Annotated in this window: 44 protein-coding genes (1 of these 44 running past the window's edge); 16 read left to right on the top strand and 28 right to left on the bottom strand. The window is 73.4% G+C overall.

What is annotated here, in order from left to right:
• Positions 1-117: 117 nt before the first annotated feature.
• From AC6CKD_RS16560 to AC6CKD_RS16490, 15 genes are all read right to left on the bottom strand, one after another.
• Entirely contained in the window at positions 118-1,137 is a 1,020-nt protein-coding gene (locus AC6CKD_RS16560; protein ID WP_498328107.1) for a transposase, read from the bottom strand.
• Between the two features lie 37 nt (positions 1,138-1,174).
• The gene (locus AC6CKD_RS16555; protein WP_498328106.1) at positions 1,175-2,362 is read right to left on the bottom strand and encodes an MFS transporter; all 1,188 of its coding nucleotides are present in this window, start codon (positions 2,360-2,362) and stop codon (positions 1,175-1,177) included.
• Positions 2,363-2,508: 146 nt separating this feature from the next.
• The gene (locus AC6CKD_RS16550) at positions 2,509-3,321 is read right to left on the bottom strand and encodes a class I SAM-dependent methyltransferase (protein ID WP_498328105.1); all 813 of its coding nucleotides are present in this window, start codon (positions 3,319-3,321) and stop codon (positions 2,509-2,511) included.
• Between the two features lie 41 nt (positions 3,322-3,362).
• Entirely contained in the window at positions 3,363-3,731 is a 369-nt protein-coding gene (locus AC6CKD_RS16545; protein WP_498328104.1) for a YybH family protein, read from the bottom strand.
• A gap of 100 nt (positions 3,732-3,831) precedes the next feature.
• Positions 3,832-4,212: a nuclear transport factor 2 family protein gene (locus AC6CKD_RS16540; protein ID WP_498328103.1), complete on the bottom strand. Its 381-nt coding sequence runs from the start codon at positions 4,210-4,212 to the stop codon at positions 3,832-3,834.
• Between the two features lie 135 nt (positions 4,213-4,347).
• A complete protein-coding gene (gene phzG, locus AC6CKD_RS16535) occupies positions 4,348-4,983 on the bottom strand; it encodes a phenazine biosynthesis FMN-dependent oxidase PhzG (RefSeq protein WP_498328102.1) in 636 nt (211 codons plus the stop codon).
• A gap of 96 nt (positions 4,984-5,079) precedes the next feature.
• Entirely contained in the window at positions 5,080-5,916 is an 837-nt protein-coding gene (locus tag AC6CKD_RS16530; protein ID WP_498328100.1) for a PhzF family phenazine biosynthesis isomerase, read from the bottom strand.
• 42 nt (positions 5,917-5,958) lie between these two features.
• On the bottom strand, positions 5,959-7,983 hold the full coding sequence (locus AC6CKD_RS16525) for an anthranilate synthase family protein (RefSeq protein ID WP_498328099.1): 2,025 nt from the start codon (positions 7,981-7,983) through the stop codon (positions 5,959-5,961).
• Positions 7,980-8,603 carry an isochorismatase family protein gene (locus AC6CKD_RS16520; protein WP_498328098.1) on the bottom strand — a complete coding sequence of 208 codons (624 nt, stop codon included), beginning with the start codon at positions 8,601-8,603 and terminating at the stop codon, positions 7,980-7,982. The genes AC6CKD_RS16525 and AC6CKD_RS16520 overlap by 4 nt, the downstream gene beginning before the upstream one ends.
• Positions 8,604-8,635: 32 nt before the next feature.
• Positions 8,636-9,808, bottom strand: a complete 1,173-nt coding sequence (locus AC6CKD_RS16515) for a 3-deoxy-7-phosphoheptulonate synthase (RefSeq protein ID WP_498328097.1) — start codon at positions 9,806-9,808, stop codon at positions 8,636-8,638.
• Between the two features lie 51 nt (positions 9,809-9,859).
• Positions 9,860-10,354 (bottom strand): PhzA/PhzB family protein, encoded by a 495-nt coding sequence (locus tag AC6CKD_RS16510; RefSeq protein WP_498328096.1) that lies wholly within the window; start codon positions 10,352-10,354, stop codon positions 9,860-9,862.
• Between the two features lie 211 nt (positions 10,355-10,565).
• Complete coding sequence (locus AC6CKD_RS16505) at positions 10,566-11,564, bottom strand: hypothetical protein (RefSeq protein WP_498328095.1); 999 nt, start codon at positions 11,562-11,564, stop codon at positions 10,566-10,568.
• A gap of 107 nt (positions 11,565-11,671) precedes the next feature.
• Entirely contained in the window at positions 11,672-12,934 is a 1,263-nt protein-coding gene (locus tag AC6CKD_RS16500) for an IS701 family transposase (protein WP_498328094.1), read from the bottom strand.
• 219 nt (positions 12,935-13,153) lie between these two features.
• Positions 13,154-15,328: an aminodeoxychorismate synthase component I gene (gene pabB / locus AC6CKD_RS16495; RefSeq protein WP_498328093.1), complete on the bottom strand. Its 2,175-nt coding sequence runs from the start codon at positions 15,326-15,328 to the stop codon at positions 13,154-13,156.
• 115 nt (positions 15,329-15,443) lie between these two features.
• On the bottom strand, positions 15,444-16,145 hold the full coding sequence (locus AC6CKD_RS16490; RefSeq protein ID WP_498328092.1) for a 50S ribosomal protein L11 methyltransferase: 702 nt from the start codon (positions 16,143-16,145) through the stop codon (positions 15,444-15,446).
• Between the two features lie 273 nt (positions 16,146-16,418).
• Between AC6CKD_RS16490 and AC6CKD_RS16485 the strand changes: the two genes are divergently transcribed.
• Positions 16,419-18,371: a helix-turn-helix domain-containing protein gene (locus AC6CKD_RS16485; protein ID WP_498328090.1), complete on the top strand. Its 1,953-nt coding sequence runs from the start codon at positions 16,419-16,421 to the stop codon at positions 18,369-18,371.
• A 326-nt stretch (positions 18,372-18,697) separates the two neighbouring features.
• On the top strand, positions 18,698-19,813 hold the full coding sequence (gene tal / locus AC6CKD_RS16480; protein ID WP_498328089.1) for a transaldolase: 1,116 nt from the start codon (positions 18,698-18,700) through the stop codon (positions 19,811-19,813).
• 34 nt (positions 19,814-19,847) lie between these two features.
• Here the strand turns inward: tal and AC6CKD_RS16475 are convergent, their stop codons facing one another.
• Positions 19,848-24,566: a HEAT repeat domain-containing protein gene (locus AC6CKD_RS16475; protein ID WP_498328087.1), complete on the bottom strand. Its 4,719-nt coding sequence runs from the start codon at positions 24,564-24,566 to the stop codon at positions 19,848-19,850.
• Positions 24,567-24,636: 70 nt separating this feature from the next.
• Here AC6CKD_RS16475 and AC6CKD_RS16470 point away from each other — a divergent pair, with 70 nt between their 5' ends.
• Positions 24,637-26,124, top strand: a complete 1,488-nt coding sequence (locus AC6CKD_RS16470) for an NAD(P)/FAD-dependent oxidoreductase (RefSeq protein WP_498328086.1) — start codon at positions 24,637-24,639, stop codon at positions 26,122-26,124.
• The gene (locus AC6CKD_RS16465) at positions 26,121-28,703 is read left to right on the top strand and encodes a protein kinase domain-containing protein (RefSeq protein ID WP_498328084.1); all 2,583 of its coding nucleotides are present in this window, start codon (positions 26,121-26,123) and stop codon (positions 28,701-28,703) included. The genes AC6CKD_RS16470 and AC6CKD_RS16465 overlap by 4 nt, the downstream gene beginning before the upstream one ends.
• A 33-nt stretch (positions 28,704-28,736) precedes the next feature.
• Here the strand turns inward: AC6CKD_RS16465 and AC6CKD_RS16460 are convergent, their stop codons facing one another.
• Together AC6CKD_RS16460 and AC6CKD_RS16455 are read right to left on the bottom strand one after the other, a co-directional pair.
• Positions 28,737-29,258, bottom strand: a complete 522-nt coding sequence (locus AC6CKD_RS16460; protein ID WP_498328082.1) for a GNAT family N-acetyltransferase — start codon at positions 29,256-29,258, stop codon at positions 28,737-28,739.
• Positions 29,259-29,385: 127 nt separating this feature from the next.
• Entirely contained in the window at positions 29,386-30,432 is a 1,047-nt protein-coding gene (locus AC6CKD_RS16455; RefSeq protein ID WP_498328081.1) for a M4 family metallopeptidase, read from the bottom strand.
• A gap of 370 nt (positions 30,433-30,802) precedes the next feature.
• On the opposite strand from AC6CKD_RS16455, the gene AC6CKD_RS16450 reads away from it, so the two are divergent.
• The 5 genes from AC6CKD_RS16450 to AC6CKD_RS16430 all read left to right on the top strand — a co-directional run bounded on the left by AC6CKD_RS16450 (position 30,803) and on the right by AC6CKD_RS16430 (position 36,615).
• Entirely contained in the window at positions 30,803-31,453 is a 651-nt protein-coding gene (locus tag AC6CKD_RS16450) for an RNA polymerase sigma factor (protein ID WP_498328080.1), read from the top strand.
• Complete coding sequence (locus tag AC6CKD_RS16445) at positions 31,450-32,421, top strand: hypothetical protein (protein WP_498328079.1); 972 nt, start codon at positions 31,450-31,452, stop codon at positions 32,419-32,421. Before AC6CKD_RS16450 ends, AC6CKD_RS16445 begins: the two co-directional genes overlap by 4 nt.
• 94 nt (positions 32,422-32,515) lie before the next feature.
• Positions 32,516-33,235, top strand: coding sequence for a hypothetical protein (locus AC6CKD_RS16440; RefSeq protein ID WP_498328077.1), 720 nt, complete (start codon positions 32,516-32,518; stop codon positions 33,233-33,235).
• Between the two features lie 285 nt (positions 33,236-33,520).
• Positions 33,521-35,476: a bifunctional polysaccharide deacetylase/glycosyltransferase family 2 protein gene (locus tag AC6CKD_RS16435; protein WP_498328076.1), complete on the top strand. Its 1,956-nt coding sequence runs from the start codon at positions 33,521-33,523 to the stop codon at positions 35,474-35,476.
• A gap of 23 nt (positions 35,477-35,499) precedes the next feature.
• Entirely contained in the window at positions 35,500-36,615 is a 1,116-nt protein-coding gene (locus AC6CKD_RS16430) for a TDT family transporter (protein ID WP_498328075.1), read from the top strand.
• Positions 36,616-36,705: 90 nt separating this feature from the next.
• Here the strand turns inward: AC6CKD_RS16430 and AC6CKD_RS16425 are convergent, their stop codons facing one another.
• From AC6CKD_RS16425 to AC6CKD_RS16415, 3 genes are all read right to left on the bottom strand, one after another.
• Positions 36,706-37,353, bottom strand: coding sequence for a disulfide bond formation protein B (locus tag AC6CKD_RS16425; protein WP_498328073.1), 648 nt, complete (start codon positions 37,351-37,353; stop codon positions 36,706-36,708).
• A 12-nt stretch (positions 37,354-37,365) separates the two neighbouring features.
• Positions 37,366-37,524, bottom strand: coding sequence for a hypothetical protein (locus tag AC6CKD_RS16420; protein ID WP_498328072.1), 159 nt, complete (start codon positions 37,522-37,524; stop codon positions 37,366-37,368).
• Positions 37,525-37,636: 112 nt separating this feature from the next.
• Positions 37,637-38,557 (bottom strand): LysR family transcriptional regulator, encoded by a 921-nt coding sequence (locus AC6CKD_RS16415; protein ID WP_498328071.1) that lies wholly within the window; start codon positions 38,555-38,557, stop codon positions 37,637-37,639.
• 176 nt (positions 38,558-38,733) lie between these two features.
• Here AC6CKD_RS16415 and AC6CKD_RS16410 point away from each other — a divergent pair, with 176 nt between their 5' ends.
• From AC6CKD_RS16410 to AC6CKD_RS16400, 3 genes are all read left to right on the top strand, one after another.
• Positions 38,734-39,996 carry a VWA domain-containing protein gene (locus tag AC6CKD_RS16410; RefSeq protein WP_498328070.1) on the top strand — a complete coding sequence of 421 codons (1,263 nt, stop codon included), beginning with the start codon at positions 38,734-38,736 and terminating at the stop codon, positions 39,994-39,996.
• Positions 39,996-40,847: a hypothetical protein gene (locus AC6CKD_RS16405; protein WP_498328069.1), complete on the top strand. Its 852-nt coding sequence runs from the start codon at positions 39,996-39,998 to the stop codon at positions 40,845-40,847. The genes AC6CKD_RS16410 and AC6CKD_RS16405 overlap by 1 nt, the downstream gene beginning before the upstream one ends.
• Positions 40,848-40,978: 131 nt before the next feature.
• Complete coding sequence (locus tag AC6CKD_RS16400) at positions 40,979-41,743, top strand: class I SAM-dependent methyltransferase (RefSeq protein WP_498328067.1); 765 nt, start codon at positions 40,979-40,981, stop codon at positions 41,741-41,743.
• A 12-nt stretch (positions 41,744-41,755) separates the two neighbouring features.
• Here the strand turns inward: AC6CKD_RS16400 and AC6CKD_RS16395 are convergent, their stop codons facing one another.
• From AC6CKD_RS16395 to AC6CKD_RS16380, 4 genes are all read right to left on the bottom strand, one after another.
• Positions 41,756-45,379: an SAV_2336 N-terminal domain-related protein gene (locus AC6CKD_RS16395; protein ID WP_498328065.1), complete on the bottom strand. Its 3,624-nt coding sequence runs from the start codon at positions 45,377-45,379 to the stop codon at positions 41,756-41,758.
• A complete protein-coding gene (locus AC6CKD_RS16390; RefSeq protein WP_498328146.1) occupies positions 45,376-46,533 on the bottom strand; it encodes an AAA family ATPase in 1,158 nt (385 codons plus the stop codon). Before AC6CKD_RS16390 ends, AC6CKD_RS16395 begins: the two co-directional genes overlap by 4 nt.
• Positions 46,534-46,681: 148 nt before the next feature.
• The gene (locus tag AC6CKD_RS16385; protein ID WP_498328064.1) at positions 46,682-48,886 is read right to left on the bottom strand and encodes a VMAP-C domain-containing protein; all 2,205 of its coding nucleotides are present in this window, start codon (positions 48,884-48,886) and stop codon (positions 46,682-46,684) included.
• Positions 48,883-50,148 (bottom strand): hypothetical protein, encoded by a 1,266-nt coding sequence (locus AC6CKD_RS16380; RefSeq protein ID WP_498328063.1) that lies wholly within the window; start codon positions 50,146-50,148, stop codon positions 48,883-48,885. Before AC6CKD_RS16380 ends, AC6CKD_RS16385 begins: the two co-directional genes overlap by 4 nt.
• Positions 50,149-50,437: 289 nt before the next feature.
• On the opposite strand from AC6CKD_RS16380, the gene AC6CKD_RS16375 reads away from it, so the two are divergent.
• On the top strand, positions 50,438-52,753 hold the full coding sequence (locus tag AC6CKD_RS16375) for an immune inhibitor A domain-containing protein (RefSeq protein WP_498328062.1): 2,316 nt from the start codon (positions 50,438-50,440) through the stop codon (positions 52,751-52,753).
• Between the two features lie 40 nt (positions 52,754-52,793).
• Here AC6CKD_RS16375 and AC6CKD_RS16370 read toward each other — a convergent pair whose 3' ends face one another.
• Positions 52,794-53,171 carry a VOC family protein gene (locus tag AC6CKD_RS16370; protein ID WP_498328061.1) on the bottom strand — a complete coding sequence of 126 codons (378 nt, stop codon included), beginning with the start codon at positions 53,169-53,171 and terminating at the stop codon, positions 52,794-52,796.
• A gap of 200 nt (positions 53,172-53,371) precedes the next feature.
• Between AC6CKD_RS16370 and AC6CKD_RS16365 the strand changes: the two genes are divergently transcribed.
• From AC6CKD_RS16365 to AC6CKD_RS16355, 3 genes are all read left to right on the top strand, one after another.
• Positions 53,372-54,151 (top strand): heavy metal-binding domain-containing protein, encoded by a 780-nt coding sequence (locus AC6CKD_RS16365; RefSeq protein ID WP_498328060.1) that lies wholly within the window; start codon positions 53,372-53,374, stop codon positions 54,149-54,151.
• 25 nt (positions 54,152-54,176) lie between these two features.
• Positions 54,177-55,025 carry a heavy metal-binding domain-containing protein gene (locus tag AC6CKD_RS16360; RefSeq protein WP_498328059.1) on the top strand — a complete coding sequence of 283 codons (849 nt, stop codon included), beginning with the start codon at positions 54,177-54,179 and terminating at the stop codon, positions 55,023-55,025.
• A 64-nt stretch (positions 55,026-55,089) separates the two neighbouring features.
• Positions 55,090-55,512 carry a hypothetical protein gene (locus AC6CKD_RS16355; RefSeq protein WP_498328058.1) on the top strand — a complete coding sequence of 141 codons (423 nt, stop codon included), beginning with the start codon at positions 55,090-55,092 and terminating at the stop codon, positions 55,510-55,512.
• Here AC6CKD_RS16355 and AC6CKD_RS16350 read toward each other — a convergent pair.
• Positions 55,470-56,930, bottom strand: coding sequence for an FAD-dependent oxidoreductase (locus tag AC6CKD_RS16350; RefSeq protein ID WP_498328056.1), 1,461 nt, complete (start codon positions 56,928-56,930; stop codon positions 55,470-55,472). The two genes, AC6CKD_RS16355 and AC6CKD_RS16350, sit on opposite strands and share 43 nt — an antisense overlap.
• A 127-nt stretch (positions 56,931-57,057) precedes the next feature.
• Positions 57,058-57,659 carry the end of an esterase/lipase family protein gene (locus tag AC6CKD_RS16345; RefSeq protein WP_498328054.1) on the bottom strand. The gene runs 991 nt beyond the window's last position, so only the last 602 of its 1,593 coding nucleotides appear in the window; the start codon falls outside the window, past its right edge; the stop codon is at positions 57,058-57,060.

The following is a 57,659-nucleotide window of genomic DNA, read 5'->3' as shown; positions in this document are numbered from 1 at the left end:
CCACGGACTCCGAGGTGAACAAACGGCGGGACATGGCACTCCTTGAAGAGTCCGTTGAATGGGGGGAAGTGGCATCGGGTCGGCGGCGGGGGGCGGAGCCGCACGCCGCGTGCAGGATCAGGCCAGACGCACCCGCTCGAAGTCACCCGGAACGAACACGGGCTCTGCCGTGCCGGAGGCGTCCTCGGCGGCAGCGCGAGCCGCGTGGGCCACGGACACGAGCGTCAGGTGGCGGTGCCAGCCGTCGAAGGTGCGGCCCGTGAAGTCCCGTGCGCCCACCGGGTCGGTGATCCGAGCGAAGGAGTCCTCGACCGTGCGCGCCGACGCCGCCAGGGCCACCAGCTCCGCGGGACGCGCGTCCACCAGGTCGGTGAGCCACACCTCGTCGGGCCCGGCCCCACCGCCCGCACCACATCCGAAGAGAAGCAGGTCCTCCGTGCCGGGGAGGTGTGCGGGGGTGAGGAGGCCGAGCGGGACGGCCCGGCCGACCTTGACGAGGAACCGCAACCGGGCGGCGCGCAGTCGCCGGACCGCGTCGATCACGTCGATTCCGTCGACGGCCACCACCACCGGCCTGGACGGAAGACCCTGCCCGGGCCCGTTCAGCAGGTCGAGGTACACACCCGTCGCGCACTCCGTCGGGGTCCCGATGTCGGGGGAGCCGGGCTGCAGCAACCGCCAGTTGACGGGCTGGCACCGGGCTCCGGATACGGCCCACAGTCCCACGGCGTACTGCACGGTGCGCACGGCGCCGAGGTCGGGGACGTACCGGCGGTGAACGCCGGCGACGTCGTCGCCCTCCTTCGGCGTGAGCACGGGGCGCAGCACCCACGCGTCGAGCGGTGCGGCGGCCGCCTCCCGGGCGGCCAGGGCGTGCCGGACCGGCATCCAGTCCCAGGTGGAGCAGCTGACGAAGTGGTGCAGCCGCTGCTCCAGGGCGGTCCCGTCGCCCAGACACGCCGCCATGTTGCGGAAGGACCTGCGGCCCTCGGTGACGAGCAGCCCTTCCACGTACTTCGCGGCCCGGGCCCGCTGATCGCTGCGGGTCAGCGAGGCGAACAGCGGGTCGCACAGGGCCCTCAGGTCCGCGTCGGCGGACCGGTCACCGACTGCTTCGCGCCACGCGGCACTCTTCATGAACTCCCCCTGATCCCGCGGATGACGAACGTCCCGGTCAGGCCGCGGCCGGCTCCGGCTTCTTGGGCCGGAAGGCTCCGGTTCCGGCGAAGACGAGCGCGGCCAACACGAGGCACACCACCGTGAATCCGGAGACCCCGTGGAAGCCGTCGAAGGCGGAGAGCAGGGAGCCGCCCACGAAGCCTCCGATCATGGTCCCGATGTACAGCGCGGTCGTGGCCAGGGAGGAGACCGTGCCGCGTGCCGCGGTGGTGCAGGAGAGCAACATGGCCATGAAGATCGGGTAGTTGAGTCCGAGCACGACGGAGCCGAGGGCCAGCAGGGTGATCGCGGTGGCCAGGTTGGGGGCGAACGGCACGGCGCCGTAGATGAGGATGAGTGCCACGAAGGCGTAGGCGAGCGTGCGTTCCTCGCCCAGCCGCTTGATGAGGTGGCTGCCGAAGATCGAGGTGATCGCCATGCCGACACCCAGCGCCATCATCGCGGTGCTGATCGCCGTGACGCCCAGCCCGAAGTCCCGCGAAAGCCAGGACCCGATGAACGAGATGGTCTCGAACACACCCGTCTGGTAGGCGAGATACCCCACGAGGTACCAGGTGAAGGTGCGGGAGCGGAACAGCCCGGCGTACACCGAGAAGAAGCCGCCTCCGGCCGACGGCGCGGCGGGCACCGACGGGAAGACGCGGAACAGCACCAGCCAGACGACCGCGGAGAGGCCGGCGACCGCGAAGAACGGCACGTGCCAGGAGCTGGCCGCCAGCCAGCCGCCGATCGGGACGCCGACGACCTGCGAGATGGACATGCCGGCGCCGGCCAGGCCCATGGTCTTCACGATGGCGTCGGCGGGCACCAGGACCGGAATGGAAGCCCACAGCTGGGGGGTGACCAGGGCGGCCGACATGCCGGCGAGCACGCGGAAGACGATCATGCCCCAGAAGTTCGGTGCCACTCCGCAGAGAGCCGTAGCCACTGCGAAGCCGGCGAAGCCGAGGAGGAGGACGCTGCGCCGGTTCCTGCCGTCCGAAAGGGGGCCCGCCACCAGCGCGAAGAGAGCGAATCCGAGGGCGTAGGCGCTCACCATCCAGCCGGACATGCTCGTGGAGACGTCGAAACTGCGGGAGAGCACGGGCAGCATCGGGGCGACGAGGAAGGTGTCCGTTCCGATCACGAACATGGTCGTGAACGAGAGCCAGGCGATTGCCGTGGCCGATACCTTCTTCGCCACCAGTGGTACGGAATCGTCCGTGCTTGTTTTCGATCGAGTGGAACTCATGACTTTCACACCGCCGTCAGGGGGAACACTTGGGGGAAGTGCTTCGGCGTCGGCGAGGACGCCGGAGCGGGAGAGGGGGAGGGAGGGGGAGGGGTATTTCAGGGGGCGGAGCGGGGAGGTTTCCTTCCCCAGGCCGAATACACGAACGTCGACACGTCCGGTGCGGGCTCACTGGCGACCAGGGCCTGCGCGGCTTCCACCTGTCCGGCGGTGACCAGGCCCGCTTCGACCAGCCGCGGGCCGCTCTGGACGAGCCGGGTGGCCAGGAGCCGGTCCTGCACCGCGTCCACGCCGAGACCGCCGGGGGTGACGGAGACGCCCACCGAGTCACAGCCGACCGCTTCCAGCCGTGCCGGAATGCGCCGCGCCCAGGACAGGTCGATGCCCTGTGCGGCGAGCGCCTCCAGGTATGCGCCGTGGACCTGCTGCCACGCGGGGTACGCGGAGTCGGCCGCGGGCAGGAAGTGCACGTCTTCGAGGACGAGCCAGCCACCGGGGGCGAGCCAGCGCATCACCCGTTCGACGATCTCCTCGCGCCGCGGCAGGTGCATGAACACGGCCCGGGCGTGGATCAGGTCGAAGGAGCCGGCGGGAAAGTCGTCGGTGGTCAGGTCCGACCCCCGCACCTCCAGGTGGGGGGCGCGGTCTCCGTCGATGAACCGGGGGTCGATGTCCAGCGCGAGCACGGAGCCTTCGGGCACCCGCTCCGCGAGCCAGTAGGCGATGGAGCCCGCGCCGGCGCCCAGTTCCAGGCACCGCCAGTCCGGCCGCATCGGCAGTCGCCCCAGGGCCCGCACGGTGCCCGGGTCGTAGGTCTCCTCCAGGAGTTGGAGCCGCTCCAGTTCAGTGGGCAGGTCCTTGCTCAGCAGACCTGTCGTGTAGGCATCGGCAGGCACAACGGTTGCGCTCATCGCACTGCTTTCCTTTCCGAGGGGGCGCCGGCCCGTGCTGGTCAGCCGGGTTCGCCGAAGTAGCCGGACGAGTGCAGGACCCGCAGCCAGGTACCGTCGGGCTGCCGCCGCGCCACCTGGTAGCGGCCCCGGCTGTTGTCCTGCGGGACGCTCGACGTGAGGGCGATGTCGCCCAGGCGCAGCGTGGGCAGCGACGTCTCCATCGGGAAGTACGAGAACTTCGCGAGCATCCCTTCGAACGCCTTCTGTATGGCGTCGCGGCCGTGGTGCTCGTGGCCGATCGGGAAGGCCATGACGGCGTCCGGTTCGTAGAGGGCGGCCATGCCCTCGGCGTCGGCCTCGTTGGCGCGCTCCACCCACAGCCGGGCCAGATCCTCGGGCTCGTGTGCCCTCTCGCGCTCTGTCGTCATCGGGATGCGCATCCTCATCTGTCGTGTGTCGTGTGTCGTGTGTCGGTCTGTCGGTTGTCTGTCGCCTGTGGGCCGGCGTTGTCGCGGGGGAGCCGGGGGGTCAGTCGGAGATCAGGGCGCGCGGGTCGTAAACCGCTCGAATTCTGCTGATCTTTCCGTCCTCGACGTGGATCCAGTTCGCGACAGGAGTGGGCCCGGCGATACTGGTGTGCAAGGTAAACCAGGTGACTACGTCGGATTCAGACGCGAAGACCCGTTCCACCACGAGGTCCGTCGTCATCGGCGCCATGCGCTCCAGGGATTCCCGGCACCGGTCCGGATCGTCGAGGGTCGCGAGCGGCCCGATGTAGGAGAACTCGTCCGCCAAGAGCGATCTCAAGGCGTCGAATTCCTTTCCTCGCCAGGCCGCGATATAGGCCGCCGCGATTATCTCGGCATCGCCCGGTCCGGTTTTCTCTGTTTCCTCGGACTCTTCGTTCACTCCATGAATTCTGCGCAGGCGGTCGAGGCCTGGCGATGGGCCGCACCGCACTATGTCAAGTCATCCGCGACGGCCCCGACCGGGACCGTGCGGGAGTCCGGCGGCCTTCCGCAACGTTCGGCAACGCAAAGGTGATCACGGCTGGAGACGTCGCACCGTGTACCCGTCGCCGTGCCTGTCGTACCGCAGGCGCTGGTGCACGCGGTTCTCGCCGTTGGCCCAGAACTCCACGCTGTCGAACCGCAGCAGGCAGGCGACGTAGGTCGCCGGGCGCGGCAGCGGTCCGGCGTCGGCCAGGCGGGCGACTTCGGCCTGGAACGCGGCCATGTCGAGCAGTTCCTCGCTCTGCCGCGACGTCACCGACGCGGGATGGGTGAAGAGGGGCCGCTCCAGCCACTTGGCGTCGGCCGTCTCGGTGCCGAGGACCTCCACCGCGCCGCTGACGCTGATCTGCTGGCTGGTCTCGCGCCAGTACAGGACACCCGACGCCCAGGGATTCCGGGTGAGTTCGCGGCCCTTCTGGCTGTTGACGTGCGTGGCGAAGACGAAGCCCTCATCGGTTATCTCGTTCACCGCGACGATCCGGGTCGACGGCCGCCCCCGCTCGTCGGCGGTGGCGAGCGCCAGCGCCTTCGGCTCCCGTACGCCGAGGCGCGCGGCGGTGTCCCACCAGTCGCGGACGATCCCCACCGGGCCGGGGGGCGGTGCGTCGTACTCGGGAAAGCTGATCTCGACGGTGCCGGTGAGCGTTTCCGACCTGGTTGAACTCATTGCTGCCTCCGTGGTCGTGCGGTGTTGTCGTGGCCGTGATGGCGTTCGTTGGTGCGGGTGCGGACGCGGGCGCGGGCACGGTCCTGGGCGCCCCGGTCAGACGAGTGCGGTGCCCCGGGCGAACAGGGCTCCGCTGCCGCCGACTTCGACGGAGACGAAGCGCTCGCCCGTCCCCTCGGCGCGGGCCAGCATCAGGGAAGGGCGGCCCATCTCCACGCCCTGCAGGATCTGCACCGGCTGCCCGGGGGCGATCAGTCCGTGCCGGCCCAGGTGCAGGGCGAGCGGTCCCGCTGCCGAGCCGGTGGCCGCGTCCTCCACCACTCCGTACGCCGGCGAGAACATCCGGGTGCGCCAGTGCGTCCCCCTCCCCGCGAAGCAGTTGACCGCCAGGTCCTCGAAGGCGGCGAGCGCCCGGTGGTCGGGGTGGAGCCGGGACAGCGCCTCGACGCTGTCGAGCCCCACGAAGACGTGCCGGGGGCCGTTGCGGTAGATCTCCACGGGCAGGGTCGACTCCCGCACACCGACGGCCGCCAGGAGCTCGTCCGCCCGGTCGTACACCTCCCAGGTCGGTACGGGCTGTTGCATGCGGGCCGAGACCACCGCGCCGTCCCTGCGGTCCAGCTCGAAGGGGATGGTCCCCATTGCCGTTTCCAGGAGGAGCTTGTCCTGTTCGGTCTCGGCGCCCAGCGCTATGGCGGTGCCCAGCATCGGGTGCCCGGCGAAGGGCAGTTCGTTGACGGGCGTGAAGATGCGGATGCGGGCGTCTCCGCCGTGCTGCGGTGCGAGCACGAACGTGGTTTCCGACAGGTGCATCTCCCGGGCGATCTGCTGCATGCGCTCGCCGGGGATGTCGTCCGCGTCGAAGAAGACGGCGACGGGGTTGCCGCGCAGGGGCTCCTCGGCGAATGCGTCCACTACGGCGTACTTGTGCATGGTCGGGTCTCTCCCCTTGAGCGGAATGCGAATGGTGGTCGGTCAGACGGTGACGCGCGGCTTCGGCCGTCCGGCCGTGTCCGGGAGTGCGACCGCTTCCGGGATGGCGGCCGTGTCCGGGACGGCGGCCGCGTCAGCGGCTTCGGCCGCGGCGGGCGGGGCCAGCACGTCGCGCACCGCGCGCGCCACGATGCCCGGGCCGTTCCGGGTGAGTACGGACTCGGCGTGGAACTGCATGGACGCGAAGTGCGGTCCGCGCAGCGCGTGCACTTCTCCGGTGTCCGGGTCCCGGCTCACCTCGACGGTGCCGACCCCGTCGACCTCGACGAGGTCTTCGTGGCTCACGGCGGTGAATGCGTTGTAGAAGCCGACTCGTTCGGAGGCGCCGAACAGGTCAATGGCCTTCTGCACGCCCTGGCTGGGGACGTCCTTGCGGTGCACGCGGAAGCCGAGCCGCAGGCTGAGCGTCTGGTGGCTCAGGCAGACGGCGAGGAAGGGCCGCCGCTCGCGCAACAGGGTGTCGACCGCCGCCCGCAGATGCCGCATCCTCGGGTGGTCGCCGGCGCCCGGGTCGCCCGGCCCCGGCCCCATGACCACCAGGTCGTAGCCGTGGAAGGAGTAGCTCTCGTCGAAGCGCCGCACGGTCACCACGAAGCCCAGCGAGCGGAGCTGTCCGGCGATCATGGCGGTGAAGGTGTCCTCGGCGTCGACGACGAGGACCCGGCGGCCGGCGAGGTCGGGCGCCGGCCGCAGCCGCAGGCCGACGTCGCTCAGCCAGAAGTCGGCGATGGCGTCGTTCCTGCTGCCCAGGGCGGCGCGGACCGCGGGGTGTTCCGCGAAGCGGCTGACCGCGGGCGTCTGGAGGGCGGCGATCAGGCCCGCGGCCTTGGCCCGGGTCTCGGCGGCCTCCGCGGCGGGATCCGAGTGGCGCACCAGCGTGGCGCCGACGCCGATGCTCAGGCGGCCGGCGGCGGATATGTCGGCGGTGCGGATCAGGATCGCCGAGTCCATGTGACGGGTGCCGTACTCGTCACGGCTCATCAGGGCGGCGACCCCGCTGTAGTAGCCGCGGCCCTGCGGTTCGTACCGTGCGATGACCCGGCAGGCGCTCTCCAGCGGGCTCCCGGTGACGGTCGGGGCGAACAGCGTCTCGCGCAGGACCTCGCGGACGTCCCGGTCGGTGTGCCCCTCGATGAAGTACTCGGTGTGCGCGACGCTGCCCAGTTCCTTGAGGTACGGGCCGATGACCCGGCCGCCCTCGGGGCAGATCTGGGCCATCATCTTCAGTTCCTCGTCGACGACCATGTAGAGCTCGTCGGTCTCCTTGCGGTCGGCGAGGAAGTCCATGATCCCGGGCAGTTCCGGGCCGGACACGGGGTAGCGGTACGTGCCGCTGATCGGGTTCATGACGGCGACCCCGTCACGGACGCTGACGTGCCGCTCGGGCGAGGCGCCGACGAAGGTGCGGTCGCCTGTGTGGATGACGAACGTCCAGTAGGCGCCGGCCTCCCGGGCGAGCAGGCGGCGGAAGAGGGCCAGGGCGCGATGGTGCCCGTAGTCGCCGATGTCGGCGACGAAGGACCGCTTGACGACGAAGTTGGCGCCCTCTCCGGTGCCGATGGCGTCGGCGAGGACGCCGCGCACGGTGTCGGCGTACTCCTCGTCGCTGACGTCGAAGTGCGGGTCGCGCAGCTCGGTCGGCACGTCGGGAATCCGCGCCACCGCGTCCTCCACGCGGACGGTCTCCTGGCCGGTGACCGTCAGCGCGATCAGCGGCGCGCCGTCGTCGGGGGCCGCGAATCCGCGCTCGGCGATCTGGCGGTACGGGACGACCGCGAGCACGTCGTGCCGTACTGCCCCGCCCTGCGGCAGGCCCTCGGGGAGCGGGATCCCGGCCAGGTCGTCCGGCTGCGAGACCTCGCCGACCAGGACGTCGAGGTACCCGGGTCCGGTCGCCTCGGGGCGGTGCAGCAATGCGAAGGGGCCCGGTTCCGCTCCCAGGATCCGTTCGAGGAGCCCGGGCACGGCGGAGCCGCTCCCCCGGAACGACGGCGGCCGCCCGCTCATACGAGGACCTCCTTGGCGGTGAGGACCGCGGCGCAGCGCTCGGCGGCGTACCGAAGGGCGAGCTCGTGGTACTCGGCCGAGAAGTCGCCGACGGCGTCGGCGACCAGGAACGTCTGGATGTCGTGGGTGAACGCCTCGGCCGCCGACATCAGGACACCGACGTGTGCGTAGACGCCGCAGACGATCAGCTGGTCGCGTCCGCCGGCGCGCATGCGCTCCAGGAGGTCGGAGCGGAAGAAGGCGCTGTAGCGCCATTTGGTGATCAGCCAGTCCTCCGGCCCCGGGGTCAGTTCGCCGACGACCTCCCGGTCGGCGGGGTCTGCGCGCATCCCCGGGCCCCAGAAGTCCTTGAGGAGTCCGCGCATCGCGTCGCCCATGCCGCCGGGCTGGGCGGTGTAGGCCACCGGGACCTCGTGCTCGAGGCTCCACTGCCGCAACAGGGCCGCGTTGCCGATGAGTTCCTCGCGCAGCGGGGACGGGAAGGGCTTGAGGAAGTACCGCTGCATGTCATGGACCAGGAGGACCGCACGTTTCGGGTCGACGGTCCATCGGGCGGTGTTGGCGGGCAGGTCGCCCGCGGTGGGCAGCGCGTAGGGTTCGATGGGCGGTATGCCGGGCATGGCCCTGGCCTCCAGATCCTGAGGGGAAGGGGTCAGCCGTTCCAGGCCGACACCACGTGAACGGCCTGACCCGGGTTGAGGCGGGGGTCGCAGCGGCTGGTGTACTTCTCGCCGACCCGGGCGAGCGCGGCCTCGTCGGTGGCGCACTCGGTGACCTCGTCCGGGGTGGTCTCCAGGTGCAGGCCGCCGGCGACTCCGCCGCCGGCGAGCACGGCCTCCTGGAAGCCGCGCACCTCGCGCACGATCGTCGCCAGCATGCGGGTCTTGTTGCCGTCGGGGGCCGTGACGGTGTTGCCGTGCATCGGGTCGGTCAGCCAGATCACCGGGTGGCCCGCCGCGCGGACCGCCTCGACGAGCGGAGGCAGCCGGTCGGCAACCCGGCCCGCTCCCATCCGGGCGATGAGCGTGAGCCGGCCGGGGTCCCTGGCGGGGTCGAGCCGCTCGCACAGGGCGAGGAGCTCCTCCGGCGTCATGCCGGGTCCGACCTTGCAGGCCACCGGGTTGAACACCTCGGCGAGCAGGGCGACATGGGCGCCGTCCACCTGCCGGGTGCGCTCACCGATCCAGGGCAGGTGGGCGGAGCCGAGGTAGGTACCGCCGCTCCCGTCCCGGCGCAGCAGCGGCAGTTCGTAGTCGAGCAGCAGGGCCTCGTGGCTGGTCCACACCGGAGCCTCGATGCCCTGGCCCTCGGTACGGGTCTTCCAGCCGAGGTTTTCCACGATGTCGTTGGCGGCCATGTAGCCGGCCAGGATGCGCAGCGGATCCGGGCGCCGGCTCTCGGCGTCCGGCTCGGGACCATTCACCATGTCGCCGCGGTAGGAGGGTAGTTCCACTCCGCCGATCCACTCGGTGGGGCTGGAGCGCGGTTTGGCGAACTGGCCCGCGATCCGGCCCACCCGCACGACCGGCTTGTGCGTCGCCATGCGCAGGGTGCCCGCCAGCAAGTCGAGGACCGCCGCTTTGCGCGCCACGTAGCCGGGTGTGTGCTCGTTGACGTCCTCGGCACAGTCGCCGGCCTGGATCATCACGGCCTCGCCCGCGGCGACCCGGCCGAGCAGAGAACGCAGCGTACGGATGTCGTCGGCCCTGGCGAGCGGGGGCCTGGCCTCCAAGGTCTTGCGGACCCGTTGGACCTGGAGCGGGTCGCCCCACAGGGGCTGTTGGAGCGCGGCCCGGGACTGATCGGCGTGCAGGACGTTTTCCATGCTGTTTCTCCAAGGGTGGGAGGAACCGGGCTCTCGACTGCGGAGGACCCGTCAGGTGGGTATTCCCTCACGCGTGATGACCGGCACCGGAATTCCGAGTGCGCGCAGCTGCTCGAAAGGATTCATGAATTCACGGTTCTGCTTGATTTTCCCGTCCGCCAGCTCGAACGAGTGCAGGAAGTGGTTCTCGTAGTAGCCCTCGGGGTAGCCGGGGAAACGGATGAGACCGCGCCCGTCGCATTCGACCCAGAAGCGGTTCGGGTCGTCCGTCTCGAAAACGCGGACGTTGTACCACTCCCAGTCCGGGAAGCACTTCAGCGACCACACGGCGTGCTCGGCGAGCCGTTCGCGCCCGTTGACGACGATCGGGGAGCCGGTGTCGGTGGTCCACAGACCGCCGCTGCCGGCCTCGGTGAAGAGCTCGTGACGCCGCAGGCGGTCCTCGCCCCTGGTGTTCATGTACTGCTCGACGACGGCCCGGTGCTTCCGGCGCAGTTCGGCCGCACCGGCGAATCCCGCGGTGGTTTCGGACACGATTTCGGACATGGATGTCCCTTTCTCGTCAGTGAATCGGACTCGATGCAGCCTAATCACGGGCCGCCGCGCGCGGAAGGAAATTCGGCGCCGGATCTCCCGTGCGACACCGCACAGGAATGCGGACAGGACGGAGCGGCCCGCCTTACGGGCCGCCCCGATGCCCGGAACAAGAATGCATGGGAAATGGAACGGAAAAAGAAAAGGGAAATGCCGAGGCGCGTCAGGCGCTCATGCGGCGTTCACGGCGTGGCGCCATGGCCTCCGCCAGGGCGTTCCACTCGGCGGCACGCTGCGCGGCGACGGCGCGCACCAGCGGGGCGCAGTGTTCGGGCAGAACGGCGGCGATCCGCTGCCGCTGGTGCCGGGTGAGCTCCGTGGCGAGCAGGGCGCGCAGCAGCTCCCGGCCGGTTTCGCTGCCCTTCAGGGAGGGGTCCCTGAGCAGGTTGCGCACGGCCGCGGCCACCGGGTCCGGGCTGCCCTCGCTCTCGCCCCGGCCCGCGGCCGGCACGGTCACGGCAGCCTCCCGCTGCGGGCCGCCGGCGCCTCGCCTGGGCTCGGGTACGGGGGCCTCGCCGCGCCGTAGCCGGTCGCGTACGTCTCGTACCGTCGCGGTGGAGAGCCCCGACCTGCGGGCGAGTTCGCGCAGCGAGGTGGTGGGGTCGGCGGCGATCAGGTGCGCCGCGCGAAGTCGGCCGTCGAGGCTGCTGAGGGGACGCGCGGTGCCGTCGCGGCCGATCCGGGTGTGTGGCTGAGGAATCTCCGCACTCACACCCCCGCGCAGTGTGCCCACCGTCTTTCCGCTCAGGCCGGTGCGTTCCGCGATGGCGCGGTCGGACCAGTGCGGGTGGGTGCGCAGGATGCGCTCGGCCGCGGTACGGCGCTCGGCCCGCGACAACGGCAGGCCGTGCCGGACGTTCAGCTGCACGGACAGTACGTACGCGTCCGCCTCGCTGCCGTCGAAGAAGCGCACCGCAACGTCGTCGTGGCCCCGCAGCCGGGCGGCGGACAGCCGGTGCATGCCGTCGATGACGCGCATCGTGGGCCGGTGCACCAGAAGGGCTTCGAACTCCCGGCCCGACCCGGCCAGGGCGCGGACGTGGCTCTCGTCGCAGGCCTCGCCGCGGGGCGAGTCGGACGGCCGCAGCCGGTCGATCGGCACTCTCTCGACGCGCGCGGAATCAGGTGGGACGTCACCACCCGGGCTGCCGGTGGATGTCACGGTTGCTCTCCCCCCTCGGGACCTCGTAAGTCGTCTCGACCCAGCGCCCTGTGGCTTGAATCGTGCGGGACGCGCCGGGCGTCGCCAACGCCGTGGCGGCGACTACGTCAGGTGGCCCGGAGTCCGTCAAGTCCCCGCGGTTCCCATGGCGTCGGAGCGGCTCCGCCGGGCCCCGCCAGGGCCGCCACGGCGTGCGCGGCGGAGGCCAGGGTGATGTGGCGGTGCCAGCCGCGGAAGGAGCGCCCCTCGAAGTCCTTGAGGCCGACGTCCTCACCCGCTCCCGCGAGGTCCTGGCAGGCCCTCCCGCCGAGCCGGGTGAGCCTCAGCAGCACCTCGACGGGGGCGGACGTGGCGTTGGTGACCCACAGGTTCGCCGGCAGGCCCTGCGTGCCGCGCCACTCCCCGACCAGGGTGAGGCCGCCGACGGCGCCGGTCGCGCCGGCCCTGCGGTGGGTCGGCAGTTCGCCCGCGCACGCCACCCGGACCGCGGCGGCCAGCGTGTCGTCGAGGCCGCCGTCCTGCCCGGCGGTCCTGACGGGGCGGCGCAGCCCGCGTACGCCGGCCAGGATCCGCTGGGCCTCCATGACTCCTCCGTCGTACCCGGGCAGCGCGGGGTCGCCCATCATGAGCTGGGCGGTGCCCCGGATCCTTGCGATCACCGGGACCCCGGCGTCGGTGAACCGCCCCATCGTCGCGGCGATCCGGTTGATGTGGGTGTTGAGGACCACCGGGCGGCCGGGCACCCGCCAGGACCCCAGCATCTCCAGGACCGCGGTGGCCGCGCACTGCTCCAGGGACTCCCGCCCCATCTCGTCGGGGATCTCGGCCTGGCGTCGCCGCACCTCGTCGCCGAGCCAGAGGTCGGGCAGGAACAGCCGCCAGTTGACCGGAGTGCTGAGCGTCTCGGTGGCGTGCCAGACACCGAAGGCCCGCTGCCCCCGGAAGACGCCGGTACAGGGGTCCACGCCGTAGTCCACTCCCACCGACTGGTCGCCCGCCTTGGCGATGGACAGCGGATGCACCACCCAGGCCTGCGGTGCGGCGAAACGCGCGAGGTAGCCCGCGAGCGCCTCGCGCACCGGCCGCCAGTCCCAGGTGGAGCTGCTGATGAAGTGGTGCAGGCTCTGCTCGGTGGCCGAACCGCCCACCTGGGCGGCGATGTTGCGGATGGACTTGCGGCCCTGCGTCCGGAGCAGCCCGTGCAGGTACTGCTCGCCCTTGCGGCGCTGGTCGCGGCGCGCGAACGAGGTGAACAGCACCTCGCCCAGCCCGCAGGCCACCGACTCGCGCACGTCCGGCAGACCGCCGGGCCGGGACGCGGACCAGGACGGCGCGCGTACCGCGCTTCCTTCGCTGACGGTCACACTCACGGGTCTCCCCCTCCGATACTGAGTTCCCTCGATCAACGTCGAGCATGGTCGAATCCGGTGTCCCGGGCGAGGTGCGGCGGCTCCCTCGCCACTCCCCCGGGTGGTGCTCCCACCACCACCCGGCCGCTCCTTCCCTCCCCTTTCTCCCGCCCGGAGGGGGAACGAGGGTGCCGGGGCCACCGCGCGTGCGGTGGATCGGTGGGCGGGTGCACGCCCGGCTCAGCCGTGCACGGCGTCCGTGTCGCGCCGGCCCGGGAACCCGGCACCGGTGAGCATCAGCAGCGGGGCCGCCTTGACGGCGGTCTCCTCGAACTCGCCCTCCGCGTCCGACAGCGCCACGATGGCCCCGCCCACGCCGTAGCGGACGCGCCCGGGCGTCACCACCGCGGTGCGGATCGCCACGCTCAGGTCGACGGCGCCGGACAGCGAGAAGTACCCGATGGCCCCCGAGTAGACGCCGCGCGGTCCGGCCTCCAGCCGGTCGATGATCTGCATGGTGCGGATCTTCGGCGCGCCCGTCATGGAGCCGGCGGGGAACGCGGCCCGCACCAGGTCCACGGCGCTGCGGTCGGTGCGCAGTCTGGCGCGGACGGTACTGACCAGCTGGTGGACGGTGGCGTACGTCTCCACCTCGAAGAGCCCGCTGACCTCGACCGAGCCGGTCTCCGCGTGCCGGCCGAGATCGTTGCGCACCAGGTCGACGATCATCAGGTTCTCGGCGCGGTCCTTCTCGCTCGTGCGCAGGCCCTCGACGATCTCGGCGTCTTCCCGCACGGTGGCCCCGCGCGGGCGGGTGCCCTTGATCGGCTTGGACTCGGCGACGCCCTCCGCGCTCAGCCGCAGGAACCGCTCGGGGGACGTGCTCAGCACGGAGAGCTCACCGAACCGCAGCAGCGCGGCGTAGGGCGTGGGGCTGAAGCGGCGCAGCGCCCGGTACCCCTCCCACGGGTCGACGGGGCCGTCGGCCGCGGCCAGGTTCGTCAGGCAGATCTCGTACGTCTCGCCGTCGGCGATCTCCTCCAGACAGGCGTCGATCAGGCGCAGATAGCCGTCGTGCTCATGGCGCAGCCGGATCCCGGCGGCGGCCGGCGCCGGCAGGCTCTGCTCTTCGGCGGGTACGCCCGCGAGCGACTCCAGCTCCGCCGCGGCGGCGGTCTGCCAGGCGCGGGCCGCATCCTCCTCGCCGTCTTCCACCAGGGCCAGCAGGTAGGTGAGACCGGTGAGGTGGTCCAGGACCACGGCGCGGTCGGCGAAGACCATGGCCGCGTCGGCGTCCTCCGCCCGGTGCACGGCCTCACCGCCGCACTCCGCCTTCAGCTCGTATCCGAGGTAGCCGACCCACCCCAGGGTGAACGGGAAGGGCAGCGGCGGATGTTCGGTGCGCATGCCGCGCAGGTCGCGGTCGAGCCAGTCGAGGAACCCGCCCGAGACGATCTCCAGTCCCCCGGCCGAGGCGACGGTGACCGTGCGGCTCCACACATCGGCCTTGGCCACGCGGGCCAGCGGCCCGCAGGCCGCACCCATCACGGAGAAGCGGCCGGCCTCCGCGTCGGGCCGGCTGCTGTCCAGCCAGAAAGTGTTCTCGGCGGCGCCGAAGAGCCGTTGGTGGACGGCCTCGTCGACCCAGCGGGTCGGCAACTGCGAGGCCAGCACCCGCAGACGGCGGGGCTCCGGCTCGGCGGGGGATTCCGGTACGGGGGCGTCGGGTACGGGGGATTCCAGTACGGGGGCGTCGGGTACGGGGACCACGTCGCGCCGGGCGGCCGCGGCTGTCTTCCCCGGTGCGGGGCGCCGCCCCGCACCGGGTGCGGACTGCCACCACTCCGCGGTCGACTCCCTGAAGTTGACCAGCAGTTCATGGCCGTACTGGGTGAGTATCGACTCGGGATGGAACTGCACTCCCCACTGCGGGCGGCTCCGGTGCCGGTGCCCCATCAGGATGCCGTCCTCCGTCCACGCGACCGCCTCCATGGCGTCCGGCAGGTCCGTCACGACCAGCGAGTGGTAGCGCACGGCCTCGAAGGAGGCGGGCAGTCCGCGGAACAGGCCGGCGCCCGTGTGCCGCACCGTCGAGGTGCGGCCGTGCCGGGGCTCGGGAGCCCGGGAGACGGTGCCGCCGTGGCCCAGCGCCAGCCCCTGGTGGCCGAGGCAGATGCCGAGGGTCGGGAGTCCGCCGCGCTCGATGACCTCCCGGCAGATACCGAAGTCGGCCGGGCGGCCGGGGTGTCCGGGGCCGGGCGACAGGACGACGTTGTCGAACTCGGCGAGCATCGCCGGGTCCCACCGGGGATCGTCGTTCCGGATCACCACGGGGTCGGTTCCGTTGACCCGGGCCAGGTAGTGGTGCAGGTTGAAGGTGAAGGAGTCGTAGTTGTCTATCAGCAGAGTCCGCACGGCTGTTCTCTCACATGGGGATGGCGATCGCCCGGGGACGGGGCACGGGGACGGCGACCGGCTCGGTGGGCCTCGGCGGTGAGGCACGTCAAGCGCGTCAGGCGCGTCAGGCGCGTCAGACGATCTCCAGCAGCGCGTACTCGACGCTCTCCGCGCCCTCCCGCACCGTCCGGCTGCGCAGTTCCCGCAGTCCGCGACCGTACTCCGCGGCCATCGTTTCCAGCGTCGCGAAGTCGCCGCGCTCGCTGAAGTGCAGCAGGGCCCGGCCGCCCGGCGCCACGTAGGACGGGCACTCGGCGAGGTACCGCCGGTGGGCCCGGTAGCCGGGGTCGACGTAGGCACGCTCGTGCACCGAGGCGTAGCGGTATCCCGGCGGGGCCAGGACGAAGTTCGAATGCCAGTAGACGGTGTCGTGGCGGTCGCCCGGCCCCAGTGCGCCGAACAGGTCGCTGTGCACGGCCCGCACCCGGTCCGCCACGTCGTGGCGGACCGCGTTCATGGCGGTGTTCCGTACCGCCTGCTCGCTGATGTCGAGCGCGGTGACCCGGTCACAGCCCGCCAGCGCGGCGGACACGGCGATGACCCCGGTGCCGGAGCCCACCTCGAGGAACGAGCCCCGCCACGGCGTCGGAGCCGGCCCGGCGAGGCCGAGCAGGTCCATGGCCACGCCGGTCGAGGCGGAGAAGGGCGGGGCGAACACCCCGTCCAGGAGGTCCCATTCGGCGTCGGCCAGGGTGAAGGTCCGGGGCCTGGCCTCGTGGTGCAGGGAGGCTCTGCTCCTGTCCAGAGACCGCTCGTAGTTCCTGATCGCCGACATCCCGCTCCTCGTTCCCGACGCACGCCGCGCGTGCACCCCCGCACCGGAAGAAGCCCGTTGCCGCCCCCTCCATTGATCGTCGCCGAGTCCGCGGACCGGCAGAAGGTGGCGCCGCAACACCGCGCGGGCATCGGATGATGTTGCAGCCACACGTCGTACCGTGAACCCGGCGCGAGCCCGGCGCGAGCCCGCTTGACCCGCACAAGGGGGCCACATAGGTTCAAACCAATCGGCTGGTCGAGGTCCGGTCGGGGTCTGGAGGGGGAAGCAAGAGTGAAGGGCGAGGAGCCCATCAGTGGTCCGGCGCTCGCCGTTCTGGAACTGTTGGCACAGGATTCCCCTCCGTCCCGGTTCCACGAAATGCTCCAGAGCGCCCAGCAACAACCCCTGCCGCCGGACCAGATGTCCGAACTCCAGCGGGCGACCCACCTGGCCCTGGACGTGCAGGCCTCGGTGAGCCAGGGCCGCCGCCGTGAGACCTTCATGACCGGACTCGTGAACACCGTCCACGACATGACGGTCCCCTCCAGTCCCGACACCCTTCTGAAGGTCGTCACCAGCCGGGCCCGCAGGCTGCTCGGCTTCGACATGGCCTACGTCAGCCTGCCCGGCGCCGACGGCAACTCCTACGTCCACAGCTCGGACGGCGACACCACGGCGCTCAACGTGGGCCTCGTGGTGCGCAAGAAGCGCGGTCTGAGCGATCTGGTCCTCACCTCGGGCGCACCGTTCTGGAGCACGGACTACCTCAACGACGACCGCATCCCGCACTGGCCCGAGGTCGACGACGTCGTGCGCGCCGAAGGGCTCTCCGCGATCATGGCGGTGCCCATCCTCCGCGAGAGCACCATCATCGGAGTGCTCTACGGGGCGAACCGGGTGGTGCGGCACTTCACACCGGACGAGATCAGCGTGATGCGCTCGCTCGCGGACTTCGCCTCGGTCGCCTTGGAGAAGGCCGAACTCCTCGACCGCACACGGACGCGGATCGCCGAGCTGGAGTCCCTCGCCGCGCAGTCCCGCGTCACCGAGGCGCGCCTGACCGACCTGAGGGACGCCCAGTCCCGGCTGACCTCGATGGTCCTCGACGGAAGCGATCTCCAGCAGCTCACGAGCGCGGCGGCCCACACGCTGGACGCCGGGCTGGTGGTGAGCGACTCCTACGGGCAGATCCTGGCCTCGGCGGGCGCCGCGGACGGTCTGAGCGAGGCGGTGACGGGCCGGACCGTGCTCGAAGCGCACGCCGCGGGCGGCCCCATCCCCCTCTCCCCCGGCCACTGGGCGTCGCCGGTCAGCGCCGGAGCCGAGAACCTCGGCATCGTCGTACTGCGGTCGGACTCCGGGCTCGACGCCGACGCCCAGCGGTTCCTCCGCTTCGCCGGACAGGCGGTGGCCACGCTGATGGTGATCCAGCGCAGCACGGCGGTCGCGGCCGGGCCGGTCCGTGACGAGTTCTTCGACGAACTCCTCGCCGTGCCGCTGCGGATGCCCCGCCGGCTCGCCACCCGCGCCCAGCAGCTCCAGGTGGACCTGGAGGAGCCGTACGTCATCGTGGTGGTCCGGCCCGAGGGCGGCGAGCACGGCAAGGCCGTCGTGTGGGCGTCCTCGTACAGCCACCGGCGCCGGGGGCTCAAAACGGTGCGGGACGGCCGGATCGTACTGCTGCTGCCGGGCACCGACGCCTCGGCCGCCGCGCGCGCCGTGTCCGACGAGCTGTCGCCCTCCCTGGCCCATCCCCCCACGGTCGGCGCCGCCGGACCCGCCACCGGGCTCCCCTCGGTGTCCAGGCTGCACCTGGAGGCGCAGCGCTCCCTCGACGCGCTGACCGTCCTGGGGGAAGCGGGCACCGCGGCGTCCATGGCCGACCTCGGCTTCCTCGGACTGCTGCTCTCCGACGACCGGGACGTGGACGGGTTCGTCGCCTCGGCCATCGGCCCCCTGCTGGAGCAGGACCCCGAGCGCGGAGCCGACCTGATCGCCACCGTGGAGGCGTACTTCGCCGCCGGCCAGAGCCCCACCCACGCGGCCGAGGCCCTGTACATCCACGCCAACACGGTGGCCCGTAGGCTCGAGCGGGTCACGGGCCTGCTCGGCGCCGGCTGGCAGAAGGGCGAGCGCGCGGTGGAGGTGCAGCTCGCGCTGCGCGTCCTGCGGGCACGAGGGGTCCTGCGGCAGCAGCGGGAGACGACCCTCGGCACCCGCTCCCGGACCGCGGCTCCGGAGTGACCGGGCTCCGGCCGCAGAATGCTCCGCAGGCCCGGCCCCGGCCCCTGCCCCTGCCCCTGCCCCTGCCCCTGCCCCTGCCCCTGCCCACAATTGCGTCTAAGTGACGCGATATCACCGCATACTTGACGAAGTCTTGACTGCTCCCTTCTGCTCCTCCCCGCCGTGGGCGAAGGTCGGGGTGAAGTCGTACGGGGCACTCCGAACCCCTCGCTTCCCGTCCAAAGGAGCACTGAGCGAACGGTGACCGCGCCGCGACAACCCACCGAGCCGCCCGTCGTGCGGGCCTCCCCCTTCCGCCTCCTCCCCGCACTCCGTGGGGGGAGTCGATGACGGCGGTACGGCTGGCGCAGCTGAACGAGGGCGGCGTCTCCTTCTGGATCGACGGGATCAGCCGCTTCCTGCTGGGCAGCGACGCCCTCGCCGCCCTGGTGCGCGACTGGCGGGTGTCCGGGGCCACGACGAACCTGGAGCTGCTCCACCACGCGGTGGCCACGGGCTCCTTCTACGCGGAACAGCTGCGCGACCTGGCCGGCCACGAGTCCGACGCGGGCCGGGCCGTGGCCGAGCTGGTGGTACGCGACATCCAGAACGCCTGCGACGTCCTGCTGCCGACCCACTTGGTGCGCCACCGCACCACCGGGCTGGTGTCGGTCGACATGGACCCGCGGCTCGCCCACGGCCGCGAGGAGACGCTCGACTCGGCCCGCACGCTGTGGCGGAAGGTCGACCGGCCCAATCTGCTGGTGAAGATCCCGGCCACCGACACGGGCCTGTGGGCGATCACCGCGTGCCTGGCCGAGGGCATCGGCGTGCACGCGACCTCGGTGTTCTCCGCCGAGCGCTACCAGCAGGTCACCGACGCGCACCTCGCCGGTCTCGCGCAGGCCGCGGAGGCGGGCCACCCGCTGTCCCGCATCCACTCCGTGGCGTCGTTCCACGTCAGCCCGGTCGACGACGCGGTGGACCCGCTGCTCGACGCCATCGGCACGGCCCGGGCCCTGGCCCTGCGCGGCAGGACGGCCCTGGCCGTCGCCCACTCCATCCTCGCGCGGCACCGGGAGACGTACGCGGGCGAGTCCTGGCAGCCGTACACCGAACACGGGGCCCGGCGTCAGCAACTGGTCTGGGCCGCGACGGCGGTGAGCGGCTCGGACTACCGGGACACCCACTACGCGGACGGCCTGTTCGCCCCCGACACGGTCAGCGCGGTTTCGGAACAGTTGCTCTGGGCGATCGCCGACCACGGCCGCGTCCAGCAGGACGAGGCGACCGGGGCGCCGTGCGGCCAAGCACTCGACGCCCTGGCGGAGTTGGGCATTCCCCTGGCCGGCATTCTGAGCGGACTCGAAGAGGCGCGCCACCAGCGGTCGCTCGCCTCGTGGCAGCGCCTCCTGGACGTGGTCGCCACCGCTCTGCAGCAGCCCCGCCCGGTGGGGACCTGACGACGCCGGCACGTCGCCCGGACCGGGTGTCCCGTCAGGCCGGTCGGGAGCGGACCTGGTCGGCCGCGATCCGTTCGAGGATCTCCGCGTAGCGGGACCGCCGGTCGGGGCGGGCGCGGACGGCGGCTTGCCTGAGAGCGGGGATCGCCGGGTCGCCCATTCTGGTGAGCCCCTCGGCCGCGGCCCTGCGGACCACGTGATGCGGGTGCTCCAGCATTCCCGTCATCGTGGGGATCGCGGGAACCCAGTTCGCGTGGCAGAGAGTCCGGATCGCCGTGCGCACCAGGTCCGGCTGGGGGTCGTCCAGCAGGATCGACGTGTGGTGCAGGTAAGTCTGGCGGTCCAGCATGGCCCGCGAGGTCCGGTGGGCGTGCAGACGGACCCTGGGCTTGGGGTGGCGAAGCAACTGTTCTATTAGAGCCAGCAGTTGTGGGTCTCCGTCTGCTTCCGGTCCGCTGTGCCCCTCGGTCAGCCGTGTGAGGGCCTGGCGTACCCGTACCGGGTCGCCGGTGCGGGCCAGATCCAACAGCTCCTGTCGGGAGGCGGGTTGTGACGCTCCTGCCGACGAGGCCGGGGCACGGTCGCGGAGCGCTGCCAGCGCGTCGGCGTCCTGCCGCGCCGTGTCCGGGCGGCGCAGCGGACCGTCCACGAGGACCAGCCCGTCCGCGAGGTCGTCGCGCCCTTCGGCGCGCAGCCGCCGACAGGTCCGCGCCAGCGCCGGAGTGCGCAGCAGGGAACGCCCGTGGAGCAGGTCGAGGAACCCCCAGGCGCCGGCGTCGAGGCGGTCGCCGAGGTGCTGCGCCAGTACGTCGGCGGGGACCTTGCCCAGGGCCTGCCCGGCCGCGGAGCTGCTGGACGGCGGGTCGTGCTCCCACCATTCCAGCAGCAGCGGGACCAGCGGTTCCAGGTCCCCGGGGTCGAGCCGGCTCGCCACGAGGGCGACCCTGTCGCGCAGGATGCCGTCCGCGCGGAGTTCGCTCTCGTCGATCCCGGTCAGTGTGCGGGCCAGGTCGGCACCGACGGGTACGTCGATGCGGCCGTGCAGGAACGCTCGGAGCACGGGAAGCCTGCACTCGGGCTCGGGCCACTCCAGGAGCGCGAGGGCCGCGGTGTGCCGGCGGTCCTGCGCGGACGCCCGCAGCATGGCCAGCAGGCGTTCCCGTAGGGGGGTCGAACGGGGCTGGTCGAGGTCGTCGATGTGCACGGTCCGCGGTCGCGGGGCGGGCGCGTGCGCGGTTTCGGCGAGGGTCCAGGGCGGTGCGTCGAGGGGCTGGACGTCCGCCATCCAGTCGATGAGGGAGGCGCGGACCTCGGGGCCGGCCGAGGAGTGGACGTCGATCAGCGCGGAGAGGAGGTGGTCCCGGGAGGCCGGGAGGGTGCCGTCGTCCTGCTGGTCCGGTCGGCCGGGGCGGCCGAGTCGCTTGAGTCGCTCGGCCCGGTCGGCCCGGTCGGCCCGGCGGAATTCCGCCAGGGCGCCCGGTGTGCGCACCGCGGCGTCCAGCGCGGCCCGCCACGCCTCGGCTTCGGCCGACTCGACGGCTTCAGGGGGCCGCGGGGCGGCGAAGGCGTCCCGCAGTACGGCGGTCTCGGCCTCCCGGGGGCTGGTGCCCAGCCGGGCCGAAGCCAGGGCCTGGTCGAGGTCGGCGCGGACCAGTACCGCGCCGAGGCCGCGGAGCAGTGCCAGTGTGGACGGGCCGTTCGCGGGGGCGCAGGGCAGCGCGCGTACCTCCTGGGCGACGGCCTGCTTCTCGAAGGCGGGCAGAGTCGGCGCGACGGCTTCGAGTACCGCCAGGAGTCCCTGCCGGTATTCCGCCGAGGCCTCGTCCAGCCCGTCCAGTCCGGCGAGCCCCGCGAGCCCGGCGAGCAGGACCCCGGTGGACCGGGCGAAGGCCGCGAGTTCCCCGGTCGTCCACGGCGCGGGGCAGACCCGCAGCGCGAGCCGCAGGACGCGGCCCCGCTCGGCGGGGTCGGAGGCGGCCAGGCGCAGCCAGTCCGGCAACAGGGGCCGGAGCACGCGCAGCCGGGCGGGACGCGGCAGCTCGTGGCGCGCCGCGAGGCGCAGTGCGACCGGCGTGTGCCAGCCCTCCGTCTCCAGCGACCTGATGTCGCGGTTCGCTCCGTCGTCCCCCGCCGGCCCGGGTACGGCCGGGGTGGTGATGCCGTGCCGGGCCATGGCCGTCGACAGGTCCTCGGCAGTCCCGGAGGCGAGGCCGACCCGACCGGCCGCCACCAGGGCGAGCAGGGCCGGTGCGACCCGTGATCCCTGGTCGTCCAGTGCGCGGACCGCGCGCACGGGCAGCATGCCGTCGAGGCCTTCCAGCAGCAGTGCGCGGGCGCGGCCGTCATCGCTGCGTTCGGCGGCGGCGAGGACCGTCGCCGGATACGCGTCGCCGAGGATGGCGCGCAGCGCCTCGACGAGCATGCCGCGCAGGCCGGGGTTGTCGTGGCGCCCGAGCCGGAAGAGCAGCGCCGGTACCGCCGCGGGCGTTCCCGTGCCGGCCAGAACCGAGGCGGCGGTCTTCTTGATGTTCATGTTCGGATGGCCGAGGCATGCGGCGATCGCGGTGGAGGCCCAGCGGGCCCGCGCGTGACCGAGGGCGAACAGCGCCTGTCGGACGGTCTGGACGTCCTGGGCGGCGGTCAGCGCGATCAACGTCGCCGACAAGGCCTGCGCGTCCTCCCTCGTGGCCTCGCGGGCGAGCAGCGCGATCACGTGCTTGCGCACGTGCCGGTCGCGGTGCCGCAGCAGGCGGTGCACCCGGGCACGGGTGCCCGCGTAGGGGGCTCGGAGCAGGAGTTCGAGCAGGATCGCCTGCTCGCCGCTCGACAGTCCGGGCCGGTCCAGCAGATCCAGCGCCACGGTCGCGACGAGGGCGTGCCCCGCCTCGTGCGGGGTCGCCGCGTCGAGCAGGCAGGACGGCCTGATCCGCCCCCGTTCGTGGAGCCGGCGGCCCAGGCCGTGTACGGCGTCCAGGATCTCCTGGGGCACTACGGGCTCCCCGGCCGGCGGTCCGTCGTCGAGTCGGGGGGCGGCTCCGCCCGGCTCCCGGCCCGCCGCCAGCTCGGCCACGATGCGCAGGAGCAGGTCCGCGACGACCGGCAGCGTGCCGGCGCCGCCGTGGGCGGCCAGTCTGCACAGGGCGGCCACCGGCTGCTCGGGGTCCAGATGGGAGCTCAGGAGCGCCAGTTCCCGCTCGTCCGGCCCACCGAGGTCCGCCGCGACGCGAGCCGGCAGATCGGCGGGATCGAGGCGGACGAGGAGGGCGCGCCGCTGTGACGGATCGTCGGTCAGCTGCCACAGCACCCCCAGTGCACGGTCGCGCACCGCGCGGAGATGCGGCGCGATGTCTCCCCCGCCCTCCCCCGCGGCGAGGCCGAGCCCTTCGTGCAACGCCGTCACCGTCCGGGGCCCGCCGATGGCCTCCAGAGCGTCCAGGGCCGTAGCGGGCGCCGACGACAGGAGGGCGATCACGGCGTCCTCGGCGGCCGCGTGGCGCACGGCGCGGATGGCCTCGAGGAACGGCCCGGGTACGGGAGCCGAGGGAAGCAGGCGGGTGATCGCGTCCCCGATCGGCAGCTCCCCCGCCCCCTGTCCGGCCAGGGCCACCAGCAGCGCGAGCCGCCGCGGCCAGCTCGGGTCGTCGGCTGCCGCGTCCACCAGGACGCGGAGCGTCTCCTGGCGGCAGGTGAACAGGACCGTCGCGACCTCGTGGGGCGCAATCGAGTGATCGGCCAGCGCCAGGCCGATGACGGACGGGACGTGCGGGCCGTCCGGGAAGTGCCCGCGCCGGTGGAGCCCGCGCAGGCAGGTCACCGCCGGACCCCCGAACAGCAACGGGTCCTCTGCGGCGATGGCCGTCAGCGTGCCGATGTCACCGCGGTCCGCCAGCCCACCGAGCAGTTCCATCGCGCGCCGGCGAAGGCCCGGCGGCAGTTCCGGATCGTCGATGACCTGCCACAGCAGGCCGCGGTGTCCGTGGCGGGCCGCGGCCGCGAGTGCGGCATCGGCCGCCCCGGGCCGTGTGAACACCGCACCGGCGGTGAGGAAGGGCGACAGGCGCCCGGCCGGCAGTGGATCCAACGCCACCCAGGGCTCCGCGAGTTCACCCAGTGCGGCGACGACCACGTCCGCACTGGCGGCGCCGAGCAGGCTGACCACGTGTGCGCGCACCAGCGCGGGGGCCAGCAGGCCGGCGTGCAGTCCCTGCCGGGCCAGCCGCAGCGCGTCGGCCTGCAGCACCGGATCGCCGCTGTCCACCAGCTCCTCGACGAGGTGCTCGGGCCGGTGCGCACCGGTGGCGGTGACTTCCCGTACGGCCTGGTACAGCAGTTCACCGGCGGGCTCCTCGCGGAGCCGCGTCGGATCGTTCAGAAGCTCGGCGCGCAGCCAGGCGATCCGAACCCTCACCGGCAGGTCGGCCGTGCGCCAGGACGGCCGGCGGCGCCCCCGGAGATACGGCCCCAGACGCTCGTGGAGCCGCGCCAGGACGAGCGCTTCCTCCGGCGCCCGCGGCACCGATGCCGGCAGCAGCCCCGCGAGCTCGGCCATCTCCCGCTCGTCGCCCGTCCGGCCCGAGGTGACGCGCTCGGTGAGGAGGACCAGCCCCAGGTACCGCAGGCGGGAATCCCCGTGCCCGACGAGACGTCCGAAGACGGCCGGAGAGCAGAGCATCGCGTCGAGCCGGCCGGCCAACCAGCCGACGTCGGCTCGGCGCACCGCGTCGAGGAAGGACTGGTCCGTCGGCGTCGTCATCGTCGGATGCTAATGCTGCACCGCTCCCCTCCCCCCAGCGGCACCACGTCCCGAAGGCGGCGATCGACGCATGCCCAGGCCCGAGAGTGCGGAACACGACTACGACGTCGTCATCAGCGGGGCCGGCCTCGCCGGCAGTGCCGCCGCGATCCTGCTCGCTCGACGCGGCGTCCGCGTGGCACTGCTGGAACGCCGCTCGGACCCCGCGGCGTACAAGGTGCTCTGCACCCACTCCATCACGGCCAACGCCTATCCGGTGCTGGACGAGATCGGTCTCGTCCCCGCCCTGGAGGAGGCCGGAGCGGTCCGCAACACGGCCCGCTGGTACACCCGATGGGGCTGGATCGAGCCTCGGCCGGCGCCGGGCGGCCCCGAGCTGCCGTACGCGTACAACGTCCGGCGCAGCACCCTCGACCCGCTGATCAGGTCCCGCGCGGCGCAGACCCCCGGCGTCGATCTGCTCCTCGGCCATCGGGTGACCGGGCTGGTCCGGGAGGCCGGACGGACCGTGGGGGTCCGCGCGTCGACTCCGCACGGCGAGCGCGAGATCCGGGCCCGGCTGGTGGTCGGCGCCGACGGCAAGGACTCGGCCGTGGCGGAGTTCGCCGGGCTCCCCGCCCGGCGGTACGAGAACACGCGGTTCGGCTACCTCGCGCACTACCGCGGTCTTCCGCTGCCCGGCGGGATCGGCCACACCTGGTTCCTCGAACCCGACATGGCGTACGCGTTCCCGAACGACGACGGGGTGACGGTCCTCACCGTGCTCCCGGACAAGAAGCGGCTCCCGGCCTTCCGGGAAGACCTGGAGGGCAGCTTCTCCGCGTTCGTCCGCGCCCTGCCCGAGGCTCCGCCCCTCGACTCCGCAGAGCGCGTCACGAAGATCATCGGCACCCTCGACTACCCGCTGCACAGCCGGAAGCCGACCGCGGCGGGCGTAGCGCTCATCGGCGACGCCGCCCTCACCGGCGACCCCCTGTGGGGAGTGGGGTGCGGGTGGGCCCTGGAGTCCGCGCAGTGGCTGGCAGAGGCGGTCGCCCCGGCCGCGGCCGGTCGGGGCAGCCTCGACAGGTCGGGGCAGCCTCGACAGGTCGCTCGCGCGGTACGCGCGCAGACACCAGTGGCGACTTCGCGGTCACCAGTTCCTGGCGGCCGACTTCGCCAGGGCCCGTCCGTTCAACCCCATGGAGAAGCTGGTGTTCTCGGCGGCGGCCCGCGACGAGTCGATGGCCCGGCACACGCACCTGTTCGCGTCCCGCCTGATCGGTCCGCTGCGCTTCCTGAACCCGGTGGCGCTGGCCAAGGCCGCGGCCGTGAACCTCGGACATCGCGGGACGCCCGCGCCGCCGGACGGTACGGAGGGCGGCCGGGGCGCCGCCTGACCCCTCGGCCGGAGGTATCCGTGGGGGCGGGAACCTCCACCGGAACCTCCACGGAGGCCGTGCGCTCGGCGTACCGCATGCGGAACGGCAGCGGCCGGGGGTGCCTCGCCGTGGGAGTGCGCAGGTCCGGGATAGGGTGCCGCCGACGGACGTACTCGGGCGGGCGGGGCGGGACATGACACTGCGGGACGGGGATCCGCGCGCGATCGGCGGGTATGTCCTGATCGCCCGGCTGGGTTCCGGCGGGATGGGGACGGTGTACTCGGGGCGGGCCGCTTCGGGGCGGCTCGTCGCGGTGAAGCTGGTGCACCAGCAGTTCGCCGACGACCCGGAGTTCCGGACCCGGTTCCGGCAGGAGGTGGCGGCCGCCCGGCGGGTGAGCGGGGCGTTCACCGCCGCGGTGGTGGACGCCGACCCGGACGCGGAGCGGCCCTGGATGGCCACCCAGCTGGTGCCGGGATGGACCCTGGGCGCGCGGGTGAAGGCGGACGGGCCGCTGCGCGGAAGCGCGCTCCGCGTGCTCGCGCTGGGACTGGTGGAGGCGCTGCGCGAACTGCACACCACCGGGGTGATCCACCGGGACCTGAAGCCGGACAACGTCATGCTGACGGACGACGGGCCGCGGGTCATCGACTTCGGGATCTCGCGTGCGGCCGGGCAGCAGACGCTGACCTCGACCGGGCAGATCCTGGGGACGCCGCCGTACATGTCGCCGGAGCAGTTGTCGGCTCCCGCCCGGGTGCGGGCTTCGTCGGACGTGTTCTCGCTGGGGTCGGTGCTGGCGTTCGCGGTGACCGGGCGGGGACCGTTCGACGCGGAGTCGCACTACATGACGGCCTACCGCGTGGTCTCGGAGGCGCCCGACATCGGGCGGCTGGCCGATTCCCTACGGGCCGTGGTCGGGGCGTGCCTCGACAAGGATGCGGCCGCCCGGCCGGGACCGGACGAGCTGTTGGCCGCGCTCGCGCAGATCCCGGCGGCCGACTGGGAGGCCCCGCTGCGCGAGGACGGGGACCCGGGCGGGGAGGCGCGCAAGCCCGTCGGGGCCGGGACCTGGACCGGCTCGCGGGCCGGCGCGGAGGCGGATCCGGCGGCCGGTGCCCGCGCCGATGCTGATGCCGGTGCCGGTGCCCGCGCTGATGCCGCTGCCGCTGCCGGTGCCGCCGATGCCCGTGCCGACGCGGCGCCCCCAGGCGGCCCGGCGGGATCGCCCGCGGTGTCCGGGGACGGAGCCGAGGACACCGACGGACCGCTCACCCGCCGTTCCGGGCCGCCGACCGGGCCCGCCGGCGCCACGGCGGCCGGCCGGCCCCGGCGGCTGCGCGGGCCCCGGCGGCTGCGCGGGCCCCGCGGGCGCGCCCTGCTCGCCGGGGTGCTCGCGGCTTCGCTGCTGGCCGGCGGCGGGGTCTATCTGCGGCTCTCCCAGGCGGACGGCGGTACGCGCGACGACGCCAAGGCCCCCGGGTCGTCCGCGGGCCCCTCCGGGACGCCCGGCACCTCGGGCAGCCCCGGCGCGGCCACGCACGAGCCCTCCCAGCCGGCGGTCACCGGGTCGCTCGCCCCGTACGTGGCCACCGACGGCGGCAGCCCGGCCGGCAGCCGCGCCTACGCGGACACGCCCGCCCGGCGCCCCGGCGGTTGGCGGGCCTGGGACGGCGACGACCAGATGGGGTCCTGCGTGTACGCGGACTCCTCGCTGGTCTGTACGTCGCCCCTCCCCGGCGGCGGGGGGCTGCCCGGCGACGGACTCGGCCGGTTCGACGCGGCGACCGGCCAGCAGCTGTGGGGACTGGTCCTGGAAGACGTCGTGGACGGGCAGGCCCCGCTGGTGGCCCCCGGGGCGGTCACCGGAACCCACACGGTGATCGTGCCCGGGGCCAAGGGGTTCACCGCGCTGGACCTCGTCGAGGGCACCCCCCGGTGGGAGTTCCCCACCAAGGAGAAGCTGAAGCGGGCGGTCCTGGACGCGGACGGCAGCCGGGTGTTCGCGGTCTCCGCGTCCGGCACGGTCACCGCCCTGGAGACCCGGTACGGGAAGCTCCTGTGGCAGCAGGCGGTGTCCGGATCCGAGGACGGCTACCCGGCGCTGCGCGTCGACGGGGACCGGGTGTACGTACAGGGGCGGACCCAGAACGCCGACATGGGGTTCCAGACCTTCGTGAGCGCCCTCGACGGGGCCACGGGGAAGAAGCTGCCGTTCGGGACCCCCCAGGACGGCACGCGGTTCGCGATGCCCGGGACCTGCGAGACCCGCGGGCTGACCCTGGCCAGGGACGTGCACGAGGCGACCGTCTTCCTGTGCAGCAAGGAGAACGGGGCCGGTGTGCTGCGCGGCGAGCCCGCCCGGCGGCGGAGCGCCGACCTCCCGTACGCCGGAACGACCCTGTCCGGGCCCGCCGCGGCCGGGGACAAGGTGTACCTGATGGCGACCGCGGCGGGCGGCGAACCGGGCTTCATGGAGCTCAACCAGGAGTCCGGCGGCGCCGTGTGGCGGATTCCGCTGGCGAAGGAGTGCACCGACCCGGAGCGCCCGGAGGCCGCGAACGCGGTGGTGGTGACCGACGGGCTGGCGTACGTACGGTGCCGGACCTCGGGCGTCGTCATTGACCTGGCCTCGCGCAAGCAGACCGGCCGGTTCACCGTTCCGGGCGGCGTCCGCCCGGGAACGGACGGCCCGGCAGGCTTCCTGGTGGTGGGCGGAATCGTCTTCACCCCGACCGCCAAGGGCTGGTCATCCGTCGAACCCTCCCCGGTCTAGGGCTTGCCCGGGCCGGCTGAGGCCCCTTCGGGTTCAGGGAAGGGTGAAGCGCCAGTTGTTGCTGGGGTGGTACTGGCCCGGGGGGTACTCGTGCACCGTTTCGGCGAGGAGGGTGAAGCCCACCGCCCGGCAGACCGCGTTCGAAGCCTCGTTCGCCACCCGGGGGAAGGCGTGCACCACCGGACGGCGGTGCGCCGGGGGGAGGGCGGCCAGGTGGGCGAGGAGGGCTCGGACGGAGGCCGTCGCCCAGCCCTGGCGCTGGTGCTCGGGCAGGACGCCCCAGCCCACTTCGAGGATCGGCTCTCCGCCGTGTTCCCTCGGTGCGAAGGAGACCGTACCCACGGTCTCCCCCGTCGCGGATTCCACGCGGAACACCCGGCCCTCGTGCGCGGCGTTCGCGCTCCTGGCCGTCCAGCGGCGGTGGCGGGCGAGCAGGGCACCGTCCGGTTCGGGGCCGCCGAGGTGACGCGTCATCTGCACGGTGTTGCGGCGCCTGAGCAGCCAGAGGTCGCTGTCCGCCCAAGGGCGCAGACGCACCGGTCCCGTCGTGTGCATGAGGCAAGGAAACAGCACCGGGTCGGCGACGGGCACCCGGTTTGTTGCACCGCGGAACGGTCGACCAGCTCGCCCGGGTGCCCGCCGATGACTTCGAGCGGGGCTACGTCTCCCGCCCGTGGGCGCCCTACTCGATACCGGGGATCCGGCGGTCCTTGAACGCCGTCCGGACGGCGTCCGCGGCGCTCGCCCCGTGCATGCTCCGCGCGGTGGCGATCGTGGTGAGCGCCGCGTCCCGGAAGCTGGTGTCGGGGGCGAAGCCGAACTGCGCGTTGACGATGATGCGGTCGGCCGTTCTCGCGCCCAGGGCACCCCGGATGTCGAAGAGGGCACGGGACCAGATCTCGCCGTCCGCGTGCACCTGGCCGGTGCGGTCCGCGTAGACCTTGTTCCCGTCGATGCGGCGCAGGCAGTGCGGGGCCGCCGAGTAGCCGACCGCGTCCCAGTCGGCCACGCACGCCGGGTCGGTCCCCCGCGGCCAGCCGCGGACGGCCGCGGCGTTGTCACCGACCGTGACGGCCAGGTAGTCGCCGAAGGCCTCGCCTATCGCCCCGGCCTCCGGGGAGGTGCCGAAGCCGGGGACCTGCGCGTGGTGCACCGCGTGCCCGTACTCGTGGACGATGACCTCCGCGTCCTCGGCGTCGTCGACGCCGCCCTTGCCGAAGCGGATCTCGGCCTTCTTGTCGGTGAAGAAGGAGTTGTCGGCGCCCCACTGGTTGATGCGGACGGGCTGGGCGCGGTCGTTGGCTCCGGGCAGTTCGCTGCCGAAGCCGAGGCCTTGCAGGTACTCCTGCGCCTCGTTGACCCAGAAGTAGGCCATGACCTGCTCGAACTGGTCGTCGGCGCGGGTGTACCGGCCGGCCTCCAGGACGGCGGCGGGCGCACCGGTCTCGGACCGGACGTACGCCCACCGGCCGGACAGGCCCCCGCTGCCGTCCAGGTTGCGCAGCGCGGCCGAGGCGTAGGCGGAGTCGGGTACGGCGCCGGCCGAGTCCTTGGCGTCGACGAGCGTCTGATCACCGGTGGACTGGACGGGATTGACCATGAAGACGCGTCCCTGGGGCAGTCCGGACGCGGGTGGCGAGGCGTGGGCGGAGGCCGGTACGGCCAAGCCGAGCAAGGTCAGGGACGCGATCACGGCAGCGGTACGGCCGCGGGAGGTACGGCGGGGCATGGACATCCTCCTGTGAGGGGCGTGGGGTGCCGGAAGAACACGGGTGACGGGGTGCGGACGCGATCCTTGCTCAACGTCACGGCGTTTGACCAGACCCGGAGCGAAACGGCCGGTACGCCGGGCCGCCGGGCGACGGCGCCCGGGGAGGCGGCACGGCGACGGCCCGGAGACGGCGGGCAGACGGCGGGCAGACGGCCGGGAGAGGTCGGCGGGGCGGCCGGGGTGAGTCCTCGGGCGCGGGTGGCGCATGATGTCCCGCGTGCACAGTGCGGAGGAGTTCGGCGGAGCCGACAGCGAAGCGGGTATACCCGGGACCCGGGGCGCCCCGGGGACCGAGGCTGCCCCGGGACCCCGGGGCGCCCCGGCAGACATGACGGGCGCCGTCCGGGCGGCGCAGCAGGGGGACGAAGCGGCCTTCCAGGCGCTGTTCCGCGCGGTGCAGCCCGTACTCCTGCGCTACTTGACCGTCCTGGTCGGCGAGGACGCGGAGGACGTGGCCTCCGAGGCCTGGCTCCAGATATCCCGGGACCTGGACTCGTTCAGCGGGGACTTCGACGGGTTCCGCGGCTGGGTGTCGACGATCGGCCGGAACCGGGCCATGGACCTGTTGCGGCGGCGTCGCCGCAGGCCGGCCGTGAGCGTGCCGGTCGAGTACCTGCACGACCGGGCCGCCAGGGAGGACACCGAGGGGTCCGCGCTGACCACGATGGGGACCGGCGCGGCGCTCGCCCTGATCTCGCGGCTGCCCCGCGATCAGGCGGAGGCGGTGCTCCTGCGGGTGGTCATGGATCTGGACGCGGAGAGCGCCGCGCGGGTGCTGGGGAAGCGGGCCGGTGCGGTACGGATGGCCTCGCACCGCGGGCTGCGCAAGCTCGCCAAACTCCTCGAACAGCAGGGGGTGGCGGGTGCCGTGGGGAGCTGGGGCATACCGGGCGAACCGGGCGGTCCGGGGCGGTCCGAAAAAACTTCCGCCCCAGGAGTGACACCGACGACGGCTCCGACGCTGAAGGGCACGAAATGAGCACCCACCGATCCCGCCGGATCGACCACGCCACGGCCGAGCAGTTGCTCGCCGGCGCCCGGTCGCAGGCGTCGGGCACGCCGGGTGCGTCCGATACGTCCGGCTTGAGGGAGTGGTCCGGCGTTTCGGACGGCCACGAGGCCCTCGCCGGGCTGCTCGCCGCCGCCGCCGCTCCGGCCGGGGAGGACGAATGGTCCGGCGCGCCGGAAGCCCTGGCCATGTTCCGGGCCGCCCGCCTCGCCCCCTCGTCCGCCCCCGCCGCCCCTCACGTCGCCGCGGCCGGTCCCGGACCCGCGACCGGACCCGGACCCGCGACCGGTCCCGGACCCGCGGCCGCGCCCGTACCCCTCCCGGTCTCCCGGAGGCGTTCGCCGCTCGCCCCGGCGACGCTCCTCGGCGCCAAGGTCGCCGCCGCCGTGCTGGCGGCCGCCCTCGGCGGTGTGGCCGTCGCGGCCGGCACGGGCAACCTCCCCGCCGTCCTGGGCGGCACGCCGGAGGCCGACCGCCCGGCCGCCTCCCCCGCGCCCGGCAGCCGGGTCGCGGACGCGCCGTCCCCCGGGGCGTCAGGCCGCTCGTCCGCGGCGGTGCCGGCCGACCTGGCCGAGCTGTGCCGGGCCTTCGCCCGCGTCCCGGGTCCGCGCCCCGAAGAGGTCCTGGCCGAGCGGCGGTTCGCCGCGCTGGTCGCCGCGGCGGGAGGCCGGTCCGCCGTTGCGGGCTACTGCGCTCCCGTCCAGGGCGGCGGACCGGAGCCGAGCGCCTCCGCGCCGGCCGCGCCGCCGACGCGCAACCCGCAGGCCGGCACCCCCACGCCTCCCGGCAAACCCGAACCGAGCCGGCGTCCCGTCACCCCGGGGCCGAGCGCCGGTGAGCACGGGCCCGGCACCCGCCCGCCGGGCTCCCCGAACACCGTTCCGTCCCCGCCCCGCAGGGACGTCCCGACCGGGCGCCCCTCGGGGGCGAACCCCTGACCCCGGACGGGCTCCGGTCCGGCGGGTGCGGGTCGTCCCCCGTGTCCGTACCCCCGCCCGGTCCCCGTCCACCACCTGTAGAGGCTGTCCACCGATGCACCGACCACCGGGTTCCACGGCGGAACCGTATCCGCACGCGGCGTTCGTGCCCGCGCCCGCGAACGTGCCCGCGTACCCGCCCCCGTACGCGACCGAACCCGCGTACGCCTACGCGCCCGAACCCGAACCCGAGCCCGGTCCCGCGTACGCCTACGCCTACGCGCCCGAGCCCGAGCCCGATCCCGTGTACGCCTACGAGCCCGAGCCCGCGCCTCCGGCCACCGCACCCGCTCCCACCGCCGCCACCCCCGACCCGAGTCCGGTCTTCGTCGACTCCTCCGGCCGGCGCCAGCGTCGCGTACGGCGCCTGGGGTGGCTGCTCGTCGTTCCGGCCGTCGGCTACATCGTCCTGCTGCTGAGCTCGCTCTTCGGCGGCCCCACGCTGTCCTCCCCGCTCCTGCCGCTCCCCCACTCCTCGCAGGCCCCCGGGGCCGCGCAGAGCAAGGCGCCGAGCGCATCCCCGGCCCCCGGGTCCAGCGTCGCCCCGAAGCGCACCGGCGGCGTGAGCGGTGCCACCCAGGCACCGGCCGACCCGTCCGCGGAGAGCCCCGACCGCGGTGCCACTCCCCGGAACACGGCCGGCGCCACCGTCGCGCCGCCCGCGAACCCGGCGCCCTCCGCCACCAACGGGACCACGCCGGCCCCCGGCCAGACCAACCGCGGCCGCTCCACGTCCGCGCCCGGCCAGGGCGGCAAGCCGACCGCTCACCCCTGACCGGCTCCCGCCCCCGCCCCCGCTCAGGCACCAGCACCAGCAGGAAGCACCTCCCCTTGTCGAAGAACCGCCGCCTCCCGCGCGGCCGGCACAGCACCGTGCGCAACGTCCCCCTGCGCACCCACTGGCTGCTGCTGACCACGCTGATCCTGACCCTCTCGGCGGCCCTGCTCCTCCAGGGCTACGTCACGCACATGTTCGACGGCACCGCCGACGGAGCCCACCGCGATCCGGGTCCGGCCGGCACCGTCCCGGAACAGATCCGGACGGGCGGACCGCGGACCGGTGATCGAGGGATCCGCGGGACGGACCGCGCCCGTCAAACCCCGCACCATCGCCCTGACCTTCGACGACGGTCCGGACCCCCGGTGGACGCCGCAGATCCTGGACGTCCTCAAGCGCAACGACGTCCGCGCCACCTTCTTCACCGTGGGCGCGCAGGTCGCCGCCCACCCCGACCTGGCGCGCCGGATCGTCGAGGACGGCCACCAGATCGGCGTCCACACCTTCACCCACACCGATCTCGGCACGGCCTCCCCCTGGCGCCGCTCCCTGGAACTGCGCGAAAGCCAGCTGGTCATCGCCGGTGCCACCGGAGTCACCACCCCGCTGCTGCGCCCGCCCTACTCCTCGACCAGCGCGGCGCTGAACGACAAAGCCTGGGATTCAGTCGTCCAGGCCGGCACCGAGGAGTACCTCACCGTCCTCAGCACCCAGGACAGCCAGGACTGGCGCCGCCCCGGAGTCGACCAGATCGTGGCCAACTCCCTGCCCGAGGGCTCCGAGGGCCAGATCCTGCTCCTGCACGACGCCGGCGGCGACCGCTCGCAGACCGTCGCGGCGCTCGAACGCCTCGTCCCCCGGCTGAAGGCCGCGGGCTTCCAGCTCGCCACCGTCACCGATGCGACGGGCCTGCCCGCGGCCACGCACGAGGCGGCGACCGTGGACGCGTGGCAGGGCATCTCCCTCATCTACGCCCTGCGCGCCAGCGACTGGGTCCTGAGCGCGCTGTCCTGGCTGCTGTGGGCGGCGGGCGCCATCAGCGTGCTGCGCGCCGTGGCCGTCTTCACCGCGGCCCGCCGCCACGTGCGCAAGCGCCGGGTGCCGTGGGGAGCCCCCGTCACCGAGCCGGTCAGCATCATCGTCCCCGCCTACAACGAGAGCGCGGGCATCGAAGCGGCCGTCCGGTCCCTGCTGGCCTCGGACCATCCGGTGGAGATCATCGTGGTCGACGACGGGTCCACCGACGGCACCGCCGACATCGTCGAGTCCCTCCGGCTGCCGGGCGTCCGCGTCATCCGCCAGCGCAACGCCGGGAAGCCCGCCGCCCTCAACACGGGCATCGCCGCCGCCTCCTGCAACCTGCTCGTCATGGTCGACGGCGACACCGTCTTCGAAACCGACGCCGTCCGCATGATCATCCAGCCCTTCGCCAACCGCCGCGTCGGCGCCGTCTCGGGCAACGCCAAGGTCGTCAACCGCGGCGGGCTCCTGGGCCGCTGGCAGCACATCGAGTACGTCGTCGGCTTCAACCTCGACCGCCGCCTCTTCGACCTCGCCGAATGCATGCCCACCGTGCCGGGCGCGGTGGGAGCCTTCCGCCGCGAGGCCCTCCTGCGCGTCGGCGGTGTCAGCGACACCACCCTCGCCGAGGACACCGACCTCACCATGGCCCTGTGCCGGGACGGCTGGCGCGTCGTCTACGAGGAGCGGGCCAAGGCCTGGACCGAGGCCCCTGCCACCCTCGGCGCCCTCTGGAAGCAGCGCTACCGCTGGTGCTACGGAACCCTCCAGGCCATGTGGAAGCACCGGGGCGCCCTCACCCAGCGGGGCCAGGCCGGAAAGCTCGGCCGACGGGGCCTGCTGTACCTCCTGATGTTCCAGGTGCTGCTGCCGCTGCTCGCCCCCGTGGTCGACGTCACCGCGATCTTCGGCCTGGTCTTCCTCGACCCGCTCCGGATCCTGGGCCTGTGGTGCGCCTTCCTGCTGCTCCAGCTCCTGATGGGCCTCTACGCCTTCCGCCTCGACAAGGAACACCCCGGCCCGCTGTGGAGCCTGCCGCTCCAGCAGTTCGTCTACCGCCAGTTGATGTACCTGGTCGTCATCCAGTCCGTGTTCACCGCCATCGCCGGATCCCGCCTGCGCTGGCAGCGCATGGAACGCTACGGGAGCCTCCAGGTCCCCGTCGCCCCGCCGGCGCCCCGCAGCCCCGCCCCTCAGGACGCCGACTGGTCGAGGTGAGCGCGGCCGGTCACCGTTGACGTATGACCGCACCCTCCCGGGCCAGCTCCGTGCTCCCCACCGTGACCGGCCACCGCGGCTCGCGCGTGCGACAGCTCGGCCCGAACTGGTACGCGAGCGTGATGGGCACGGCCATCGTGGCCAACGCCGGCGTGGCCCTCCCCTGGCACGTCCCGGGGCTGCGCACGGCCTGCACGGTGGTCTGGGCCCTGTCCGCGGTGATGCTGGCGGTGCTGCTCATCACCCGGACGGTCCATTGGGCCCGTCACGGCGACCAGGCGCGCGCCCATCTGCTCGATCCGGCGGTGGCACCGTTCTACGGCTGCCTCTCCATGGCCCTGCTGGCGGTGGGAGGGGGCACGCTGCTGGTCGGAAAGGACTGGATCGGCCTGGGCGCCGCCGTCGCCGTGGACACGGTGCTGTACACGGCCGGCACGGCCGTCGGGCTCCTGGTGGCCGCCGCCATTCCGTATCTGATGGCGCTGCGGCACGAGCTGAAGCCGGGCAGCGCCTCACCGGTGTGGATCCTGCCCGTGGTCGCGCCCATGGTCGCCGCCGCGCTCGGACCCCTGCTGCTCCCGCACCTGCCCGCCGGCCAGTGGCGGCAGGCCCTCCTGCTCGGCTGCTACGCGATGTTCGGCATGAGCCTGCTGGCGACGCTGTTCCTGCTGCCCATCGTCTTCGCGCGGCTGCTGGCGGGCCCCCGGCTGCCGCTCGCCCTGACGCCCACGCTCTTCCTGGTGCTCGGCCCGCTGGGGCAGTCCACGACGGCGGCGAACAACTTCGCCGACGCCGCGCCGCAGGTGCTCCCCGCCCCCTACGCCGAGGGCTTCAGGATGCTCGCCGTGCTCTACGGGGTGCCGGCGATGGGCTTCGCCCTGCTGTGGTTCGCGCTGGCGGGTGCGGTGGTCCTGCGGGCCCGTCGGCAGGGCATGGGGTTCTCGATGACCTGGTGGGCCCTCACCTTTCCCGTCGGCACCTGCGTCACCGGCGCGGAGGGGCTCGCACGGCACACCGGGCTGACCGCCTGCGCCTGGCTCGCGGGCGGGCTGTACGTGTTCCTCGTGCTGGCCTGGCTCACGGCCGGGATCCAGACGCTGCGCGGACTGTTCGCCGGGACCCTCGCCCCGGCCTCGTAGCCGATCGGCCGGCGGGATCCGCACCTGCCGATCCCCCGTGGCGGGCCAGGTGGCCGGCCGGGGAATCGGCAGGTGCACGTGTGGGGCGGATCAGAAGAGGTCGGTGAAGAACTGGTAGCCGGTGGGGTCTCCGGGCATCTGCCAGTGGAAGCCCTGCAGGAAGAAGCAGGCGACGAGGTTGCTGACGGCGATGAACGCCAGGACGGCCAGGGTGAAGGCGGCGGCGCGGCGCAGGACGGGCGAGCCGGCCGCGGCGTCCAGCGGTGCGGCCTGGTCGGCCAGGACGAGGTTGACGCCGGCGGCGAGGGCGGCCAGGAAGAAGGTGATGGCGGCCCAGGTGTACAAGTGCAGGCCGAGGAGGGCGCCCGCGTACCCGGGGTCCCCGGGGGCGATGTGCATCAGTACCTGTGCGCCGGAGACGGTCCCCCCGATGAGGGCCGAGACGATGGCGATGCCCCAGCCGGAGGCGAACTCCCGGGTGGTCACCGATCCCTTGCGGGAGCGGGCGATGATCACGGCGGGCCCGATGGCGCTGAGCAGCATGAACATCCGCTGCAGGAGGCACATGGGGCAGGGGTACTCCCACAGCCCGAACTGGAAGACGTAGGCGCCGCCGATGGTGGCGCACATGCCGAGGACGTAGGCGTGGGCGAACCAGAGGCCGAGTCGGTGGGAGAGCCCTGCGGTGGGGGTCCCGGCGGGACGGGCGGCGGGGGTGATGGTTTCGGCGATGGACATTCCTGTTCCTCCTCAGAAACTCAGGTTGAAGGCGCGGTCGAGGTGGGGGAGGAACGCGAGGAGCGTGACGCTCAGGGTTCCCGCCCACAACAGGAGCCGGGTCCTGCCCGGCCAGTCGCGGACGACCGCCAGGACGCATAGGGAGATCAGGAGGAAGAGGATGGTGTACATGGTGTCCCTGCTTCATCGGAGGCTTACGCGTTCATCCTCCGGCGGGGAGTTCCGGCCCGGTAGCGGCAACGGATCAATGGATCCATAGAGCGGTTCTATGACCGGCCGCCACCTATGCCCCCGCGCCGAGCTGCCTGCGGGCCAGGGCGTACAGGTCCCGCGCCGGGCCCGTAGGACGCCGGCCGGTGGGCCAGACGGCGCGCAGCGAGCGGCCGAGTTCGAGGCCGGTGACCGTCGGGGACCGCAGGGTGCCGGCGGCCAGTTCGTCGGCGACGGCGAGCGAGCTGAGGACGGCGGGCCCGCCGCCGCCGGCCACGGCGGTCTTGATGGCGGTGGTGGAGGCCAGTTCCAGCAGGGCGGAGGGCCTCCAGTCGGGCAGGTGGGCCGTGATCGCGCGCTCGAAGGCGGTGCGCGTACCCGATCCCGCCTCCCGCTGGATCAGCGAGGCGGCGGCGAGTTCGTCGAGGGTGATGGCGGTGCGCCGCGCCCAGGGGTGCGTCGGCGCCACCACGACGCGGAGCCGGTCCCTGGCCACGGCGTGGCTCTCCAGCCCCTTCGGCGCGCGGGGGCTCTCGATGAAGCCCAGCTCGGCGCGTCCCTCCAGGACCGCCCGGGCCACGTCGGCGGAGTTGCCCGATTCGAGGGCGACGCTGGTGGCGGGATGCTGCGTCCGCAGCCCGATGAGCCACTTGGGGACCAGGTACTCGGCGACCGTCTGGCTGGCCGCGACCTTCAGGTGGGAGCTGCGCCGTTCGCGCAGGGCGCCGATGCCGGCGTCCAGCTCGTGCGCCGCGTCGATCACGGTCCGGGCCCACTCGGCGATCAGCGCCCCGGCCGGGGTCGGCTTCGAGCCGAGTGAGGAGCGTTCCAGTACGGGAAGGCCGACGAGCTTCTCCAGGTAGCGGATGCGGGAGCTGGCCGAGGGCTGGCTGATGCCGTGCGCCTCGGCGGCCCGCCCCAGGCTGCCGAGCTCGATGACGCTGAGCAGCAGGTCGAGGGCGGGAAGGTCGGGGACGCGGGGAGAGATGGGCATAGAGCGATTCTATGGACTCATCGATCCGGTACCGCTGGCGCGACGCACCGCACCGGTCGCGCCCGCCCGCCGGACATGGACGTACCGGGCGTTCCGCAAGCGCGTCGGCCGACTCCGGTGGCTCCTGAACAGGTGCTCGGTTTGGCGGGTGCGGGGAATCTCAATACGATCCGGCGATGATCACTAGAAGACGGGTGAGGGCCAGTGCGTGCGGCCTGTTCGTCACCCTCGCTGTCGGGTTGTTCCCGGCAGGTGCCGCCGCCGGTGAACCGGTGGCGAAAGAAGCTCCCAAGGTCGAGTTGGTGCTGGACGTCAGCGGCTCGATGCGCGCACAGGACATCGACGGCCAGACCCGGATGTCCGCCGCGAAACAGGCGTTCAACGAGGTGCTGGACGCCGTACCCGACGAGGTGCAGCTCGGCATACGGACCCTGGGTGCCAACTACCCCGGCCCCGACAAGAACCTGGGCTGCAAGGACACCAAGCAGCTCTACCCGGTAGGCCCCTTGAACCGGACCGAGGCCAAGGCGGCGGTGGCCACGCTCGCCCCCACCGGCTGGACGCCCATCGGACCGGCACTGCTCGGCGCCGCCGAGGACCTGAAGGGCGGCGACGCCACCCGGCGGATCGTGCTCATCACCGACGGCGAGGACACCTGCGCCCCGCTCGACCCCTGTGAAGTGGCGCGGGACATCGCGGCCCAGGGCATCCACCTGGTCATCGACACGCTCGGGCTCGTGCCCGACGCCAAGACCCGCGACCAGCTGATCTGCATCGCCGAGGCCACCGGCGGCACGTACACCGCCGTGCAGCACACAGCCGAACTCTCCGGCAGAGTCCGGCAGCTGGTGGGCCGGGCGGCCACGCCGGTGGTCAATCCGGTGGCCACCGAGGGCGCCAAGCAGTGTGCGGGAGCACCGGAGTTGAAGCCCGGTCTCTACAGCGACCGCGAGAGCTTCGCGGAGCACCGCTGGTACCGGGTCTCCGTAGCGCCGGGCCAGGAGCTGCGGGCCTCGGTCAGCATCGGGGCCGACCGCGCCGTGAACAACGACTACGGCGTGCTGCTGCGCGCCACGACGCCGAGCGGCCGGGAGATCGTACGCGGCCAGGAGGCCGGTGACGGACGGACCGACCTGATCTCGTCCGGGCTGCGCTATCCCAAGGCCGGGAGCGCCGACGACGAGGAGCCGGCCGAGACCGTGTGCCTCCAGGTCAGCAACTCCTTCTCGGCGCCCGCCTCGGTCAAGACCACCCCGGGCATGCCGGTCGAGATGACCATCGACGTGGTGGACGGCCCGGACGGGGCCTCCGACGTGGCCTCCTTCGGCCTCGGACGCGGCTGGTGGCTGCTCGGCGCCCTGGCGCTCACCGGCCTCCTCGCCGGACTGGTGTGGGGCTGGGTCTCCCGCTGGCGTATCGCGGTCTGGAGGACCAACTGATGAGTGCCCTGAGACGTGAACGAAGCGAACGACCCCCGACCGGCCGGCCCGAACGGGGCGGACGGCCCGGACGGCCCGGACAGCCCGGCCGCCGCGTCCGCCGCGCGCTGACCGCCGCCCTGCTCGTGGGCGGCGGCCTGCTCGGGGTGGCGGCCTCGCCGTCGCCGAGCCCGAGCGGCACCGGGGAGGCACCGACCGAGGCCGGCACGGCCTTCCGTACCGCCACCCCGCTCCAGTTGGGCCAGGAGGCCACGGCCGACGCCTCCACCGGCGACTACCTCTACTGGGTGCTCCCCCTGGACTCGGGGCAGCGCGCCACCGTGCGGGCATCGGTCACCCTGCCCGCCGCGACCGGCCGGCACTCCGCCTCCACGTGGCAGCTCGACGTCTACGACGGCCTGCGCCGCCGCCAGCCCTGCACGTACGGCACGCAGACCCGTACGGCCGCCAAGGACGCCGCGACCGTCGACCTGTCCTGCACCCTGCGCCCGGTCCGCTCGGGCGCCGACCAGTGGGCCAACGACCCGCTGCCGGGGGCCTATTACCTGCGGCTCACCGTCACCGACCTCGCGACGGAGGACCTCGGCCAGCCGGTACGGGCACGCCTGCGGGCCGACGCCCAGGACGTCGGCGGCGCCTACGCGGCCGACAACGCCCTGGCCGTGCCGCTCGTCCCCGGCGCCGGCACGGCGTCCGGCGTCGCTCCGGCCGACGGCTGGTCGGGCACCTGGTGGTCGGACCGCTGGATCTGGACGGCGGCCGGCGGGCTGCTCGCCGCCCTCGCGGGCATCGGCGGGTACCGCCTGACCCGCGGCGCGGGCCGCCCGGCACGGGTACCCCCCACCGCCTGACCCCGGTACCCGGGTGCGGGACCGAAACACCCCGCACCCGGGAATCCGTGCAGCCCCCACACACCGGAGGCGTTGCCTCCCCCTGGATCCGCCGAGATGATGCGCCACACATGCACATCGGGGGGCGGCACATGGACGACGGTGACACACGGGGCGATCAGTACGACGACGAGTCGGAGGACTACGTCGCCTACTGGCAGGGGCGCGACGACGAACACGCGGCGGAGATGGCCGCGGTCAAACGGCTGATCGGCGGGGCCCGTTACGGACTCGTCTGCGAAGTGGGCGGCGGGTTCGAGCGGTTGAGTCCGGTCCTCAAGGAGTACGCGGCCCGGGTGATGATGTTCGACCCGAGCGCCAAGCACGTGGCCATCGCCGGGCGGCTGCCGGCCGATCATCCCGGGATCACGGCGCACCACATGCGGCCCGGACACCTTCCGCTGGACGACGGATCGGCCGATCTCGTCTCCATGGTCCGCGTCATGCACCACCTGCCCGACCCCGGCCCCACACTGCGCGAGATCGTGCGCGTGCTGAAGCCCGGCGGCCGCGCCCTGATCGAGGTGGCCAACTCCGCGCACATGCTGAACAAGCTGCGCTACGCGAAGCGGCTGCGCGGCATCCCGCGCGGGCCCGTGGACATCCGCTCCCCCGAGAAGGCGGCCGAGGGCGGCATCCCCTTCGTGAACCACCATCCCGACACCGTCGTACGGCAGTTCGCGGAGACCGGGCTACGGGTCGAGGACAAACTATCCGTGTCCAACATGCGCAGCGGCCGGCTGAAGCGGAGCGTCGGCGAGGACCGCCTGCTGGCGGTCGAGCAGCGCCTCCAGAGCCCGCTGGCCGCCCTCAACTTCGGGCCCAGCCTGTTCTTCCTGCTCGGGCGGGGAGCCTGAGCCCGGCGCGGGCTACGGAGCACTGGTCGCGGCGCTGCCGTCGTCGCCTCTTTCGGGGCCCAGAACGAACGTTGCGGCGCCCGACGGCGGCAGGAGCGGGAGCCAAGCGTCGGGAAGACCCGCGGTGTCGGCGAAGGTCGTGTTCGCGAACTCCCCGAGATCCGCGAAGTCGGCCTCGGCGAAGGTCGCCCGGGCCGCGAAGACCGCGCCCTCGAAGTGCGCTGGTGCGGCGAAGGCGGCGTGGTCGAAGGAGGTCGGTCCCTCGAAGCGGACGCGGTCGAACCGCACGGTGGAACCCCATACCGTGGACGCGAAGGAGGCGGGCCCGAAAAAGGTGGCCGACCTCCACTCGCCGTGCTCGTGAAATACCGTGTGCGCGAGGTCCACCGCACCCCGCACCCGCATCCGGCCCATCCTCGCCCTGTCCCACACCTCTGCTCGGGCCATGTCCAGGCCCTGGACGAACACGGCCTCCGTGAAGTCCACGCCGCCCCGGAAGTCGGTCCGCCCGAAGGAGACGCTCCCCTTGAAATGGGCCGCGTCGAACCCTGCCCGGCCTTCGAAGACGGCCCGGTCGAAGGAGGCCGGCCCCCCGAACTCGCCGCCGGGCGTGGCCCAGTCGCCGGTGAAACGCGCACGGTCGAAGAGCGCGCGCCCCATCCTCACCCGTCCCACCCCGGGCTCCCGCAGCGCGAGCAGCAGATGGCCGAGCAGGTCGTCGCTGAGGGTGGTGCCCCGCAGGTCCACCTCCGCGCCCGGTCGCAGCGCGTGGAGGTACTCGGCCCGTTCCACCGCCGCGACGTGGGCGAGGCAGCGCAGGCGGCCCGGCAGGCGCACGCCGTTGCACCCGCCCGGATCCGCCTGGGTGCCGCCGGACCCGCAGCGCGGCCAGCCGATGCCCGGGTCGTCGATCCTCAGGTCGGCATCGATCAGCGCCCGCCCCACCTCGACGACGGGGTCCGGCCAGATCCACCCGCGCGGCTCCCTCCCGGTGTTCGCCAGCTCCGTGCCCGCGCGCGATTCCAGCCCGCGGACACCGAGCAGCGATTCGCCCTTCACGAAGACGACAACGGCCGGGTCCCGGGAGCCGTCCCGCCTCCCGACGACTCCGAGGCGGCCGACCAAGGATTCCGCCTCGTCCACCGCCGGTCCCCGCAGATCGGGCGTGAACCGTCCCCTGGCCACAGCCACCACGAGGGAGATCTGCCATTCGCCGGAGTGCGCGCGCAGCCGCTCCAGCGCCGCTGGGAACGCGGCCAGCGTCCTCCCGGCCTTTCCGAGGGAACCCGGATCCTCCAGGAGGACCAACACCACCCCGTCCCCGTCGGAGTGCACCGAGCCGGACTGGTCCGCGTCCGCCAGCGCGCGCAGGAGGACTCGGGTCACTTCCTCCACCGCCGGCCGGCCGGCCGACCCCCTGTCCACATGGACCCGTACCGCCAGGCACACACCCGAGAGTTCGCTCCCGGTACCCGCGCGCGCCTCCACCACCGCACGGAATCCGGGCTGCTCCAGCAGTGCCTGCCCCGTCAGGAACACCATCCGCTCCGGCAGCACCGTGTGCACGATGCCCGCCAGCCGCCCGTCGCGGGAGACCGGGGCGCCCGCGTAGCAGGTCCAGACCTCCGGCTCGGCGGACAGCCGGACGAGCTCCCCGTTGCGCTCCCCCTCGTACGGAAGGACCTCGCCGGTCAGCGCCACCGTCTCGCCCTGGTCGGTCGCGCCGTCCACGACAAGGTGCTCCCCCGGGGCCGCGAAGCCCTCCGCCCAGGCGGGCTCCGTCCAGTCCCCCGGGTCCACGAGGTCCACGTCGGAGACGAGCAGCAGCACTTGGGGCGCCGCCCCGTCCCCCCAGGCGCGCTGACAGAGGACCTCCTGCCCGTCCACACGGACCCAGGCCGAGCTGTGCGGCGCCCCGGTCTGCGCCTCGCCGACCGTCAGCACCATGCGCGGCGACAACAGCACGCCGACCGCCTGCGGCTCGCGCTGCGAATCGAAGCGGACCCGCACCACCCGGCCGGCCAGGCCCGATGCCGGTCCGGCGGCGGACGCGAACGGCGTTGCGTCCGGCAGCAGTTGACGACGCCCTCCGCTCCGGGGCCCGCGGCGGACGGCCGTGAAGTCCCGGCCCGTGCCGCGGTTCCGGGACATGTACTCCCCCACGCGCCACCGGACCAGCTCCCGTACGGCGGCCACGTCGCCGCGCAGCTGCGACCCGAGCAGGGCCTCCCGTACGCCCGGCAGGAACTCGAACTCGGCGGTCTCGGCCGGCTGTTCGCCGTCCCAGGGGGCGAGCAGCCCGCCCAGGGCCACTTCCGCGAGGTGGCCGTGCTCGGAGTCCCGCAGCAGGGAGCGTCGTACGAGGGTCATCACGGGCAGGGTGAGCGGCACGGCGGCCAGGTGGTCGGCGAGGCGCTGGGCGGTCGGCGAGGCGCTCGCGCGGAAGCGCTCCACCGCCTCCAAGGGGTCCTGGAAGAACTTCGGGGTCCCGGATGTCCCGTACGGGGCCTCGCGCGGGGGCTCCGCATCGAGGCGCAGGCACGCGAGGCGCCGCCAGCGGCCGTCGCCGGACACCACCCGCACCAGCCGGGCCAGGCTCCCGGAGGCGATGCCGACGACGGGGATCACCGGCCCCCCGCCGCGGGCCCGCCGGGCCATCGGGACCCGCTGCCACGACCGGGTGGCCGCGGCGGGCCGGTCCGCGCGGACGGCGAAGGGGACCGGCTGGACCGCCCCGCGGGTCCAGAGCCGCTCGGGCAGGACGTTCAGCACGGCCACGGCGTTGTGCGCCGACCACTGTCGGAGCACACCGCGCAGCGGGGCTTCGCGCCAGCCGCCGGCGACCGTGTCGGAGAGGACCAGGATCAGCCGCCGGCCCGCCGGGTCGACCAGCTCCAGGGGGTTGCGGGGCGGGCTGTCGCGATGGTGCGCGACCATGGGCGTGCCGCCGGGGCCGGTGCCCGTGAGCCGCCAGGCCCGCACGTCGCGGAAGACCCCGCTGCGGGTGAGGAGCCCGCGCACCTCCTCCACCAGGTCGGACCAGAGCAGCATCGAGTGGTGGGAGTCGACGACCAGGGCCACGTCCAGCCACCGGCTCTCGGCGGGGCGCAGGACCGGGGTGAGCACCATCCGCTCGATGCTGCGCTCGACGGTGAGCTGTTCGTCCAGCTCCTCCCCCGGGCCGCCGATGTTGCGGCGGCCGATCGGGCGCAGGGCGCGCATCAGGGCGAGCGGGTCGTCGAGGCTGGCGGCGCGCGGCAGCCGCACCGCGGTGCCCCGGCGCACGGCCGGCGCGGGCGCGGGCGCGCCGCCTCGGGCGCCGACTCCCGGGGCCCGGCCGGCGGCGGGGTCCGCGGGGCCGGCGGGGTCGGGGGCGGGGGCGGGGGCGGCCGCCGGGAAGTACTGGACTCCCGGTCCGTCGGCACCGCCGCGTGCCGCAGCGGGCAACTCCGGGCCGTCGGGGGCGGGTTCGGGTCCGGCCTCCGGGGGGATCCCGGGAGGCTCCGGGCGGCGGGCGGCCGCGTCCACCCGGGTGGCGAGCCACAGGATGTCGGCGATCTCCTCCGCCCCGACCCCGGGGCGCGGGCCTCCGTCCTCGGCGCCCTCGGCCAGGGCGGCGAGGAGGTTCTCGATCACGCGGAGGGCCCGGTGAGGTGGTGCATCACGGTGGCGAGGAAGCGCTCGCGGTCACCGGGGGCGGACCAGGCTCCGGCCAGCCGGAGCTGGATGGCGTTGAGGAGCTGGTCGGTGGCGAGGTCGCCTTCCTCGGCACGCTCCAGGAAGCTCCGGACGAGATCGCGGTACTCGTCGCTGTTCTCGATGTCGACTCCGAGCCGGCCGCGCACGATGCGGGCGAGCTTGTCGGGTCCCGGCGGGTCCAGGTGGAGGCGGACGCAGCGCCGCAGGAAGGCGGGCGGGAAATCGCGTTCCCCGTTGCTGGTGAGGACGACGATGGGGAAGTACCGGCACTGGACGCGGCCTTGGGAGATGCGGACGACCTCCTCCGTGTCGTCGTCGGTGCCGATGGCGACGGTGGGGGCCTCCTTGACGAGCCGGGCGAGCTCGGGGATGACGAAGCCGCCGTCCTCGAAGGCGGTGAGGAGGTCTCCGGGCAGATCGATGTCGCCCTTGTCGATCTCGTCCACCAGCAGGACGCGGGGCCGGTCCTGGGGCAGCAGCGCCGTACCGAGGGGGCCGAGGCGCAGGTAGCGGGCGATCGACGGGCCGCCCCCCTCGGCGGGAGCGGAGCCGGGAGCGGAGCCGGGAGCGGAGCCGGGAGCGGAGCCGGGAGCGGAGCCGCCGGCCGCGGCGGCAGGTGCGGCCTGGGCGCGGGCCGCCGGCGGCCCGGCGCCGGGCGTGCGCAACTGCTCCAGCCCCGCCTCCTGGAGCCGGCCGATCGCGTCGTACAGGTACAGGCCGTCGCGCAGGACGGTGCGGCTGGTTACCGGCCAGTGCAGTACCGGTCCCAGGCCGAGGTCGGCGGCGATGCTGGAGGCGAGCGTGGACTTGCCGACGCCCGGCTTGCCGGTGATCAGGAGCGGCCGGCGCAGGTGCAGGGCCGTGTTGACCACGTCCTTCTCCAGCTCGTCGGGTACGTAGCCCTCGCCGCGCCGCCAGGTGCGCTCCCAGGCCGGTCCCTCGCAGCCCGGGGGCGTGTACCCCGGGTCGGGGACGCCCTTGAAATCGCGCCAGGGCGGTGGCGGTCCGGCCTCCAGCCTGGTCCGGCGCTCGGCGGCCTCGCCGGTCCCTTGGTACAGCCACCAGTCCTTCACCACAGCCTCTGCCTCCATCGTGGGTGTCGCGGGCCGTCGCCGCGAGCGGTCTTCGGGATCGGTGCCGGAGTCGAAGTCGAAGTCGAGGTCGAAGTCGGGGGGCGGACCGGGGGCGGGATCGGCCGCAGGCACGGGATCGGAGTCGGCTTCGCCGTCGGGAGCGGGTTCAAGCCAGGGACCGGAGGGTGAGGGTGTCGTCGGGATCGTCCCACAGGAGGACCAACCGGTCTCCCCCCGGCGGCTGTCGGCGGTCGCCACCGGGGGCGCTCGCCCCCGCGACGGCGGCCTCGCGGCGGACCGCGCGCACGCGGGCGGGCAGCGCGAGCACGTCGAGTGCGCCGGGGTCGGGCGGCCGCCCGTCCTCGCCGGCGGGCGCCAGCAGATCGAGCAGGCCGCCCGCGTGCGCAACCGGACCCGCGCCCCCGGCGCCCCCCGCCCGGCCGGTCCCGGCGTACGCGAACCCTCCCGGAGCCGCCTGCGCCGCCCCCGGCTCTCCGGCCCGGCCGGAGCCGGCCCGGTCCGCGCCCGCCCGGTCCGCGCCCGCCGGAGCGGGGCGGCGCCACAGGGCCACCGGGACACCGCCCTCCAGTACCGCCTCCACCACCACCGCCGTCCGCGCCCCGGCGGGGGTGTGTACCAGTACGCACGCGGGCGCCGGCCCCGCGCCCAGTTCCAGGCCGAGCCCGTCGTCCGCGTCCGCGTCGGCCACCACCCGGACCGCCTCCGGGTGCCGCCCGCCCTGGGTCCACAGCCAGCGCCACTTGCCGCGCCATTCGGCGCCGGTGTCCTCGCGCTCCTGCGGGCAGCGCACCACCACCTGGTAGACCACCCCCAGCGGCCGGGTCCGCCCGCCCGGCCCGCGCGGGACGGGCCACTGGTCGAAGTCCAGGTCCAGCAACTCGTACGGCACGTGGAACTCGATCCGCTCCACCGGGCCCGACGGCCTCCCGGCCTGCGCGCCGGCCCCCACCACCTGGTTCAGCGCCAGGAGTTGGCGTACGAGTGCGTCCCGTACCACGTCCAGTCGGACGGGTTGCCCCTCCGATTCCCAGATGTGCTCGGTCGCCTCCCGCCGCAGCCACATCCGGGCGAGGAACCCGTCCTCCCCGCCCGGCGGCGTCTCCAGCCGCACGTGCAGGGCCGTCTTCCGCGCGGGCGGGGGCGGGGGCGGCAGCGCGGGCAGGGCCAGGCGTTCGCGGGTCGCGCGCACCCAGTCGTGCAGCCGGGCCGCCCACCGCTCGTCACCCGCCGCGCCCTGTGCCCCGAGGAACCGTACGAAGGGCACCGCGAGCGGCATCCCGGCCGGCCCGCCGTGGCGTTCGTCGAGGTCCTGGACCACCTCCAGCAGGGTGTCGCCGGGCAGGCCGCCCTGTGCGGGGGCCGCGCAGCCGGCGGCCTTGAACGCCCACAGGTACGCCTCGTAGGCGCAGCGCGGCAGGTCGCGGTCCTCGAAGAGTTCGCCGAGCCCGTCCCAGGCGTTCTGGTCGAGGCGGACCGCTCCCGGCGGCGCCGTCCCGGGCCGGTCGCCGTCGAGGAAGGAGGAGGCGTCCCAGTCCCGGTCCACGACGAACTGCGGGAGCTGCCAGCCCTCGCCGCGTTCGCGCAGGCCCTGGAAGGTGCGGTTGATCGACCGGGCGGTGTCGGCGAGACCGGAGAGGGCCTCGCTCACCGAGCGTTGCCCCAGTTCGGCGAGGAGCGCCTCGGTGAAGCGGCCCGCGCCGCGCTCGGCGTCGTTCTGCGCGGCCTCGCCCTCCCGGGAGGCGTACAGCCGGAACTGGCGCCGTCCCGGGACGGCGGCGCCGCCGCCGTAGTCGTTGGTGCCGAAGTTCCACCGGGCGTCGCGGGGTGCGTCGACCCGGCAGGCGTCGACCAGGACGGCCTGGTGGCGGAAGAGCCCGCGCTTGACGAGGCTGGTGCGCCACCAGCGCAGCGCCGAGTCGAGGTTGAGGTGGCGGATCTGGGCGGGCCGGGCGTCCGCGACGGGCAGCATCAGTTCACCGCCGCGCGGCCCCATGTAGCCGTGCCCGGCCCAGAAGATCAGGAGCACATCGCCGTCGCACGCGGGGAGTTCGTCGAGCAGGGCCGACTTCACGTGCGCCTCGGTCGCCGGACGGTACGTGGTGCGCAGGGCGTCCAGACCGGCGGACGCCGACCAGCCGAGCGTGTCGGGGTCGTCGATCGGGGACAGCAACAGCCGTACGTTGCCCGGCGGCACCCCTCCCGGTCCGGTCAGCCAGCCGGCGAACCGCAGGGCGTCGCGGGCCGGGCCGCGCAGGTTCCAGCGGTGGCTGATGTCGTACCTCTCGACCCCGGCGACCAGCGCGAAGGTGCGCGGTCCCAGGTCGGGGGGAAGGGACTCGAAGGGGTTCACCCGATCTCCGCTTCCGCCACCGCCTGTTCGATGCGTGCGTACAGGGAGTCCTGTTTCCAGTAGGCGCTGTGGCAGGCCGGGAAGGGCTGTCGGCTGCCGATCTCCTGGTCGCTGACGCGCGGGTCGCCGGGGAAGACGGGTTCGGCGAGGTAGGCGAGCACGTCCTGGCGGTCGTAGACGTTGAGCCAGCGGGGAAAGGCGTACGGGAGCCGGGTGCCCGGCACGACCCCGGCCAGCGCGCCCAGTTCGTAGAGGAAGGGTGCCTGCGAGCCGACGGTGACGAGCAGTTCGACCCCGGGCACCGGCTCGCCGCGGGCGGCCGCGAGGGCGAGGAGGTCCACCAGGGCGATGCCGCCGAGGCTGTGGCCGATGAGTACGGTCGGCCCCGGGTCGGCGGTGATCCGCTCGTGCAGGAACGCGCGGAGGTCCGCGCCCCGGGCCTGGTAGCGCAGGATGTCGCCGAGGGCGGGGGTGGCCCCGACCGTGAGGGAGCCGCGCCAGGCGTTGAGCAGCGGCTGGGTGGTGACGCGCATCGCGAGCCGGCCGAGGACGGCGGCGGCGCGGGCGCCGGGGACCCGGGCGTCGCCGCCGAGGCGCGTGGTGATCAGCTCGACGAGGCGGTCGCGTTCGGCTCCGGTGCAGTCGGCCTCGGCTCCGGCCGAGGCGAGTGCGGCGGCGGTCACCGCGCGGGCGAGGACCGTGGCCAGCTCCCGGGCCTGCGGCTGCCCGGCGGCGCGGGCCCCGGCGCGGGCGGCCTCGGGGGAACGGGAGACGCTCTCCAGGGCGGCGGGGAATCCGGCGGCGAGGCCGGTGCCGAGGAGCAGCGCGGCCTGTTCGCCGCCGTCGGGGGTCCCGGAGACGCGGGCGAGGAGCTCCAGGACGCGGTCCCCCGCGGACTGGACGCCGGGCATGGCGAAGACGTCGTCATCTAATGCACCGTCGAACGCGCCGCCGGGATCGCCGCCGGGATCACCCTCGGCTCCGGTGTCCCAGCCGGTTTCCGCCAGCACCCGCAGCTCACAGAGCGGGTCGGCGACCAGCAGGCCCCACTCGGCGATCTCCTCCTCGTCCGGGCCGGGGGCGCGCAGACCAGGCACGGAACGGCCCTGGGCACTGAGGGTGGCTCCGTACCGCTCCCCCCAGAAGCAGGAGTCGACGGCCGCCCCGGGGAACCGGGCGGTCAGCCGGTCCCGGACCAGGGCGAAGAGCAGGTCGTGCCGCTCGCGCCGCACCCCCGTGCCGTGCACAAACAGAAATCGCATCGCGGCTCCGCCCCCTCGCACAGTCGTCCCCGCTCGGCACGATAGCGCCGCTCGGCGAACGGGGCGCCTGGAACGTCGAGTTCAGAGGGGCCGGGGGCGCAATCACGGCCGCACCCCCGGGTGCCCGCACCCCCGGCCGCGCTCACCGCCCCGCCCACGGCCGCACCGGGCGTCCACCTCCCCCACACCTATCAATCACCTGTCACATGTGAAATATTACTCCCGCTCCGGCCGATCCGACCGGCCGGAACCTCCAGAAAGGTCAGCTACGTTGCGCAGACTCGCTGCGGTGGGAGCGGCGATATCCCTCGCCCTCCTCGCCGCCCCCGCGCTCGCCGCCACCGCACCCCCGCCCCCGTCCCCGACGCCGACGCCCGCCGGGCAGCAGCCGGCCGATCGGGCCGCCCCGCCGCCCGCACCCCTGGAGCTCCAGCGCCAGGCCCTGCGCCGCCAGGCCCTCGAAGAGGTGGCCGCGGGCCGCCCCGGCGGCCTGCGCGCGGAGGCCGACGGCACGCTGCCGCGCCGGGCCAAGGTCGGCAAGCGGTACGTCGAGCTGGCCCAGGAGCGCAAGGACAAGGTCTTCGTCATCCTCGCCGAGTTCGGCGACCAGGTGGACAACACCACCGAGTTCGAGGGCAAGCCGCGGTTCGGCGGCACCCCGGGCCCGGCGCACAACACGATCGGCAAACCGGCCGCGGACGACAACCACACCCTGTGGCGCAAGGACTTCGACCGGTCCTTCTACGAGAAGCAGTTCTTCTCCACCGAGCCGCGGTCGGCGTCCCTGCGCGCCTACTACCGGCTCCAGTCCTCCGGCCGGTACGACATGGACGGCATGGTGACCGACTGGGTCAAACTCCCCTGGAACGAGGCTCGTTACGGCACCGACAACTGCTCCGAGTCCGGCCAGTGCCGGACCAACTGGGACATGATCCGGGACGCCACGGACTCCTGGTACAAGTCCGAGCGGGCGAAGGGTCGTACGCCCGAGCAGATCAAGGCGCAGCTCGCCGAGTACGACGTGTGGGACCGCTACGACGCCGACCACGACGGCGACTTCGACGAGCCCGACGGCTACCTCGACCACCTCGTCGTCGTCCACGCGGGCAAGGACCAGACCTGGGGCGGCGGCGCGCAGGGCAAGGACGCCGTGTGGGCGCACCGCTGGTTCGCCTACTGGAACCAGGCCGGCAGCGCGGGCCCGGAGGGCAACAAGGCGGGCGGCACCCCGGTCGGTGACACGGGCATCTGGGCCGGGGACTACCTGACCGGCGGGGAGAACAGCGGCGCGGGCCTCTTCGCGCACGAGTTCGGACACGATCTGGGCCTGCCCGACCTGTACAGCTCGGACGGGGACAACAGCGTCAACTTCTGGTCGCTGATGTCCTCGGCGTCCTACCTGGGCAGGGGTCGCAATTCCACGGGCGAGTTCCCGGGCGACCTCGACCCGTGGAGCAAGCTGCAGCTGGGCTGGCTCCGGTACACGGAGGCCGACGCGGGCCGCACGACACGGGCGACGCTCGGCGTGTCCGGCTACAACACCGAGGACGCGCAAGCCCTGTTGGTGCACCTGCCGCCGTCTTCGACCACCACCGAGCTGGTCGACCCGTACGAGGGCGGCAGCCAGTGGTGGAGCGGTACGGGTGACTTCATGGACAACACGCTGTCCCGGACGGTCGACCTCTCGGGGATCGCGGCCGGCGCCGCGGCCCGCCTGGACGCCCGGGTCTGGTACGACATCGAGCAGGACTTCGACTACCTGACGGTGGAGGCCTCCACGGACGGCGGGGCCGCCTGGACGGCGCTGCCGGGCACCGTGGACGCCACGCCGATCGGGGCGAAGGGGATCTCCGGCACCTCGGCGGGCTGGACGCGGCTCCAGGTCCCGCTGACCCGGTTCTCGGGCAGCTCGGTCCAGTTGAGGCTGCGCGTCACCTCCGACAGCAACACCCACGGCAAGGGCGTCACCTTCGACGACATCCGCGTCACGGCGGGCGCCGACGGCCGGGAGCTGCTGCGCGACGGGGCGGAGCAGGGCGCGAACGGCTGGACGGCGGTCAAGTGGTCGCGTACGGAGGGCCGTACGGGAAGCGAGCAGCACCCGCGCGCGTACTTCGTGGAGAACCGCCGCTACACCGGCTACGGCAGCATGCTGCGGACCGGGCCGTACAACTTCGGCTTCACGGGCGACACGGTGGAGTTCTACCCGTACCAGCAGGGCGTGCTGATCTGGCTCTGGGACACGGCGTACAGCGACAACACCACCAAGGCGCACCCCGGCGGCGGCATGCTGCTGCCCGTCGACTCCCGCCCGGAGCCGCTGACCCACGCGGACGGCACGCTGCTGAACGCGCGTGCGCAGACCTTCGACGCCCCCTTCTCCCTCGGGAAGAGCGACCGGATCGTCCTGCACAAGGCGGGTGTCCCGACGGTTATCCCGGCCCGGAGCGGCGTACCGGTCTTCGACGACCGTCACGGGTCGTACTGGAACCCGGGGCTCCCGCAGCTCGGAGTCAAGGTGCCGGACACCGGGACCCGGCTCACGGTGGTGAAGGAGGCCGCGGGCGGGGCCCTGACGACGGTGCAGCTCAGCCCGTCGAAGTGACCCTCCCGGGCCGGGACACGGGGGCGGCGGCGACCGCGGGTCAGTGGCGCACCAGGCAGAAGGGGTGCCCGGCCGGATCGGCGTAGACCCGCCAGCCCTCGCCCGCCCGGTCCCCGTCCAGCAGGGTGGCGCCGCGGGCCAGGACCTCCGCGTGGGCCGGGTCCAGGTCCGCCACGGCGAAGTCCAGGTGGAGCTGCTGCGGCCGGGCCGGGTCCGGCCAGCGGGGCGGCCGGTGGTCCTCGGCGTACTGGAAGGCGAGGACCTGGCCCGCCGGGAGGTGCAGGGTCGCCCACGTCGCGTCGGTCGCCCAGCGCCGGTCCGGACGGTTGACCTCACCGCCGGTCAGGCCCTGGTAGAACGCGGCCAGCGCCCCCGGGTCGGGGCAGTCCAGCACCACGCACTGCATCTCGGCGATCACGGGCCGATCCTAGGCAGTCCGGTGGCCCCCGGGGTGGATGACATACGCTGCCGACGGGGGGGCGCCGTGATCCACATGGCGGCCAAGGGGCGGACGGTACGGGATCAATGGCACACCCAGGAGACACAGGACCGCCGGGGACCCTTGGCGGCGCGACGTCGCGGTCCCGTTCCGGCGGCGGTTGGGACTCGGGCCTGTCGGTGAAGGAGTTCGCGGCGGTCCAGGGCGTCGGGTTCGAGCCGGTCGGACAGGTTCTCGGCACGGCCGTCTTCAACATCGGCTACACCGGCCTCTGGGGCTGCCCGGGCACCTGGTCGGTCACGGACGGCGCGAAGACTCCCTCCTCCGCACGGACCGCCTCCTACTCCCAGTTGACGCGGACCCTGTACACGGGCCGTCGGCTGGCACTCGCCCGGGCGGTGGCCGAGTGCCGCTCGCTCGGTGGCGACGGAGTCGTCGCGGTGAAACTGCGGGTCGAGGACTTCACCGCGGAGACCGTGGAGTTCACGGCTCTCGGCACCGCGGTCCGGGCCCACTCCCGCGTCCGCCCGCGCGAGCCCTTCACCTCGCACCTCGACGGGCAGGACTTCGCCGGGCTCGTGCGCTCCGGATGGATTCCCACCGCACTGGCCTTCGGCATCGCCCTCGACACCCGCCACGACGACTGGCGCGCCTCGTGCCCGACCCGCTGGGCCGCCGGGAACCAGGAGGTCGACGGGTACACCCAACTGGTCGGCCACGTCCGCCGGAAGGCCCTCGAACACCTTGCCGACAACGCCGCAGGGCACGGCGGTGACGGGGTGCTGGTGGACGACATCGCACTCCGGCTGCGCGAGAACGAGTGCCCCTCCCTCGGGTACGGGCGCGACTTCGTGGCGGAGGCGTCCCTCGTCGGCACCGCCGTCGCCCGGTTCGGCCGCTCCGAGCGGCCCGCCGGACAGGGACCACTGACCATCATGCGACTGGAACGCGAGCACTGAGATGACCGAGGGAACGGGGCGGACAGTGGCAGGGCAGGGACAGGGGCAGGGACTGGGACTGGGACAGGGGATAGCGCAGGACGCGATGCGGCGACTGGCGCAGCTCCGGCCTGGGGAGAAGGGCTCGCTCTTCACCTCGGACCTGTCGGTGAACGAGTTCCTGCTGGTGCGCGAGGTGGGCTTCCGCCCCCTCGGCCTGGTCCTGGGCTCCTCCGTCTACCACGTCGGCGTACAGATAGGCCGGTGGACGAAGAACCAGGAACTGACGAAGCTGTCGCAGGCCATGTACGAGGCGCGCGAGTTGGCGATGAGCCGGATGCAGGCCGAGGCGAGCGCTCTGGGGGCGGACGGGATCGTGGGGGTGCGCCTCGACATCGAGTTCAAGGAATTCGGCTCGGACATCGCCGAGTTCATCGCCGTCGGTACTGCCGTGAAGGCGGACGGCGCCGACCCGGGTCCGGGTGGGGCCTGGCTCAACAACAAGGGCAAGCCCTTCACCTCGGACCTGTCCGGCCAGGACTTCTGGACCCTGATCCGCGCCGGGTACGCCCCGCTCGACATGGTCATGGGGGCGTGCGTCTACCACGTGGCGCACCAGCGCTTCACCCAGGCGCTGTCCACCGCCGGCCGCAACGTCGAGATCGAGCCGTTCACCCAGGCCCTCTACGAGGCACGCGGGTTGGCGATGACCCGGATGCGGGCCGAGGCGACGGCCCTGGGGGCCGAGGGGATCGTGGCGGTCCAGTTGAGGCAGCACTCCCACAGCTGGGGTTCGCACACGACCGAGTTCTTCGCCATCGGGACCGCGGTGCGCCCGCTGCGCGCCGACCACGTCATCGACCGGCCGACCATGGTGCTGGGCCTCGATGACTGAACTGCCCGAGGTACCGGAGGTTTCCCGGCCCCCCAAGGCCCCTGCGGTGCCCGAGATGCCTGAGATGTCCGAGACGGACGTCGCGTTGCTGGCCGCGGCGCTGCGCACGGACCAGGCGGGCCTGAGCCTCCACGTCGGAGTGCTGGCGGCGGACCTGGCGCAATCGCTGCCGCCCGACGTCGTGCGGGTCGACCGCAGGCGTTCGGTCGCGGACCGCCTGGCCGGGCGCGAGGGCACGGTCACCGCACTGGACGTCGCACTCGGCGAGCAACGGCTGTCACTGCGGACGGATCGGGGCCGGGTGAGCGGTGAGATCTGCCACGAGGTACGGGGCGTTGTGCTCTCCCGCCGCCAGGTGGGCCTGGACGAGTGGATCGAGGCCCTGGCCCGGTCCCTGGCCGACGCCGCGGCCTCCAGCGCCCGTGCCCACGAGGCGGTCGAGCGCTATCTGACCCGCCCCACCGGCGCGCCGTGGTGGGTCGGGTAGGCGGTGGTGTGGGGGTTCGCCGGGAGCCGCCGCTTGGACAGGACGCGGAGGACGGTGACGGGGTCCAGGAGCGTGCCCGGCGGGCTGGTCAGCGACAGCACCCCGAAGAAGCGGGAGGCGATCGCCTGGTCGGTGTTGGCCCCCGCCATCACCCGGGACATGTAGCGCTGAAGGATCCGCGTGGCCCGGTCCGGCGGCGGCCCCTCCGTCACCGGGTACCGCATGTCCTCGCTGGTGGCGATCTGCCAGGGCACCGCGGCAGCCGCGAGGGTCCGGCGCTGGATCCGGCGGGAGCCCGCGGCGATCTGCTCCGGGTTCAGGGTGCGGATCTCCTTGGCCAGGGCCTCCGCGGCGAGCGCGGCGACCGTCATGCCGTGCCCGTACACGGGGTTGACCCGGCAGGCGGCGTCCCCGAGGACCAGGAACCCGGCCGGCCAGCGCTCCAGGCGCTCGTAGTGCCGCCATTCGTTCATCGTGTTGCGGAAGGCGGTGGGGGCGGACAGCGGGACCGCGTCCCGGATGGCGTCGTACAGGGCCGGACTGCGCAGGCTCCGGGCGAACGGGAGGAACTCCTCCTCCCGTACGGGCGGGGCGTGTTCACCGTTGCCCACGAGGGTCACCAGCCAGCGGTTGCCGTCCAGCGGCATCAGCACCCCACCGCGGGGAAGCTCGGGCCTGCCCTGGACGTACATGCCCTGCCAGCGCCGACCAGGGTCGTCCGGAATCTCGAAGTACCGGCTGGTGTAGCCGAGATGGGAGTCGTAGCGGGTCACCGCCGGAACCGGGTGGCCGAGCGCCGTGAGCCAGGCCGGGGCCTTGGAGGCGCGGCCGGTGGCGTCGACGACGAGGCCTGCGGCCAGCCGCTCGCCGCCGCGCAGTTCCACGCCGGTCACCGTACGGCCGTCCGGCCCGGCCACCAGCCCGGTGGCGGTCGCACCGGCGCGGACCCGGACGCGTGCGTTGCGGAGCACTTCCCCGCGCACCGTCGAGTCGAGCAGCTCCCGGCTAGCCAGCAGCACTCTGGCTCCGGACACCGGCCCGAACCAGTCGGCCGGGCTGAGCCAGAGGAAGTCGCGCGGCGAGTCGAAGAGGCCCGCCCCCGCCGCCACCAGCTTGTCGGTGATGCCCGGCAGCATCAGCTCGATCAGCTCCACACCCCGCGACCAGAGGATGTGCGCGTGCCGGGACTGGGGTATCCCGGCCCGGAACACCGGTTCGCCCAGTGGCAGTTCGTCCCGCTCGATCAGGGTGACCCGGGAGAACCGCATCGCGAGCACCCGCGCGGCCAGCAGCCCGGCCATGCCCGCGCCGAGGACCACGGCGTGGTCCTCTGCACGGTCCTCGGCGTGCGGTCCGGCCTGCGAATCGGCCTGCGGGCCGGTGGTACGTATGTGGTTGTCCGTTGCGTCGTCGTCCATGCCGCCCAGTGTGACGGCATGCGGGGCAGCCTGGTCAGGGCCGGGCCGGGCGGACGGAGGCTCGACGGGGGCGGACGGGCTCATACCGGGGCGCGCCGGTCGGACGCCCCGGCGGGACGCCGCCGGATCAGGGGCACAGGACGGTCCAGGTGACCCGCACGTGCCCTCCGTCGTCCCCGCGGAACTCGCTGGTGCGAGTACCCGGCCGATCGGTGTACGGATCCCAGGCCACCGTGCCCCGGGCGACCAGGTCGTCCGCCGAGGAGGCGTCGTAGTCCCACAGGAGTACGCCGATCTCGAACGGGCCGGGCCCGTACGAGCTCCCCGAGCCCACGCGCTGGTAGAAGTACGGGTCGGGGTCGGTGCGGTCGCCCTGGTTGGGGAAGGTCGACGGGTCCGAGCCGGACCGCGACCACACGGCGGTGCGCGCACCGTCGCCGGTCCGGACCGCGATGTCCCCGTAGAGCGCGGGACGGGTCGTGCCGTCGTCGAAGTAGGTCAGCTCCGCCTGGTCCACCCGGATCCGGCAGGCGGGAACACCCTGCACCGGAGTGACGGTGTAGGTGACGGAGGCCTCGCCCCCGTCCACACCGGCCATCTTGGCCGTGAACCGGCCGAAGCCCAGGGCCGGATCCCAGTGGACGCGGCCGGCTGCCATCACGTCGTCGTGGTTCCCGGCGCTGTAGTCGGCGTCGACGAGGTAGGCGGTGACGGTGGCCCCGCCGCTGA

This window comes from Streptomyces sp. GQ60, assembly GCF_059758875.1.
Note: the sequence above shows the minus strand (reverse complement) of the source record. Positions and strands in the feature narration are given on the sequence as shown.

Excerpts from the sequence above, each read along its gene's own strand:
- AC6CKD_RS16420 (WP_498328072.1), bottom strand. The coding sequence starts at position 37,524 with ATGTACACCATCCTCTTCCTCCTGATCTCCCTATGCGTCCTGGCGGTC.
- AC6CKD_RS16350 (WP_498328056.1), bottom strand. The coding sequence starts at position 56,930 with ATGGACGACGACGCAACGGACAACCACATACGTACCACCGGCCCGCAG.
- AC6CKD_RS16550 (WP_498328105.1), bottom strand. The coding sequence starts at position 3,321 with ATGAGCGCAACCGTTGTGCCTGCCGATGCCTACACGACAGGTCTGCTG.
- AC6CKD_RS16560 (WP_498328107.1), bottom strand. The coding sequence starts at position 1,137 with ATGAAGAGTGCCGCGTGGCGCGAAGCAGTCGGTGACCGGTCCGCCGAC.
- AC6CKD_RS16355 (WP_498328058.1), top strand. The coding sequence starts at position 55,090 with ATGTCCGAGACGGACGTCGCGTTGCTGGCCGCGGCGCTGCGCACGGAC.
- AC6CKD_RS16475 (WP_498328087.1), bottom strand. The coding sequence starts at position 24,566 with ATGACGACGCCGACGGACCAGTCCTTCCTCGACGCGGTGCGCCGAGCC.
- AC6CKD_RS16520 (WP_498328098.1), bottom strand. The coding sequence starts at position 8,603 with ATGCCCGGCATACCGCCCATCGAACCCTACGCGCTGCCCACCGCGGGC.
- AC6CKD_RS16430 (WP_498328075.1), top strand. The coding sequence starts at position 35,500 with ATGACCGCACCCTCCCGGGCCAGCTCCGTGCTCCCCACCGTGACCGGC.
- AC6CKD_RS16545 (WP_498328104.1), bottom strand. The coding sequence starts at position 3,731 with ATGACGACAGAGCGCGAGAGGGCACACGAGCCCGAGGATCTGGCCCGG.
- AC6CKD_RS16380 (WP_498328063.1), bottom strand. The coding sequence starts at position 50,148 with ATGCGATTTCTGTTTGTGCACGGCACGGGGGTGCGGCGCGAGCGGCAC.
- AC6CKD_RS16425 (WP_498328073.1), bottom strand. The coding sequence starts at position 37,353 with ATGTCCATCGCCGAAACCATCACCCCCGCCGCCCGTCCCGCCGGGACC.
- AC6CKD_RS16410 (WP_498328070.1), top strand. The coding sequence starts at position 38,734 with ATGATCACTAGAAGACGGGTGAGGGCCAGTGCGTGCGGCCTGTTCGTC.
- AC6CKD_RS16515 (WP_498328097.1), bottom strand. The coding sequence starts at position 9,808 with ATGGAAAACGTCCTGCACGCCGATCAGTCCCGGGCCGCGCTCCAACAG.
- AC6CKD_RS16460 (WP_498328082.1), bottom strand. The coding sequence starts at position 29,258 with ATGCACACGACGGGACCGGTGCGTCTGCGCCCTTGGGCGGACAGCGAC.
- tal (WP_498328089.1), top strand. The coding sequence starts at position 18,698 with ATGACGGCGGTACGGCTGGCGCAGCTGAACGAGGGCGGCGTCTCCTTC.
- AC6CKD_RS16405 (WP_498328069.1), top strand. The coding sequence starts at position 39,996 with ATGAGTGCCCTGAGACGTGAACGAAGCGAACGACCCCCGACCGGCCGG.
- AC6CKD_RS16455 (WP_498328081.1), bottom strand. The coding sequence starts at position 30,432 with ATGCCCCGCCGTACCTCCCGCGGCCGTACCGCTGCCGTGATCGCGTCC.
- phzG (WP_498328102.1), bottom strand. The coding sequence starts at position 4,983 with ATGAGTTCAACCAGGTCGGAAACGCTCACCGGCACCGTCGAGATCAGC.
- AC6CKD_RS16450 (WP_498328080.1), top strand. The coding sequence starts at position 30,803 with ATGACGGGCGCCGTCCGGGCGGCGCAGCAGGGGGACGAAGCGGCCTTC.
- AC6CKD_RS16465 (WP_498328084.1), top strand. The coding sequence starts at position 26,121 with ATGACACTGCGGGACGGGGATCCGCGCGCGATCGGCGGGTATGTCCTG.
- AC6CKD_RS16470 (WP_498328086.1), top strand. The coding sequence starts at position 24,637 with ATGCCCAGGCCCGAGAGTGCGGAACACGACTACGACGTCGTCATCAGC.
- AC6CKD_RS16510 (WP_498328096.1), bottom strand. The coding sequence starts at position 10,354 with ATGTCCGAAATCGTGTCCGAAACCACCGCGGGATTCGCCGGTGCGGCC.
- AC6CKD_RS16525 (WP_498328099.1), bottom strand. The coding sequence starts at position 7,983 with ATGAGCGGGCGGCCGCCGTCGTTCCGGGGGAGCGGCTCCGCCGTGCCC.
- AC6CKD_RS16530 (WP_498328100.1), bottom strand. The coding sequence starts at position 5,916 with ATGCACAAGTACGCCGTAGTGGACGCATTCGCCGAGGAGCCCCTGCGC.
- AC6CKD_RS16440 (WP_498328077.1), top strand. The coding sequence starts at position 32,516 with ATGCACCGACCACCGGGTTCCACGGCGGAACCGTATCCGCACGCGGCG.
- AC6CKD_RS16445 (WP_498328079.1), top strand. The coding sequence starts at position 31,450 with ATGAGCACCCACCGATCCCGCCGGATCGACCACGCCACGGCCGAGCAG.
- AC6CKD_RS16400 (WP_498328067.1), top strand. The coding sequence starts at position 40,979 with ATGGACGACGGTGACACACGGGGCGATCAGTACGACGACGAGTCGGAG.
- AC6CKD_RS16490 (WP_498328092.1), bottom strand. The coding sequence starts at position 16,145 with ATGTCGGCGATCAGGAACTACGAGCGGTCTCTGGACAGGAGCAGAGCC.
- AC6CKD_RS16415 (WP_498328071.1), bottom strand. The coding sequence starts at position 38,557 with ATGCCCATCTCTCCCCGCGTCCCCGACCTTCCCGCCCTCGACCTGCTG.
- AC6CKD_RS16390 (WP_498328146.1), bottom strand. The coding sequence starts at position 46,533 with ATGGAGGCAGAGGCTGTGGTGAAGGACTGGTGGCTGTACCAAGGGACC.